The 57671-nt window shown below is 32.6% G+C and carries 61 protein-coding genes (1 of these 61 cut by a window edge); 52 read left to right on the top strand and 9 right to left on the bottom strand.

Annotated features, from left to right (window positions below):
• Positions 1–434, top strand: partial view of a carbamoyl phosphate synthase small subunit gene (locus AC0GLR_RS02770; protein ID WP_495605249.1) — the final stretch only. It extends 664 nt beyond the left edge of the window; the window shows 434 of its 1098 coding nt (coding positions 665–1098); its start codon lies off the left edge, out of view; it ends in the stop codon at positions 432–434.
• The gene (gene carB / locus AC0GLR_RS02775; protein WP_495605250.1) at positions 434–3607 is read left to right on the top strand and encodes a carbamoyl-phosphate synthase large subunit; all 3174 of its coding nucleotides are present in this window, start codon (positions 434–436) and stop codon (positions 3605–3607) included. Before AC0GLR_RS02770 ends, carB begins: the two co-directional genes overlap by 1 nt.
• 64 nt (positions 3608–3671) lie before the next feature.
• On the opposite strand, the gene AC0GLR_RS02780 is transcribed toward carB, so the two are convergent.
• Positions 3672–4304, bottom strand: a complete 633-nt coding sequence (locus tag AC0GLR_RS02780; RefSeq protein WP_495605251.1) for a deoxynucleoside kinase — start codon at positions 4302–4304, stop codon at positions 3672–3674.
• Between the two features lie 130 nt (positions 4305–4434).
• On the opposite strand from AC0GLR_RS02780, the gene AC0GLR_RS02785 reads away from it, so the two are divergent.
• From AC0GLR_RS02785 to AC0GLR_RS02800, 4 genes are read left to right on the top strand one after another with little or no spacing between them, the layout of a single operon-like run.
• Positions 4435–4659 (top strand): hypothetical protein, encoded by a 225-nt coding sequence (locus AC0GLR_RS02785; protein ID WP_495605252.1) that lies wholly within the window; start codon positions 4435–4437, stop codon positions 4657–4659.
• The gene (locus tag AC0GLR_RS02790) at positions 4660–5346 is read left to right on the top strand and encodes a CPBP family intramembrane glutamic endopeptidase (protein WP_495605253.1); all 687 of its coding nucleotides are present in this window, start codon (positions 4660–4662) and stop codon (positions 5344–5346) included.
• 13 nt (positions 5347–5359) lie between these two features.
• Complete coding sequence (locus AC0GLR_RS02795; RefSeq protein WP_495605254.1) at positions 5360–5971, top strand: hypothetical protein; 612 nt, start codon at positions 5360–5362, stop codon at positions 5969–5971.
• 17 nt (positions 5972–5988) lie between these two features.
• A complete protein-coding gene (locus AC0GLR_RS02800) occupies positions 5989–6489 on the top strand; it encodes a phosphatidylglycerophosphatase A family protein (RefSeq protein ID WP_495605255.1) in 501 nt (166 codons plus the stop codon).
• Positions 6490–6583: 94 nt separating this feature from the next.
• Here AC0GLR_RS02800 and AC0GLR_RS02805 read toward each other — a convergent pair whose 3' ends face one another.
• Entirely contained in the window at positions 6584–6814 is a 231-nt protein-coding gene (locus tag AC0GLR_RS02805) for a hypothetical protein (RefSeq protein ID WP_495605256.1), read from the bottom strand.
• 44 nt (positions 6815–6858) lie between these two features.
• The gene (gene lexA, locus AC0GLR_RS02810) at positions 6859–7494 is read right to left on the bottom strand and encodes a transcriptional repressor LexA (protein ID WP_495605257.1); all 636 of its coding nucleotides are present in this window, start codon (positions 7492–7494) and stop codon (positions 6859–6861) included.
• 146 nt (positions 7495–7640) lie between these two features.
• On the opposite strand from lexA, the gene AC0GLR_RS02815 reads away from it, so the two are divergent.
• Together AC0GLR_RS02815 and AC0GLR_RS02820 are read left to right on the top strand one after the other, a co-directional pair.
• A complete protein-coding gene (locus AC0GLR_RS02815; RefSeq protein ID WP_495605258.1) occupies positions 7641–7892 on the top strand; it encodes a DUF896 domain-containing protein in 252 nt (83 codons plus the stop codon).
• A gap of 23 nt (positions 7893–7915) precedes the next feature.
• Complete coding sequence (locus AC0GLR_RS02820) at positions 7916–8140, top strand: YneF family protein (RefSeq protein WP_495605259.1); 225 nt, start codon at positions 7916–7918, stop codon at positions 8138–8140.
• A gap of 58 nt (positions 8141–8198) precedes the next feature.
• On the opposite strand, the gene AC0GLR_RS02825 is transcribed toward AC0GLR_RS02820, so the two are convergent.
• Positions 8199–8825 (bottom strand): lysophospholipid acyltransferase family protein, encoded by a 627-nt coding sequence (locus AC0GLR_RS02825; protein WP_495605260.1) that lies wholly within the window; start codon positions 8823–8825, stop codon positions 8199–8201.
• Positions 8826–8903: 78 nt separating this feature from the next.
• Here AC0GLR_RS02825 and AC0GLR_RS02830 point away from each other — a divergent pair, with 78 nt between their 5' ends.
• From AC0GLR_RS02830 to lepA, 25 genes are all read left to right on the top strand, one after another.
• Positions 8904–9653 carry a tRNA1(Val) (adenine(37)-N6)-methyltransferase gene (locus tag AC0GLR_RS02830; protein WP_495605261.1) on the top strand — a complete coding sequence of 250 codons (750 nt, stop codon included), beginning with the start codon at positions 8904–8906 and terminating at the stop codon, positions 9651–9653.
• Complete coding sequence (locus AC0GLR_RS02835; RefSeq protein ID WP_495605262.1) at positions 9643–9927, top strand: GIY-YIG nuclease family protein; 285 nt, start codon at positions 9643–9645, stop codon at positions 9925–9927. Before AC0GLR_RS02830 ends, AC0GLR_RS02835 begins: the two co-directional genes overlap by 11 nt.
• A 188-nt stretch (positions 9928–10115) precedes the next feature.
• Positions 10116–10868, top strand: coding sequence for a 30S ribosomal protein S2 (rpsB, locus tag AC0GLR_RS02840; RefSeq protein WP_495605263.1), 753 nt, complete (start codon positions 10116–10118; stop codon positions 10866–10868).
• An 82-nt stretch (positions 10869–10950) separates the two neighbouring features.
• The gene (gene tsf / locus AC0GLR_RS02845) at positions 10951–11808 is read left to right on the top strand and encodes a translation elongation factor Ts (protein ID WP_495605407.1); all 858 of its coding nucleotides are present in this window, start codon (positions 10951–10953) and stop codon (positions 11806–11808) included.
• 113 nt (positions 11809–11921) lie between these two features.
• On the top strand, positions 11922–12644 hold the full coding sequence (gene pyrH, locus AC0GLR_RS02850; RefSeq protein WP_495605264.1) for a UMP kinase: 723 nt from the start codon (positions 11922–11924) through the stop codon (positions 12642–12644).
• A gap of 2 nt (positions 12645–12646) precedes the next feature.
• On the top strand, positions 12647–13210 hold the full coding sequence (frr, locus tag AC0GLR_RS02855) for a ribosome recycling factor (protein WP_495605265.1): 564 nt from the start codon (positions 12647–12649) through the stop codon (positions 13208–13210).
• Between the two features lie 19 nt (positions 13211–13229).
• A complete protein-coding gene (locus AC0GLR_RS02860) occupies positions 13230–13643 on the top strand; it encodes a hypothetical protein (RefSeq protein ID WP_495605266.1) in 414 nt (137 codons plus the stop codon).
• 48 nt (positions 13644–13691) lie between these two features.
• Positions 13692–14432, top strand: coding sequence for an undecaprenyl pyrophosphate synthase (gene uppS / locus AC0GLR_RS02865; RefSeq protein ID WP_495605267.1), 741 nt, complete (start codon positions 13692–13694; stop codon positions 14430–14432).
• 13 nt (positions 14433–14445) lie between these two features.
• Complete coding sequence (locus AC0GLR_RS02870; RefSeq protein WP_495605268.1) at positions 14446–15234, top strand: phosphatidate cytidylyltransferase; 789 nt, start codon at positions 14446–14448, stop codon at positions 15232–15234.
• 19 nt (positions 15235–15253) lie between these two features.
• The gene (gene rseP / locus AC0GLR_RS02875; RefSeq protein ID WP_495605269.1) at positions 15254–16531 is read left to right on the top strand and encodes an RIP metalloprotease RseP; all 1278 of its coding nucleotides are present in this window, start codon (positions 15254–15256) and stop codon (positions 16529–16531) included.
• Between the two features lie 18 nt (positions 16532–16549).
• Complete coding sequence (locus tag AC0GLR_RS02880) at positions 16550–18256, top strand: proline--tRNA ligase (RefSeq protein ID WP_495605270.1); 1707 nt, start codon at positions 16550–16552, stop codon at positions 18254–18256.
• Positions 18257–18309: 53 nt separating this feature from the next.
• Positions 18310–22623 carry a PolC-type DNA polymerase III gene (locus tag AC0GLR_RS02885; protein ID WP_495605271.1) on the top strand — a complete coding sequence of 1438 codons (4314 nt, stop codon included), beginning with the start codon at positions 18310–18312 and terminating at the stop codon, positions 22621–22623.
• A gap of 113 nt (positions 22624–22736) precedes the next feature.
• Positions 22737–23219 (top strand): ribosome maturation factor RimP, encoded by a 483-nt coding sequence (rimP, locus tag AC0GLR_RS02890; RefSeq protein ID WP_495605272.1) that lies wholly within the window; start codon positions 22737–22739, stop codon positions 23217–23219.
• 15 nt (positions 23220–23234) lie between these two features.
• The gene (nusA, locus tag AC0GLR_RS02895; RefSeq protein WP_495605273.1) at positions 23235–24353 is read left to right on the top strand and encodes a transcription termination factor NusA; all 1119 of its coding nucleotides are present in this window, start codon (positions 23235–23237) and stop codon (positions 24351–24353) included.
• 20 nt (positions 24354–24373) lie between these two features.
• The gene (gene rnpM, locus AC0GLR_RS02900) at positions 24374–24676 is read left to right on the top strand and encodes an RNase P modulator RnpM (protein ID WP_495605274.1); all 303 of its coding nucleotides are present in this window, start codon (positions 24374–24376) and stop codon (positions 24674–24676) included.
• Positions 24663–24965, top strand: a complete 303-nt coding sequence (locus AC0GLR_RS02905) for a L7Ae/L30e/S12e/Gadd45 family ribosomal protein (protein WP_495605275.1) — start codon at positions 24663–24665, stop codon at positions 24963–24965. Before rnpM ends, AC0GLR_RS02905 begins: the two co-directional genes overlap by 14 nt.
• Positions 24966–24978: 13 nt before the next feature.
• Positions 24979–27396: a translation initiation factor IF-2 gene (gene infB / locus AC0GLR_RS02910; RefSeq protein ID WP_495605276.1), complete on the top strand. Its 2418-nt coding sequence runs from the start codon at positions 24979–24981 to the stop codon at positions 27394–27396.
• 21 nt (positions 27397–27417) lie between these two features.
• Complete coding sequence (rbfA, locus tag AC0GLR_RS02915) at positions 27418–27768, top strand: 30S ribosome-binding factor RbfA (protein ID WP_495605277.1); 351 nt, start codon at positions 27418–27420, stop codon at positions 27766–27768.
• A gap of 68 nt (positions 27769–27836) precedes the next feature.
• Entirely contained in the window at positions 27837–28748 is a 912-nt protein-coding gene (truB, locus tag AC0GLR_RS02920) for a tRNA pseudouridine(55) synthase TruB (RefSeq protein ID WP_495605278.1), read from the top strand.
• 10 nt (positions 28749–28758) lie between these two features.
• Complete coding sequence (ribF, locus tag AC0GLR_RS02925; RefSeq protein ID WP_495605279.1) at positions 28759–29697, top strand: riboflavin biosynthesis protein RibF; 939 nt, start codon at positions 28759–28761, stop codon at positions 29695–29697.
• A gap of 98 nt (positions 29698–29795) precedes the next feature.
• Entirely contained in the window at positions 29796–30830 is a 1035-nt protein-coding gene (gene hrcA, locus AC0GLR_RS02930) for a heat-inducible transcriptional repressor HrcA (protein ID WP_495605280.1), read from the top strand.
• Positions 30831–30842: 12 nt separating this feature from the next.
• Positions 30843–31382 carry a nucleotide exchange factor GrpE gene (grpE, locus tag AC0GLR_RS02935; RefSeq protein WP_495605281.1) on the top strand — a complete coding sequence of 180 codons (540 nt, stop codon included), beginning with the start codon at positions 30843–30845 and terminating at the stop codon, positions 31380–31382.
• A 48-nt stretch (positions 31383–31430) separates the two neighbouring features.
• On the top strand, positions 31431–33275 hold the full coding sequence (dnaK, locus tag AC0GLR_RS02940; RefSeq protein WP_495605282.1) for a molecular chaperone DnaK: 1845 nt from the start codon (positions 31431–31433) through the stop codon (positions 33273–33275).
• A gap of 101 nt (positions 33276–33376) precedes the next feature.
• Positions 33377–34513: a molecular chaperone DnaJ gene (gene dnaJ, locus AC0GLR_RS02945; protein WP_495605283.1), complete on the top strand. Its 1137-nt coding sequence runs from the start codon at positions 33377–33379 to the stop codon at positions 34511–34513.
• A gap of 121 nt (positions 34514–34634) precedes the next feature.
• Positions 34635–36458, top strand: coding sequence for a translation elongation factor 4 (gene lepA / locus AC0GLR_RS02950; protein ID WP_495605408.1), 1824 nt, complete (start codon positions 34635–34637; stop codon positions 36456–36458).
• Between the two features lie 165 nt (positions 36459–36623).
• Here the strand turns inward: lepA and yjeM are convergent, their stop codons facing one another.
• Positions 36624–38102, bottom strand: coding sequence for a glutamate/gamma-aminobutyrate family transporter YjeM (gene yjeM, locus AC0GLR_RS02955; RefSeq protein ID WP_495605284.1), 1479 nt, complete (start codon positions 38100–38102; stop codon positions 36624–36626).
• A gap of 253 nt (positions 38103–38355) precedes the next feature.
• Here yjeM and AC0GLR_RS02960 point away from each other — a divergent pair, with 253 nt between their 5' ends.
• A complete protein-coding gene (locus AC0GLR_RS02960; protein ID WP_495605409.1) occupies positions 38356–38430 on the top strand; it encodes a hypothetical protein in 75 nt (24 codons plus the stop codon).
• Between the two features lie 393 nt (positions 38431–38823).
• On the opposite strand, the gene AC0GLR_RS02965 is transcribed toward AC0GLR_RS02960, so the two are convergent.
• The gene (locus AC0GLR_RS02965; protein WP_495605285.1) at positions 38824–39093 is read right to left on the bottom strand and encodes a hypothetical protein; all 270 of its coding nucleotides are present in this window, start codon (positions 39091–39093) and stop codon (positions 38824–38826) included.
• A 167-nt stretch (positions 39094–39260) separates the two neighbouring features.
• On the opposite strand from AC0GLR_RS02965, the gene AC0GLR_RS02970 reads away from it, so the two are divergent.
• The 7 genes from AC0GLR_RS02970 to AC0GLR_RS03000 all read left to right on the top strand — a co-directional run bounded on the left by AC0GLR_RS02970 (position 39261) and on the right by AC0GLR_RS03000 (position 45204).
• Positions 39261–39650, top strand: a complete 390-nt coding sequence (locus tag AC0GLR_RS02970) for a VOC family protein (protein ID WP_495605286.1) — start codon at positions 39261–39263, stop codon at positions 39648–39650.
• A gap of 158 nt (positions 39651–39808) precedes the next feature.
• Entirely contained in the window at positions 39809–40117 is a 309-nt protein-coding gene (locus AC0GLR_RS02975; RefSeq protein WP_495605410.1) for a hypothetical protein, read from the top strand.
• A gap of 61 nt (positions 40118–40178) precedes the next feature.
• The gene (gene prmA, locus AC0GLR_RS02980) at positions 40179–41063 is read left to right on the top strand and encodes a 50S ribosomal protein L11 methyltransferase (protein ID WP_495605287.1); all 885 of its coding nucleotides are present in this window, start codon (positions 40179–40181) and stop codon (positions 41061–41063) included.
• A 1-nt stretch (position 41064) separates the two neighbouring features.
• A complete protein-coding gene (locus tag AC0GLR_RS02985) occupies positions 41065–41799 on the top strand; it encodes an RsmE family RNA methyltransferase (protein ID WP_495605288.1) in 735 nt (244 codons plus the stop codon).
• Positions 41800–41868: 69 nt separating this feature from the next.
• Positions 41869–44091 carry a RelA/SpoT family protein gene (locus AC0GLR_RS02990; RefSeq protein WP_495605289.1) on the top strand — a complete coding sequence of 741 codons (2223 nt, stop codon included), beginning with the start codon at positions 41869–41871 and terminating at the stop codon, positions 44089–44091.
• Between the two features lie 13 nt (positions 44092–44104).
• A complete protein-coding gene (gene dtd / locus AC0GLR_RS02995; protein ID WP_495605290.1) occupies positions 44105–44551 on the top strand; it encodes a D-aminoacyl-tRNA deacylase in 447 nt (148 codons plus the stop codon).
• A 2-nt stretch (positions 44552–44553) separates the two neighbouring features.
• Positions 44554–45204 (top strand): HAD-IA family hydrolase, encoded by a 651-nt coding sequence (locus AC0GLR_RS03000; protein ID WP_495605291.1) that lies wholly within the window; start codon positions 44554–44556, stop codon positions 45202–45204.
• On the opposite strand, the gene AC0GLR_RS03005 is transcribed toward AC0GLR_RS03000, so the two are convergent.
• Positions 45175–46023 (bottom strand): fructosamine kinase family protein, encoded by an 849-nt coding sequence (locus AC0GLR_RS03005; protein WP_495605292.1) that lies wholly within the window; start codon positions 46021–46023, stop codon positions 45175–45177. The genes AC0GLR_RS03000 and AC0GLR_RS03005 overlap by 30 nt on opposite strands.
• A gap of 10 nt (positions 46024–46033) precedes the next feature.
• On the bottom strand, positions 46034–46873 hold the full coding sequence (locus tag AC0GLR_RS03010; protein ID WP_495605293.1) for an N-acetylmuramoyl-L-alanine amidase family protein: 840 nt from the start codon (positions 46871–46873) through the stop codon (positions 46034–46036).
• 342 nt (positions 46874–47215) lie between these two features.
• Here AC0GLR_RS03010 and aspS point away from each other — a divergent pair, with 342 nt between their 5' ends.
• The 4 genes from aspS (at position 47216) to AC0GLR_RS03030 (ending at position 52105) form a co-directional block, all read left to right on the top strand.
• Positions 47216–49000, top strand: coding sequence for an aspartate--tRNA ligase (gene aspS / locus AC0GLR_RS03015; protein WP_495605294.1), 1785 nt, complete (start codon positions 47216–47218; stop codon positions 48998–49000).
• Positions 49001–49100: 100 nt separating this feature from the next.
• A complete protein-coding gene (locus tag AC0GLR_RS03020) occupies positions 49101–49979 on the top strand; it encodes a YitT family protein (protein ID WP_054646137.1) in 879 nt (292 codons plus the stop codon).
• 49 nt (positions 49980–50028) lie between these two features.
• A complete protein-coding gene (locus AC0GLR_RS03025; RefSeq protein WP_495605295.1) occupies positions 50029–51198 on the top strand; it encodes a CDP-glycerol glycerophosphotransferase family protein in 1170 nt (389 codons plus the stop codon).
• Positions 51191–52105, top strand: a complete 915-nt coding sequence (locus AC0GLR_RS03030) for a deoxyribonuclease IV (RefSeq protein ID WP_495605296.1) — start codon at positions 51191–51193, stop codon at positions 52103–52105. Before AC0GLR_RS03025 ends, AC0GLR_RS03030 begins: the two co-directional genes overlap by 8 nt.
• A gap of 5 nt (positions 52106–52110) precedes the next feature.
• Here the strand turns inward: AC0GLR_RS03030 and AC0GLR_RS03035 are convergent, their stop codons facing one another.
• Entirely contained in the window at positions 52111–52920 is an 810-nt protein-coding gene (locus AC0GLR_RS03035) for a pyruvate, water dikinase regulatory protein (protein ID WP_495605297.1), read from the bottom strand.
• Positions 52921–53082: 162 nt separating this feature from the next.
• Between AC0GLR_RS03035 and rpsU the strand changes: the two genes are divergently transcribed.
• The 7 genes from rpsU (at position 53083) to recO (ending at position 57471) form a co-directional block, all read left to right on the top strand.
• A complete protein-coding gene (gene rpsU, locus AC0GLR_RS03040; protein WP_054646141.1) occupies positions 53083–53277 on the top strand; it encodes a 30S ribosomal protein S21 in 195 nt (64 codons plus the stop codon).
• A gap of 68 nt (positions 53278–53345) precedes the next feature.
• Complete coding sequence (locus AC0GLR_RS03045) at positions 53346–53789, top strand: GatB/YqeY domain-containing protein (protein ID WP_495605298.1); 444 nt, start codon at positions 53346–53348, stop codon at positions 53787–53789.
• Between the two features lie 103 nt (positions 53790–53892).
• Entirely contained in the window at positions 53893–54864 is a 972-nt protein-coding gene (locus AC0GLR_RS03050; protein ID WP_495605299.1) for a PhoH family protein, read from the top strand.
• A gap of 14 nt (positions 54865–54878) precedes the next feature.
• A complete protein-coding gene (gene ybeY, locus AC0GLR_RS03055; protein ID WP_495605300.1) occupies positions 54879–55361 on the top strand; it encodes an rRNA maturation RNase YbeY in 483 nt (160 codons plus the stop codon).
• Positions 55345–55755, top strand: a complete 411-nt coding sequence (locus tag AC0GLR_RS03060) for a diacylglycerol kinase family protein (RefSeq protein ID WP_495605301.1) — start codon at positions 55345–55347, stop codon at positions 55753–55755. Before ybeY ends, AC0GLR_RS03060 begins: the two co-directional genes overlap by 17 nt.
• Before the next feature lie 16 nt (positions 55756–55771).
• Positions 55772–56686 carry a GTPase Era gene (era, locus tag AC0GLR_RS03065; protein ID WP_495605411.1) on the top strand — a complete coding sequence of 305 codons (915 nt, stop codon included), beginning with the start codon at positions 55772–55774 and terminating at the stop codon, positions 56684–56686.
• A gap of 14 nt (positions 56687–56700) precedes the next feature.
• Entirely contained in the window at positions 56701–57471 is a 771-nt protein-coding gene (gene recO, locus AC0GLR_RS03070; RefSeq protein WP_495605302.1) for a DNA repair protein RecO, read from the top strand.
• Positions 57472–57671: the final 200 nt, after the last annotated feature.

Here is a 57671-nt window from a genome sequence, read left to right on the forward strand (position 1 = left end):
CGATGAACATTCCAGTTTCAACATTGAAAATGATTCGTGATGTTGAACAGGAATATCCAATTTTTGGAATTTGTATGGGTCATCAATTATTTGCACTCGCCAATGGTGCCACTACCACTAAAATGAAGTTTGGTCATCGTGGTTTTAATCATCCAGTTCGCAATCTTGAAACTGGACGAATTGATTTTACGTCTCAAAATCATGGTTATACAGTGAACCGAGATTCTGTAGCATCTACAAAATTGGAAGTAAATATGGAAGAAATTAATGACCATACGGTTGAAGGGTTAAAGTATCCAGGTAAAGCTGCATTTTCAGTCCAGTTTCACCCAGATGCAGCACCTGGTCCTCATGATGCTGATTATTTATTTGATGATTTTATGAAATTAATGGATGAAAATAAAACAAAACATTCGAGAAAGGTAGTTGAATAATGCCAAAACGGACAGATATAAAAAAAATTATGGTAATTGGATCAGGTCCAATTATTGTTGGGCAAGCAGCTGAATTTGATTATTCTGGGACCCAAGCTTGTTTATCTTTAAGAGAACTAGGGTATAAAGTTGTTTTAGTAAATTCAAATCCAGCTACCATCATGACGGATAAAGAAATTGCTGATCAAGTTTACATCGAACCATTAACATTGCCATTTGTGTCTCAAGTATTAAGAAAAGAACGTCCAGATGCAATTCTTCCAACATTAGGTGGCCAACAAGGACTAAATATGGCGAAAGAGTTATCTGATTCAGGTATTTTAGATGAATTAAATATTAAATTATTAGGTACTGACCTAAAAGCTATTAACAAAGCTGAAGATCGAGAAGAATTTCGTCAATTGATGCGTGATTTAAAACAGCCGGTTCCCGAGTCTGCAATTGCCAATACCGTTGACCAAGCGGTTTCTTTCGCTAGTAAACATGGATATCCAGTAATTGTTAGACCTGCATTTACAATGGGCGGAACTGGGGGCGGAATTGCCAATAATGAGAAGGATTTACGTGAAATTGCTGATAATGGATTATCTTTATCGCCAGTTACCCAGGTATTGATTGAACAAAGTATTGCTGGGTTAAAAGAAATTGAGTTTGAAGTAATGCGAGATGCTAACGACAATGCTATGGTAGTATGTAACATGGAAAATTTTGATCCCGTAGGGATTCATACTGGAGATTCAATTGTTTTCGCACCAATTCAAACGTTATCAGATGATGAAATTCAAATGTTACGAGATGCAGCTTTAAAAATCATCCGCGCTTTGAAAATTGAAGGTGGATGTAATGTTCAACTTGCTTTAGACCCCAACAGTAACAAATATTATGTTATTGAAGTTAATCCACGAGTTAGTCGGTCTAGTGCACTTGCTTCTAAAGCAACCGGATATCCGATTGCTAGAATTGCAGCTAAAATTGCAGTTGGGTTAAATTTAGATGAGATTATGAATCCAGTTACGGAGACTACCTATGCAGAGTTCGAACCAGCATTAGATTATGTAGTTTGTAAAATACCACGTTGGCCGTTTGATAAATTTGTAAATGCTGATCGTACATTAGGTACACAAATGAAAGCGACTGGAGAAGTAATGGCAATTGACCGAAATGTTGAAGGTTCACTTTTAAAAGCAGTTCGATCTTTGGATATTGATATATCTGATTTAGACGATCCCGACCTTGCTGATTTAAGTAAAGATGAGCTTGAACAAGGAATAGTCAAAGCGCAAGATGATCGACTATTTTATTTGTATGAAGCAATTAAGCGTGGGTATAGCATTGATAAGCTGGCTGAAATGACTAACATTCATATTTTCTTTTTAGATAAATTAATGCATATTTATGAAATAGTTCAATCTTTAAAGGATTCGCCTAAAGATGTTGATATTTTGAAAATTTCCAAACGAAATGGGTTTTCGGATGCGACAATTGGTAAGTTTTGGGATATGTCGAGTATCGAAGTCAGAGATTTCCGTAAAAATCACGGAATAATTCCAGTATATAAAATGGTTGACACTTGTGCTGGAGAATTTGAATCAGCAACTCCATATTTTTACAGCACTTATGAAACTGAAAATGAAAGTGAAAAATCTGATAAACCTTCTGTTTTAGTGTTAGGATCAGGACCAATTAGAATTGGTCAAGGGGTAGAATTCGATTACGCAACTGTTCATTCAGTTGAGGCAATTAAAAAAGCTGGTTATGAAGCTATTATTATGAACAATAATCCAGAAACGGTTTCTACAGATGCTTCGATTTCTGATAAGTTGTATTTTGAACCATTGACAGTTGAAGAAGTAATGAATGTCATTGATTTGGAAAAGCCTAAAGGAGTGGTAGTTCAATTTGGAGGACAAACTGCAATTAACCTAGCAGAACCGCTTGCTGAACAGGGAGTAAAAGTTTTAGGTACGAGTGTGGATGATGTTAATCGAGCAGAAGACCGGGATGAGTTTGATAAAGTTATTAAATCTTTAAAAATCCCGCAACCAACGGGTGGAACTGCTAGTGATGTTGAAACTGCATTGAAGATTGCTGATAAAATTGGTTATCCCGTTGTAGTCCGTCCTAGTTATGTTTTAGGTGGTCGTGCCATGGAAATTGTTAACAAACGATCTGAAATGGAAAATTATATGAAAAATGCTGTAAAAGTTTCAAATGATCATCCAGTATTGATTGATCAATATCTAACTGGGAAAGAATGTGAAGTTGATGCAATTTGTGATGGTAAAGACGTTTTAATTCCAGGAATTATGGAACATATTGAACGTGCTGGTGTACATTCCGGAGATTCAATGGCTGTTTATCCGGCTCAAACTTTTTCGCAACAGATTAAAAATCAAATTGTTGAATATACCAAAAAGTTAGCATTAGATTTGAATTGTGTTGGCTTGATGAATATTCAATTTGTAGTACACAACAACCAGGTTTATGTGATTGAAGTTAATCCTCGCGCTAGTCGAACAGTTCCATTTTTGAGTAAGGTTACGGGGATTCCAATGGCACAAGTTGCTACTAGAGTTATTTTAGGCCAATCATTAAATAGTCAAAATTATCAAACTGGATTAGCCAAAGAAAGCAATTTAATTCATGTTAAAGCTCCAGTTTTTTCATTTTCAAAACTTAATGATGTTGATAGTTTATTAGGACCTGAAATGAAATCAACTGGGGAAGTCATGGGTTCTGATAAAACCCTACCAAAAGCTCTTTATAAGGCTTTTGAAGCTGCAAAATTGCATGTTCCAAATCATGGACGTGTGTTATTTACAGTTAAGGACAGTGATAAAGAAGAAGCTAGTAAATTGGCAAAACGTTTTTGGGATATTGGATATCAAGTTCTAGCAACTGATGGCACTGCTCAAACTTTTGAAAAAGAAGGTATTCCGGTAACTACGGTTGGTAAGTTAGGTGAGGAAGATAACTTACTACAACAAATGATGGATAAAAAAATTCAAATGGTAGTTAACACAATTTCTAATGAAAATGATAGTGCTAAAGATGGTACTAAAATTAGAAGTGCATCAATTTCTCATGAAATTCCATTATTTACTGCTTTAGATACCGTGGAAGCAATCTTACAAGTTCTAGAATCCCAAGCTTTTATTACACAAAGTTTATAAAAATCATTTTAAATAAAATAAACACCTAAGCAATATTAATAATACTGTTTAGGTGTTTATTTTTTTATCGAATTGTTTCTAACTTATCATCAATCTGATTAAGAATAATAGCAGTGTTTTTATCGTTAGATAAATCATATTTTTGTAAATCAATTTTCATTTTTGGACTTATATCATAATCTTCATACCATTTTTGATAAGCTGTCCACATTTTATAGTAATAGTTTTTTAATTCTGGATTTCCCTCAAATTGTTCATAGTCACGGCCACGCTTTTGAATTCTTTTTAAAATTGTTTCAAAATCAGTTGCAGCATAAACTAATAAATCTGGCTGTTTTTTAGGAAGCTCGTCTAACTCTTTCATCATGTTATCTAGTAATTTAAGGTAAACTTCTAGTTCAACGTCTGAAATATTTCCTTCAGCATTGTTTTCCTTAGTAAAAAGAGCATCTTCGTAAATAGAACGATCTAAAACATTGTTATCATCTTGCAATGCTTTTTTAATCATTGAAAAACGTTTATTTAGAAAATAAATCTGTAGTAAAAATCCATATTGTTTAGGGTCTTTGTAATATAAAGGTAAAACAGGATTGTCACCTACAGGCTCATAAAAGGGTTTAGACCCGAGATGTTTTGCAATTTTTCCAGTTAAAGTTGTTTTACCAACCCCAATCATTCCAGCGGTAATTATCACCATAAATAACTCCTTTTTTGTTTAATGGTTTTAGTATATCATTTTGCTATTAATTGAGATTAATTCAGTTTAAAATAATAGTTTAAAATGTGGTATTCTAAGAATAGCTAAAATTGTTTTGGAGTTTTCACATATGAAAAAAATAAATTATATTTTTGGAATAATTATTGTTTTGATTATAATTATGCTGTTTAGCTATTTTATAATGATTTCAAATGAAAATGCCATCAAAATGATGTTTATGTTAATTGGATGTGTAGTATTAGTTAGATTAATAATTACTCCAATAGTGATGGTAATGGTGCAACGTCATGATAAAACAAAAGCAAACAAAGAAAAGCAAACAGAGGGAAAATAAGTGAAAAAAACGCTAAATTTTTTTGATTATTTAAAACGTACCTTAATATTATTGGGATTAATTTTCATGGTATTAGTGGTTCAAATACCGGTACAATTAATTTCGCTTGAAAATTTTACTGGTATTAAGTTGTTTTTATATGTCATTCTCTATATAGTTGGATTTGTGATTGCAATTTCATTATCAGTCTGGGCATATCAGAGTGTTTGGCGACAAAAATCGCATAAGCTGACTAAAACTGATTTTAAATTAATTGTGATTGCACTGTTGACTTTTTACGTAATTGAAATTGTGATGCAATTATTAAATGGATTCTTCTTTCATCAAATTGGAACTAAGAATAATGCTGCTATTCTTGATATGTTAAAAAGTAATCCAACTGTTTTAATTTTAATGAGTATTTCAATGGTATTTTTATCACCAATTTTAGAAGAATTGGTTTTTCGTGGTTATTTAATTCGTGGTTTGTTTTTAAAAACTAACTCACTGATTCCCATTATTTTTAGTGGATTGATTTTTTCGTGTGGACATATGAGTAGTAATATTATTAGTTTTATGATTTATGCTTTTTTAGGTATGATTTTAGCATATGTTTATTTAAAAACTGATAAAATAGAAGTTTCAATAGGGGTTCATTTTGCCAACAATTTAGTTGCTACAATGTTGATGTTAATTACAATATTATAACAGGGTGGAAAAGATGGATGTTTTAGAGTTCAATTTTTATAATAATTTAAAAAATAGATTACAAAAAGTTCAAGCAGAAATGGTTCAAGAAAATAAGATATATTTAAAAAAAATTACAAACGTACGTCAGTTAAAAAATGATTATGATGTTGAAACGATTGATCAATTAGCTAGTGTTTTGAATGATGGAAACGAAGATCAGGAAACGGAAGATATTAAAAATGCTTTAAAAAGTCGGGATAAATCATTTTTGGTTAATAATATGCAAAATTTAGATCATGAAGCGTATGAAACAATTAATGATATGAAAAATGAAGAAAAAGATGTTTCAAACCAACTTGCATCACTCAATAAATTTTATAAAGATTTTGTAATACCAATTTTAGACAAAATGAAATTAAATCGTTTAATTCGAATTGATAGTATCAATTCATCTGGAAATAGTGGTGATACTTATTTAGAAATTGATTATTTTTCAACTTATGATGATTTTAAGGAAGATTTTAAATCAGCTTCATTTGTGCCAGAAGTAATTGAAAAACACCTTAAAACTAAGACTTCAATTAGTGTAATCTTTACGGAAGATAATTATCCAAATAAATATGATGTTACGTTTATAGTTTAAAGGGAGAGTGATTGATAATGGTAGATAAAAGAGATTATAAATATCCTGATACACAAGCTTATGATTTTGTGATTAGATCTTTAAATGAAAATGGAGTTACAATTCGAGATATTTCAATGGTAACTTATAATTTACAAAAAGATTATATTAAAATTCCCAGTATGGAATATGTTGATCGAATTGTAACGGATGTATTGCACAAACGAGAAGTGTTAAATAATGCAATGGTTGGTTTAGAAATTGATCGATTAGCTAGTGAACACAAATTAGATGAACCATTACAAAGTATTGTGGAACATGATTTGGGAGTTTTTGGAGTTGATGAAACTCTTGCACTTGGAATTGCCAATATTTATGGAACTATCGGTATCACAAATTATTGTGGTCTTGACACTAATAAACAAGGGATTGTGAAAGAATTAGATCATAAACAAACTCGTGTTACTACTTTTATTGATGATATTGTTGGTGCTGTTGCTGGAGCAGCATCGGCTAAAATTGCACATGAAAATTCATAAAGACAGTATTAATTATAATAGAAAAACACTTTTGTTTATAAATTCTAATAAGAATTTACTACAAAAGTGTTTTTTATATTTATTTACAAATTAATCAATCTTTATCAGATTTAACTGCTTTTACACATTTTGGTCCAAATTCAAATTCACTATCAATTGAAGTTGACTTTCCAACGTTTTTTCTAATTACTTTTAACCAATCAGTTTCATTTTCACCTAACCCAGTATTATTGATGAAAACAACCTCTACTAAATCACCAATTTTGTAGGGAATGGCTTTCTCAAACTCCTCTAAATTATACGTTTCATATGCTTTTGATTTCATTACTTATTCTCCTTTTGTTCATTATATTCTATTATAACAAAGAATTACTTAATGACAGATCTGTATAGACTAACTACTTTTCCTAAAATAATGCATTTTTTTAAAATAATAGGAGACATAGAATCGTTTTCGGGTTGCAATCTAAAATGATCACTTTCTTTGTAAAATCTTTTACAGGTTGCCTCGCCATCAACATTCATGGCAATTACAATTTCACCGTTTTCAGCAGTGTTTTGTCTTTTTACAATTACTTGATCGCCATCTAAAATACCTATATTAATCATGCTCTCACCACTAATTGTTAACATAAAAAGTGAATCAGCATCTTTTTGTAACTCATTTGGAATCGGGAAGTAGTCAGTTGCTTCTTGAATTGCAAGAATTGGTTCACCTGCAGCTACTGTACCAAGTAATGGTATTTCATTAATATTTGCATCAGAAGGAAGACCTAAAGATTTAACTCCTTCTGAGGTTATTTCTAAAGCTCTAGGTTTAGTAGGGTCTTTGGTGATATACCCTTTTTTTTCAAGCCTTGATAAATGGCCATGTACAGTGGAAGTTGATGATAATCCAACCTTTTTTCCAATTTCTCGAACAGTTGGTGGATAACCATGATTTTTAACATTTTCATAGATAAATCTGAGAATGTCAGCTTGTTTAGAGTTTTCTTTTGATGACATTTATACACCTCGAAAATAGTATTATAGTAACAATAGCGTATCATAAATAGTAATATTTGCAAACGTTAGTTCGTATAGAATAAATTTTATTTATATTAGTGCACATGGTATTATAAATATAATAAATAAATGAAGGAGTGATGATAATGGCAGATGATGAAGAATTAAAAAAAATTATTCCAAGAATTAATGAATTATCGAAAAAGTCAAAAAATGAAGGATTGACCGATGCTGAAAAAGTTGAACAAAAGAAGTTAAGGAAAGAATACTTAGATCGGTTTAAATCAAACTTTAGAAGTCAATTAGAAATGACTAAAATGTATGATAAAGATGGTAATGAAGTTACCTCTGATGAAGTTAAAGAAGTGCAACGTAAGAAAAATCTTAGAGATGATTAATATAAAGATGAGGGAGTACAACAATGGCTACTTGGTTATGGATATTATTGATAGTATTAGCTTTAGTGGGTGGAGCAGCAGTTGGATTTTTTGGCGCTCGTAAGTATATGGAAAAATACTTGAAAGAGAATCCACCAATTAATGAAGAACAAATCAAAGCAATGATGTTACAGATGGGACAAAAACCTTCTAAAAAGAAATTAAATCAAATGATGACTTCAATGAAGAGAAATGCCAAACAATCATAAGATTATTGTAAAAAACCGTCCGATTATTTTCTAATCGGACGGTTTTTTTACTTGCAAACTATCTTTTTTTCGACTCATCAATATATACGTAATTTGGATTAATTTCGTTGTCTAATTTTTTAAAAGCATTTTTCATTTTTTCTTCAATTTTAGCTTGAGACTCATCATTTAATTTTTCGTTTTTGTTAATGTAGATTGGATTGCCAAAATTAATATAAGCTTTCTTACGGCAAAGTAATTCTTTGATTGTTAATGGGCCTTGGTAAACAACCGGAAGTAAAGGAACGTCAGCCATTTTAGCAATCATCGCAGCTCCACCCTTTAATTTGGTTGAATGTCTAGTTCCAGATGGAAATACCATAACCGATAAATTAGTTTTTCTTAAAACTTTGATTGGATTTTTGACTACTGCAATTCCAGGATTATTGCGATCAACTGGTTCAACGTTACATTTTTTCAAACACCATGCTAGAATTGGATTTTTGAATAATTCCTTTTTTGCTAAAAAATAAAATTGTTTTGGCAATAAAACCACTCCAAAATACATCATATCAAACCAAGTTCTATGAGGTGCAATTAAAACATAGTTTCCTTTTGGAATTTTGTTTTTATTTGTTACCTTGATACGTCCGTTAAAAATCCAGATAACACATTTTGCAAATGAAAATACAAATGAATAAAACAATCTTTTCATCCTCCTTTTTGAGTTGTACAATCAATATTATAGCATTATTAAGCTTATGGTTTAGGAAAGGGAGAAAGAGTGGGAAACGTTAACCTAAAAAATGATGAACGAGTTGATCAATTGTATAGTAACAATATTAAAATTATTCAAAGTTCTGAAGTCTTTTCTTTTTCAATCGACGCAGTGTTGTTAGCAAATTTTGCCAATATAAAAAAAAGTTGTCATGCTAAAATCATTGATCTTTGTGCTGGAAATGGAGCTGTTGGTTTATTTGTCAGTAATAAAACAAATGGGAAAATATTTGAAGTTGAAATACAGTCGCGATTGTGTAATATGGCAGAAAGAAGCGTTTATCTAAATAATCTTGAAAAACAAATAAGTGTCTATAATACTGATTTAAAAAATAGTGCTACATTGTTTGAAAAAGAATCATTTGATGATGTATTGGTAAACCCCCCATATTTTAGTGACCAGCCTAGTAGTAAAAAAAATCCTAATCCTTATTTGGCAATAGCACGACATGAAATTAAAACAAACTTGAATGAAGTAATTGAGGTTTCAAGTCAATTATTAAAAACAAACGGTAAAATGTTTATGGTCCATCGACCTGATCGATTAATTGAGATTTTTGAAAAAATGAAAGCTCATCGTTTGGCGCCTAAAAAAGTTCAGTTTGTTTATCCTAAAAAGGGACGCAATGCAAACATGGTATTAATTTCAGCTATTAAAGATGGTAAAACAGCTGGATTAAATGTTGAATCACCAATGTTTATTTATGATGGCAATGATTATTCAGAATCTATAAAGGCAGTTTTATATGGAAAATAATAATTATTATATTTATATTTTGTTATGTGGCGATGGATCATTTTATGGAGGATATACTACGGATGTAGCTCGCCGAGTTTATCAACATCAAATTGGTAAAGGAGCTAAATATACCAAGAGTCATCTTCCTGTAAAGTTAATTTATTCAGAAAAATTTACTTCTAAAAGTGAAGCTTTGAAATCCGAATATAAATTTAAACATCAATCACGAAGAAAAAAAGAACAATTTTTAATTTCACATGGAGTAAAAAAATCAATTTTTTATTATAATTGATAGGAATTTTTTTAGTTAGACTGAAGTTCATATAAAGATTTAAAATTAATTTGTTTTTTTATTTATTTTCTTGTATAATTAATTTCGGTATTAATTACCAATACGCACCTGGAATGTTTTGCATAGTAGTGCTCTTTGAGTTCTGTGTATAATTCTGGGGAGGAAAAACTATATTTTGGAGGATTATTATGGCTGTAGTAACAATGAAACAATTATTAGAAGCAGGTGTTCATTTTGGACATCAAACACGTCGTTGGAACCCTAAGATGGCTAAATACATTTTTACTGAACGTAATGGTATTTACATCATTGACTTACAAAAGACTGTTAAATTATTAGGTGTAGCTTACAACTTTTTAAAAGGCGAAGCTGCAGATGATGCTGTAGTTCTATTCGTAGGAACTAAAAAACAAGCACAAGATTCAATTGAAGAAGAAGCCAAACGTTCTGGTGCATTTTATGTTAACCATCGTTGGTTAGGTGGAACTCTTACAAACTGGAATACCATTCAAAAACGTATCAAGTATCTAAAAGATCTTAAAAAAATGGCTAATGACGGTACATTTGAAAGATTACCTAAAAAAGAAGCTTCATTATTAACTAAACAAACTGAGAAACTTGAAAGATTCTTGGGTGGTATTGAAGATATGCCTAAGATTCCTGACGTTATGTTTATTGTTGATCCTCATAAAGAACAGATTGCTCTTAAAGAAGCTCAAAAATTAAACATCCCAGTTATTGCAATGGTTGATACTAATACAGATCCTGATGGAATTGATTACATTATTCCATCTAATGATGATGCTATTCGTGCTATTAGATTAATCACTTCAACTATGGCCGACGCTATTATTGAGGGTCGTCAAGGTGAAGATGAAGTTAATGAAGACACTTTTGAAAAAAAAGATGACGAAAAAGCTTCAGAAAAAGAAGATAAATAAAAAAATTATCTGGCTGACTTTTTTAGACCAATTCGGCCTATCAGGGTCGGCCTTTTTAATAAAAATTTAAAGGAGAACTTGAATTATGGCTAAAATTACTGCCCAACAAGTTAAGAGTTTGCGTGATAAAACTAGTGCTGGAATGATGGATGCAAAGAAAGCATTGGTTGAAGCAGATGGTGATGAAAAGAAAGCAATTGAAGTTTTAAGAGAAAAGGGAATTGCTAAAGCACAAAAGAAGAGTGGAAATACAGCTGCTGATGGATTAACTCGAGTTGCTATCCATGATAATAAAGCAGCAATTGTTGAAATTAATTCTGAAACAGATTTTGTGGCTGCCAATGATGATTTCAAAGATTTGATTGACGAAGTAGCTGACCAAATTGCTTTAGAACAGCCAGATAGTGTTGAAGCAGCTCTTGAATTGCCGTTACGAGATGGGACCATTCAAGATGCAATTATCCACACGAGTCAAATTACTGGTGAAAAAATTACTCTTCGCCGTTTTGTTGTAATGAATAAAACTGATGAACAGAATTTTGGTGCATATTTACACAATGGTGGTCAAATCGGTGTATTAGTAAAAATTACTGGTGCTAATGAAAATGTTGCCAAAGATATTGCCATGCATGTAGCAGCTGAAAATCCAGAGTTCTTGTCAAAAGATGATATTGCGCCTGAAAGACTTGCTCAAGAAAAAGAAAATCTTACCAAAGAAGCCCTTAATGAAGGGAAACCTGAAAACATTGTTGAAAAGATGGTTGCTGGACGTTTAAACAAGTTTCTTGCTGGAATTTGTTTGGAAGATCAATCTTTTGTGAAAGATCCAGATCAATCTGTTTCTCAATTTGTTAAATCTGAAGGTGGTCAATTAGATGCCTTTGTAAGATATCAAGTTGGTGAAGGTGTTGAGGAAGTAACCGAATCCGAAACAAAATAAGTAAAAAGACTAGCTATGCTAGTCTTTTTTTGTCGGGTAATTGTAAACTGTTGTTATGAAATGGTTTATGCTAAAATTAATATAATAATTAAACAATTTCAGGGGGAAATTTAATGTCTGATTTAAAGTATAAACGGGTTGTATTAAAAGTTAGTGGTGAAGCACTTGCCGGAGATAAAGGATTTGGAATTAATCCACCTGTAATCAAAAAAATGGCTGATGAAATAAGGGATGTTTATAACCAAGGAATTCAAATTGCCATTGTGGTTGGTGGTGGAAACATGTGGCGAGGAGAAGCAGGTGCAGAAATGGGCATGGAACGAGCCCAAGCTGATTATATTGGAATGCTTTCTACTATTATGAATGGATTAGCTTTACAAGATAATCTAGAATCTGCTGGAGTACCAACCAGATTGCAAACATCCATTGAAATGCGACAAATTGCAGAGCCATACATTAGACGAAAAGCAGTTCGTCACCTTGAAAAGGGTCGGATTGTAATTTTTGCCGGTGGAACTGGAAACCCATACTTTTCTACTGATACCACAGCTGTTTTACGTGCTGCTGAGATTGATGCCGATGCAATTTTAATGGCTAAAAATGGTGTGGATGGAATTTATTCAGATGATCCTAAAACTAACCCTGATGCGGTTAAATACAATAAATTGACTCAAATGGATATTCTTAATAAAGGATTGCATGTTATGGATTCTACTGCTAGTTCTTTATCAATGGATAATAATATTCCTTTAGTAGTTTTTAATTTAAATAAACCTGGAAATATTAAAAAAGTTGTTGAAGGTCAAAATATTGGAACTATTGTGGAGGGAAAATAAAAATGACAAATTCAAAAGAACTTATTAAAGAAACGCAACACAAAATGGATAAAGCTCAAAGTGTTTTGGAAAATGATTTAGGCCAAATGAGAGCTGGAAGAGCAAATGCTAGTATTTTAAAACCGGTTAGTGTTGAATATTATGGTACTCAGACTCCACTAAATCAGGTAGCATCAATTTCAATTCCAGAACCTCGTATAATGATGATTACCCCATATGACAAGAGTTCTTTAAAAGATATTGAACGAGGGATTTTAGAAGCCGATTTAGGTCTAAATCCAATGAACGATGGTGATAACATTCGCATTGAAATTCCCCAATTAACTGAAGAACGACGGAAAGAAATTGCAAAAAAAGCTAAAGCAATTGGGGAGCAAAGTAAAGTAGCAATTAGAAACGTCAGAAGAGACAGTATGGATATTGTTAAACGTGACAATAAAAATGATGATATTAACGATGATGAAGCTCATGAGTTGGAAAATCAGATTCAAAAGCTGACTAACAGTGCTATTAGTGGAATTGATAAAATTGTAAAAGAAAAACAAGAAGCGCTTATGAAAAACTAATTTTTTAGGAAGTGTTAGCATGTCTAATAAACAAGAAAAGGAACATGAAATAACACCTGGGACGTTAGAGTTTGATAAAATGGTGTTTAAACTCAATGAGTCAGTTAATGCTGAAAATGTTGCCACATTTAATTTTGGTAAAGAGCAACTACATGAGATCCAACAAGGAATTTATGTCATGCCTGCTTATATTTCGGATGATTTTAATTTGTTTTTTATGGCATCTCAGTTAATTGCCAAAGATTGGGTTATTTCATTTTCTGAAGCAACCATGGAAAATGGGACTGATGTTACTGATTTAGCAGAACCCATTACCACTGGTAAAGGATTAAATTTGTTAGGAGTTCATAGCCCTGCAATTGCAAACAAAATCCTAAAATATTTCAACACGTTGGCGAATGCTAATCGTGGCGAATGGAGATTAATCAAGTAAAGGATGAGTGTTCTCATCCTTTATTTACTTTAAAAATGGGGTGTATTAATGAGTGACATTCAATTAGATAAAAATAGAATCCCCAATCATGTAGCAATCATTATGGATGGTAATGGCAGATGGGCACAAAAACGTCATCTCCCGAGAATTGCTGGTCATAAAAAAGGGATGAATGTCGTTGAAGATATCACTACCACTGCAAGTGATATGGGAATTAAAGTTTTGACGCTTTATGCTTTTTCAACTGAAAATTGGAAACGTCCTTCTAATGAAGTTAAATACATCATGAGCTTACCTACCACTTTTTTTAATCGATTCATTCCTAAGTTAATTAAAAATAATGTTAAGGTTATGACGATTGGCGATATATCTAAACTTCCATCTAAAACTAAAAAAGCTGTAGCAGACGCTAAAGCAGATACTAAAGATAACACTGGTATGATTTTAAATTTTGCATTAAATTATGGTAGTCGAGATGAGATTATCGATACTACTAAGTTTTTGGCAAAAAAAGTTGAAAATGGAGAATTAAATGCAGACCAAATTGATTCCAACTTATTTTCTGATAATTTGTCTACATCATTTTTGGGTAAATGGGCTGAACCAGATTTACTAATTAGAACTAGTGGTGAAGAAAGAATTTCTAATTTTTTGCTGTGGCAGATTGCATATAGTGAATTAATTTTTGTTGATAAGTTATGGCCGGATTATAAGCCGTCTGATTTTGAACAAACTATTATTGAATTTCAACAAAGGCATCGTCGTTTTGGCGGGTTAAATAATAAATAGGAGCTTTATAATTATGAAACAACGAATTTTAACGGCAGTCATTGCACTGATAATTTTTATTCCAATTATTTTAGCCGGAGGTATTTGGATTGATACAGCTGCAGTTGTCTTGGGATTAATTGCAATGGCTGAAATTTTCATTATGAAAAAGAGAATGATTATTTCTGTAGAAGCATTGATTGCTTTTATAGGAGTAACTTCATTGATTATTCCAGCAAATTTTTCTGGTTTGTTGCCAAGTTATCTAAGTCCCTCTTTTTTGTTTTATATTTTAATTATGTTGTTATTGTTAGCAACGGTATTTTCAAAAAATAAATTTAATTTCGATGACGCCGGAGTTTATACAATGGCAATGTTATATATTGGTTTTGGGTTTCATTACTTTATTATTGCTAGACAAGATAGTTTAACAACCCTGTTATATGCTTTGTTTATTGTATGGTGTACTGATTCAGGCGCTTATTTTATTGGTAAATATTTTGGTAAAAATAAACTAGCTAAACATATTTCTCCTAATAAAACTTGGGAAGGTTCCATTGGTGGAACTCTTATTGCAACGATTGTATGTACAATTTTTGTTTTCTTTTTCCCAATAGAAGGTTTTAGTACTTTAGCAATGTTTTTTATTACTATTATTTTATCAACGTTTGGACAACTTGGTGATTTAGTTGAGTCAGCTTTAAAACGTTTTTATGGTGTTAAAGATTCTGGAAAAATTTTACCTGGTCATGGTGGAATTTTAGATCGTTTTGATAGTTTGTTATTTGTACTTCCATTGCTTCATTTATTTGGAATTGTATAATTGAAAGGTTTGTGATGATTTGATAACAACTATAGTTAGTTTTATCATTGTTTTTGGAATTTTAGTTTTTGTACACGAGTTTGGTCATTTTATTGTAGCTAAAAAATGTGGAATTATGGTCCGTGAATTTTCAATTGGGATGGGGCCAAAATTATTTTATTATCGTCGTAATCACACCACTTATACAATTCGAATGCTTCCCCTTGGTGGGTACGTCCGACTTGCTGGAAGTGTCGATGACGAAGATGACAAAATTCAACCTGGAACTCCAGTAAAATTACAAACTAATGATAATGATTTAGTTACCAAAATTGATTTAAGTAATAAAAATCAAATGTTTAAAGGTATACCATTTCAAGTTTCTGATGCCGATTTGGTAAATGGACTTTGGATTGAAGGATTTGAAAATGGTGATGAAAAAGAAAAAAAGAGATTTTCAGTTGATCATGACGCTTTAATTATCAAAAGGGATGGAATTGAAGTTCAAATTGCACCAGCAGATGTTCAATTTCAAAATGCACCAGTATCTAAGCAAATCATGGTCAATGCAGCTGGAATTGTTAATAATGTGATTTTGGCGATTATTGCATTTACGGTATTGGCTTTTATGCAAGGTGGGGTATCAAATAATTCTAATCAAGTTAATATTCCTAATAATCATCCTAGTGTAGCAAAAGATGCAGGAATTAAATCAGGAGATCGAATTATCGCAGTTGATGGGCATAAAACTAAGACATTTCAGTCCATCGGAGAGCAAGTAGAAAAAAAGCCAAATCAAAAGATAAAATTAAAAGTTTTACGTGACAAAAAAAATAAAAATATTACTTTGAAAACAGATTCCCAACAAGTACAAAAGAAAAAAATTGGCATAATTGGCATCACAGCTACCACTAACGATAGCTTTGAAGCTAAAATCACATCTGGTTTTACTAAAACTTGGTCAACGACAGTTCAGTTGGCTGGTGCATTGTGGTCGATGGTTTCCGGACATTTTTCCTTAAATGATCTTGGTGGTCCAGTAGCAATCTATGCTAGTACTTCACAAGCTACTTCCTATGGAGTTACAGGAGTAGTTGCATTATTAGCTTGGCTGTCAATTAATTTAGCAGTGGTAAATTTAATTCCTATTCCAGCTTTAGATGGGGGTAAAATTCTTTTAAATGTTATTCAAGCAATTAGAGGAAAACCCATTTCAGAAAAAACAGAAACAGTTATTACTTTAATAGGTTTTGGATTTTTAGTTATTTTAATGATTTTAGTAACTTGGAATGATATTATGCGATATTTTGTGCATTAATAAGGTAGGAGCGGTAAAATGAAACAATCAGAAATGTTGATTCCAACACAAAAACAAGATCCAACTGGGGCAGAAGCAATTAGTCATAAAATGTTAATTAGAGCTGGCTATATTCGTCAGGTTTCAGCGGGAACTTATGCATATCTGCCTTTAGCTTATCGAGTTTTAGAAAAGATAGAAAAAATTATTCAAAGTGAAATGAATAAGACGGGAGCTAATGAAATGTTGTTACCTGCCATTATTCCTGCTAGTTTTTGGAAAGAGTCCGGACGATATGATTCTTATGGTCCAGAATTATTTAAATTAAAAAATCGTCATGATACGGATTTTATTTTAGGACCAACTCATGAAGAAACTGTTACCGAATTAATTAAAGGGACAGTTAATTCTTATAAAAAACTTCCATTAAACATCTATCAAATCCAATCTAAGTATCGAGATGAAGATCGTCCTCGTTATGGTCTTTTGAGAAGTCGTGAATTTCTAATGTTAGATGCATATTCATTTTCAGCCAATGATGATGATTTAGATGAAGTATACAAAAAAATGCGAACTACTTTTGAGAATATTTTTAATCAGATTGGTTTGAGTTATCGTGGCATCATTGGAGATAGCGGAAGCATGGGTGGTTCAGATTCTATGGAATTTTCTGCACCAGCAGCTGTCGGAGAAGATACAATTGTATATTCAGATGATAGTGATTATGCTGCTAACTTAGAAATGGCTACAGATATGTTTGTTAACAAAAAATCACATAGTGAATTAAATGATTTGGAATTAGTAGATACACCAGATATTAAAAATATTAAACAAGTTGCAAAATTTTTTGATATTGATTCAAAACAAATTATTAAAAGTTTACTTTATATAGTTGATGAAAAGCCAGTATTAGTATTATTACGTGGTGATCAAGAAGCTAATATTGCTAAAATCAAACATTTTTTTAATGCTGAGAATGTTGAACTTGGTACATTAGCACAGATTGAAGATTATTTAGGCGTTAAACCAGGCTCTGTTGGACCTTTTAATGTTAATGAAGAGATTTCTATCGTTGCAGATGAGTATGTAAAAAGTGTTGTAAATGGAGTTGCAGGTTCAAACGAAAATGATAAACATTATAATGGGGTTAATCCTGAACGTGATTTACAAAACGTCCATTACGGAGATTTTAGAACTGTTAAAGAAGGAGATATTTCCCCTGATGGAAGTGGTGTACTCCAATTTACTAAAGGTATTGAAGTTGGTCATATTTTTAAATTAGGGACTCGTTATTCTAAAGTGCTTGGCGCAGATATTTTAGATGAAAATGGTCGTCGGCAGCCTGTTATTATGGGATGCTATGGGATTGGTATAAGTAGATTACTATCAGCAATTTCAGAACAACAAGCTGATAGTAGCGGATTGGTGTGGCCTAAATCCATCGCACCGTTTGATGTTCATATTATTCCAACTAACTTGAAAAAAGAATCGCAGTCTGAACTTGCCCAAAAAATTAATGATGGTCTTGAAAATGCAGGTTTCCAAGTTCTAATTGATGATCGAAAAGAACGAGCCGGTGTTAAATTTGCTGATTCTGATTTGATTGGAATTCCAATTCGAATTACGGTTGGTAAAAAAGCTGATGAAGGAATTGTAGAGGTCAAAATTAGAAAAACTGGTGAAACAGTTGAAACTAGAGTTGATGATTTAAAGAATACAATTCATATTTTATCAAAAGAAATATAGCATTAAGACCAGCATTAACTGGTCTTTTTTGTTAGACAAGAGAGGAGTTTAAAGTGTCCTTAAATAAGAAAGAACAATTTGATAAATTGTTAGATCAGATTCAAATTGATAAAAATCAGCGAATAGCGTATCAAAATGCTCAAATAGATGAGGTTAAGGTTCATCAAAAATCAAATAAATGGGAATTCCATTTTTCATTTCCAAAAGTTTTACCATATACTATTTTTGTAGATTTTATTAGTAAATTGAGAGCTTCCTTTAGCCAAATTGCAAATATAGACTTTTTTATTAAGTCACAACAGACTGAGTTAAGTAATCGGGAACTAGGTGATTATTGGAAATGGGTTGTTAAAAATTCAGGGCTTCAATCAAATTTAGTTTATGAATTATGTAATAATAATGTTCCAAAATTAGAAGATGGACGAGTAACTTTTTTAGCCATTAATGATTTAGTCAAAGATTTTATGACAAACAAGGCTTTAGGACCAATTGAAGAAACATATCAAAAAGTAGGATTCCCTAATTTTTCTATTCATACCATGGTTGATGAGACTGAATCACAGGCTCAAATTCAACATTTAAAAGCAGAAAAAAAAGAACGTGATGAAAAATTAGCTAAACAAGCTCGAGATTCTATGAATAAAGCTAATTTACAAAAGTCATCAATTAAAAGTACTGAAAATGCGATGATTGGGCGTAAAATTGCTGATAATGTAGATGTAACTCAAATGGAGAATATAACTGAAGAGGAACGTTCAGTCGTTGTCAATGGTTATGTTTTTGATAAAGAAATCCGAGCTCTGCGATCTGGACGTCAGTTATTAATTTTAAAAGTAACTGATTATACATCTTCGCTTACTATTAAGAAATTTTCTAAAAACGATGATGAAGCGACTCAATTTGCTGGTTTACAAGAGGGTAGTTGGGTTAAAGTTCGAGGAAGTATTCAAGAGGATAATTATTCGCACGAATTGGTTATGAATGCTTATGATATTAATCCAATCTCACATGCGGAACGTCAAGATACCGCCCCAGGTGACCAAAAAAGAGTTGAGTTACATTTACATTCAAACATGAGTCAAATGGATGCAACTAATTCTATTTCTGATTTTGTTTCAAGAGCTTCAGATTGGGGACAAAAAGCCATTGCAATTACTGATCATGATGATGTTCAAGCTTTTCCAGATGCCTATAATGCTGCTGAAAAAAATAATATTAAGATGTTATATGGAATGGAAGCTAATGTGGTCGATGATGGAGAACCAATTGCATTTAATGACAAACATGTTCCCTTAAAAGATGCTACTTATGTTGTATTTGATACTGAAACTACGGGGCTTTCAGCAATTTATGACCGTGTAATTGAATTATCGGCAGTTAAAATACAGGGAAATAATGTTATTGAAGAATTTGAAGAGTTTATTGACCCAGGTTTTCATTTGTCTGAGCAAACTACTAATTTGACTTCAATTACTGATGATATGGTTGCAGGATCAAAATCAGAAGAAGAAGTTTTTAAACTTTTCAAGGAATTCTGTGATGATTCAATCGTGGTCGGGCATAATGTAACATTTGATGTGGGATTTATGAATACTGGTTACGAACGTCACGGAATGTCTAAGATTAATAATCCAATCATTGATACATTAACATTAGCTCGTTTTTTATATCCAAATTACAAAAGTTATCGTCTTAACACGTTAGCAAAGAAATTTGATGTAGTTTTGGAACATCATCACCGTGCAATTTATGATGCTGAAACAACAGGTCACTTAAATTATCTTTTTTTAAAAGATGCCGAAAAAGAATATAATATTCAATTTCATGACCAGTTAAATGATCATATGACTGAAAATAATGCTTATAAACATGCTCGACCATTTCATGCGATTTTAATGGCACAAACTCAAGCTGGCTTAAAAAATTTATTTAAATTAGTCTCTTTAGCACACATCAAATATTTTTATCGAGTTCCCCGTATTCCTAGGAGTGAAATAGAAAAATATCGAGAAGGAATTTTAGTTGGATCTGCCTGTTCTAGTGGCGAAGTGTTTACAGCAATGATGCAAAAGGGAAAGCAAGAGGCATTGGATAAAGCTAAGTTTTATGATTATTTAGAAGTTCAACCACAAGCAGCTTATCAGCCTTTGCTTGATAGTGGGTTAATTAGTGATCGTGGTAAACTCCAAGATATTATTAAAAATATGTCAGAAGTTGCTGATGAAACTAAAATTCCACTTGTAGCAACGGGAGATGCTCATTATCTTGATCCTCACGATTATATTTATCGCAAAATTTTAATTAATTCTCAGGGTGGAGCAAATCCATTAAATAGAACTGAATTACCCAAATTGCATTTTAGAACTACAGACGAGATGCTAGAAGATTTTAAGTTTTTGGGTGATGAAAAAGCAGAGCAAATAGTAGTTGATAATCCGAATCAGATTGCTGATAAAATTGAAGATATTCATCCTCTAAAAGATAAATTATATACTCCTAAAATGGAGGGTGCAGAGGATGAAATTAAGCAAAGAACCTTAAATACGGCGCATCGTTTATATGGAGATGAATTGCCTAAAATAGTCCAAGATCGATTAGATCGAGAGTTAAAAAGTATTATTGGAAATGGATTCTCAGTTATTTATTTAATTTCACAACGATTAGTTTCGAAAAGTAATAAAGATGGATATTTAGTTGGTTCGCGTGGATCAGTTGGATCTAGTTTAGTAGCAACTATGACAGGAATCACAGAAGTTAATCCGCTACCACCGCATTATCGGTGTCCTAATTGTCAATATTCGGAGTTTTTTACTAAGGGTGAATATAGTTCGGGTTTTGATTTACCCCAAAAGAAATGTCCAAAATGTGGCACGATAATGGTGGGAGATGGGCATAATATTCCCTTCGAAACTTTTTTAGGATTTAAAGGAAATAAGGTACCTGATATTGATTTGAATTTTTCTGGAGATTATCAATCAATTGCTCATAATTATACTAAAGTATTATTTGGTGAAAATAATGTATTTAGAGCCGGTACTATTGGAACAGTTGCTGATAAAACGGCTTATGGTTATGTAAAAGCTTATGAGCGAGATACTGGTAAAAACTTTAGAAATGCTGAAATTGATCGACTTTCTAAAGGAGCTACTGGAGTTAAAAGAACAACTGGACAACATCCAGCCGGGATAATCGTAGTACCTGATTACATGGATATTTATGATTTCACTCCGATTCAATATCCAGCCGAAGATCAAAGTGCCGCTTGGAAAACGACCCATTTTGATTTTCATTCAATTCACGATAATATTTTAAAGTTAGATATTTTAGGACATGATGATCCAACCATGATTCGAATGTTACAAGATTTGTCTGGAATTGATCCATATACAATTCCAATGAATGATGAAGGAGTTATGTCAATTTTTAGTGGTCCTGAGATTTTAGGAGTAACTTCAGATCAAATTTTTTCTAAGACTGGAACTCTTGGAATTCCTGAATTTGGAACTAGTTTTGTGCGTGGTATGTTAGAAGAAACACATCCCCAAAACTTTTCTGATTTACTTCAAATTTCCGGTTTATCTCATGGGACTGATGTTTGGTTAGGTAATGCAGATGAATTGATTAAGGATGGAACAGCAACAATTTCTAACGTAATTGGTTGTCGTGATAATATCATGACCGATTTAATTAATTATGGTGTCGATTCTGAAACTTCTTTTCAAATTATGGAAAAAGTTCGTAAGGGTAAAGGAATCAAAGATGAATGGCAACAAACGATGCGTGATGCAAATGTTCCTGAGTGGTATATTGATTCTTGTCTTAAAATTAAATATATGTTTCCAAGAGCCCATGCTACTGCTTATGTGTTGATGGCATTACGAATCGCTTATTTTAAAGTTTATTTTCCACTGGTATACTATGCGGCATATTTCTCGGTTCGTGCAGATGATTTTGATGTTGAGGCAATGTCTCATGGTAAAGATGCAGTAAAAAACGTAATTAATGAAATTAATGGTAAAGGAACTGAAGCATCAACTAAAGAAAAAAATCTATTGACGGTAATGCAAATTGCTAATGAAATGTTAGAACGTGGTTTTGAATTTGAAATGATTGATTTACAACGTTCGGATGCTTCGGAATGGCTTATGGATGGTAAAAAATTAATTGCTCCATTCAGTTCGGTTCCAGGATTAGGCTTAAATGTGGCTAAGCAAATTGTAGCAGCTCGTGAAGATAAACCATTTATTTCAAAAGAAGACCTAGCTAAGCGTGGAAGTGTTTCAAAGACGGTAATAGAATATATGACCAAAAATGGAGTTTTAAACGGATTACCTGATGAAAATCAACTTAGTTTGTTTGATATGTAGTTACATTGAAGAAACAATAGTATTATGTTATATTTAACTTAGTGATTAAAACTCTTTTAGGAGTGAGCAGAGATGCTCGCTCTTTTTATTAGAAACTTTTAGGAGGTAAATAGTTGAGCGAAGTAAGCGAAATTATTGACAGAGTTACTGACACGGTTAATCCGATTTTAAATGAAAATAATTTTTATTTATACAATGTTGAATTTGTGCAAGAAGGCGGGAGCTGGTACCTGCGAGTTTACATTGATAAAGATGATGGAGTTACACTTGATGATTGTGTGACAGTGAGCGATCAATTAAGTGAAAAATTAGATGAACTAAATCCAGATCCTTTTGTAGAACCTTATTTTTTAGAGGTATCTTCTCCGGGAGCTGAACGTCCGCTACTTAAAGAACAAGATTATCAAAATGCAATTGACAAATATATTAATGTTTCTTTATACCAAAAATTAAATGGTAAGAAAGTATTCGAAGGAACTCTAACTAAAGTTACTGAAAATGATTTAACTTTGACAGTTAAAGTTAAAACTGCACGTAAAAATGTTGTGATTCCAAGAAAGTTAATTTCCAAAGCACGATTGGCAATTGAATTTTAATTAGGAGAACAAAGAATGAGTAAAGAGTTAGTTACAGCGTTAGATGCGTTAGAACAAGAAAAAGGTGTTAAAAAAGAGGTTGTTATTGACGCTTTAGAAGCAGCATTAGTTTCAGCTTATAAACGTAATTATGATCAAGCACAGAATGTTGAAGTGGAATTTGACGAAAAAAACGGCAATATGAATGTTTATGCAGTTAAAAAGGTTGTTGAAGAAGTTGTTGATTCACGTTTAGAAGTTAGTTTAGAAGAAGCATTACAAATTAATCGTGGATATGAACTAGGTGATGAAATTAAATTTAAAGTAACACCTAAAAATTTTGGGCGCATTGCTGCACAAACTGCTAAACAAGTTATCATGCAACGAGTTCGAGAAGCAGAACGTGAAACGGTTTATAACAAATATAGTAAATATCAAGATGAGTTAGTAACTGCCGAAGTAGAACGTCAAGATAATCGATTTGTTTATTTGAATTTGGATGGTGTAGAAGCAGTTATGCCACAAAATGAGCAAATGCCAAATGAAAATTATCGTCCTCAAGATAAGATTAAAGTTTATGTAACAAATGTTGATGATGCTGCTAAGGGACCACAAGTTTTTGTTAGTAGAACAGCTCCTGGATTATTAAAACGCTTATTTGAGCAAGAAGTTCCTGAGGTTTATGATGGGATTGTTGAAATTGTTTCAATTGCACGGGAAGCTGGGGATCGTTCTAAAGTAGCAGTTAAGTCAAACGATTCTAATATTGATCCAGTTGGAACTACCGTTGGACCTAGAGGACAGCGAGTTCAAGATATCGTAAATGAACTAGATGGTGAAAACATGGATATTGTTCAATGGAAAGAAAATCCAGCCGAGTATATCGCCAATGCTTTAAATCCAGCCGATGTAATTGATGTTATTTTTAAAGATGGTGAAGATAAAGCATGTACAATTGTAGTCCCCGATGATCAACTCTCTCTTGCAATTGGAAAACGCGGGCAAAATGCAAGATTAGCAGCTCGTTTGACTGGATACAGAATTGACATTAAATCTGAATCAGAAATGAACAGTGATCAAGATGATAAAAGTCAACCAAATTCTGATGATCAGTTGAATACAGACAATGATGAAATCGTTAAAAGTGACGATTAATTTCTAAAGAGGGATTAATTATGAAAAAAAGAAAAATTCCCATGCGTAAAGATGTTATTTCAGGAGAAATGTATCCCAAACGTGAATTGGTTAGAATTGTTCGGGATAAGGATTTAAATGTATTCCTGGATCCCACTGGGAAAAAATCAGGCCGGGGTGCCTATGTGCGTGTTGAAGTTGATGCTGTAAAACAAGCGCGTGATCAACATCTTTTAGATCAAGTTTTTGATGTAGAATTATCTAATGAATTTTATGATGAGTTAATTGAATATGTAGACCATGTTCAGGCTCGTCAAGAACTGAAGAAAAATGACAAATTATAGTCAAATGTTAAATCTTTTGGGAATTGCACGTCGAGCTGGTAAGATAGTATCTGGAGAAGATATTGTACTGAACAACATTAAAAAGAATAAAGTTAAATTTCTCTTTATTGCTAATGATGCTGGGACATCCAGTGCTAAAAGATTTTTGAATAAAAGTAATTTTTATCATGTTCCATTTAATAATGAAATAACTAAAAACGACTTAAGTGATGCAATCGGACAAAGTCGAACAATCGTTGGAATTACAGATAATGGTTTTGCGAGGAAGATAAATGAATTAAATAAATAAGGAGAGTGATTTTATGGCTAAAAAAAGAATTTATGAATTAGCTAAAGAACTTAATGTACCAAGCAAAAAAGTTCTTGGAATTGCACAATCAAATGGTTTTGATGTAAAAAACCATATGTCTTCACTAGATGAAGCACAAGAAAAGAAGGTTCGTGGTGCATTAAATAATCATAAAACGGAGAGTAAAAAAACGGTGGCAAAACAGTCTACAAATAGTAATACTCAACATAATAAGCCTGTAAACCAAACACATACAAAGGGTAAGTCAACGAATACTCAAACTAGCAGACCTAAGCCACATAGTGATAGTCAAAGCAAGCAAAATCATAATTCAAGAAATAATCACTCTAATCATAATCAACATAATGCTTATCATGGTCCAATTACTAAGGTAAATCATAATCGTACCAATAATTCTACTAATAATCATACGAGTAACAGTAGTAATAGCATCAACAAACCCACTAACCATACTTCAAGCAATAACAATACCCAGAGTAAACCAGCTAGTAGTGGAAATGGTAAGTTCGGTGGTAGTTTAAATCGTAATAATAAAAAGAAGCGTCGTAATCGGAATAATCATAATAACCGATTTAGTAATATGTATTCTAAAAATCAGCGAATTAGACAAAATCACAAGAAACAGCCTACGGTTCGTAAAAACCGTCCATTACCAGAAACTTTAGTATATGTTGATGGTATGAATGCTCAAGATATTGGTAAAATTTTGCATCGTGAACCAGCTGAGATTATTAAAAAGTTGTTTATGTTAGGTATGATGGTTAACCAAAATCAATCGCTTGATAAAGATACGATTGAGGTTTTGGCTGAAGATTATGGAATTAAGTCTCAAGAAAAACAACAAGTCAATGTATCAGATATTGACAAATTCTTTGAGGCAGAAGAAAAAAACACTTCCTATCAAGCTCCACGTCCCCCAGTCGTTACTATCATGGGACATGTTGATCATGGTAAGACAACTTTACTTGATTATTTACGCCATTCTCACATCACCTCTGGAGAAGCTGGCGGAATTACGCAAGCAATTGGTGCTTACCAAATGAAACATGATGATAAAGAAATTACTTTTCTTGATACTCCAGGACATGCAGCTTTTACTGAAATGCGGGCTCGTGGTGCTAACATTACTGATATTACTGTATTAGTGGTAGCAGCTGATGATGGAGTAATGCCCCAGACTGTTGAGGCAATTGATCACGCTAAAGAAGCTAAAACACCAATTATCGTTGCTGTTAATAAGATTGATAAGCCAGATGCTAATCCTAACCATGTTAAAGAACAATTAATGGGATATGGATTAGTACCAGAAGATTACGGTGGAGATACTATTTTCGTAGATATCTCTGCTAAAGATGGTACCAATGTTGATGAATTATTAAATATGATTCTATTGCAAGCCGATGTGATGGAATTAAAGGCTAATCCAAAACAAAATGGTGCTGGATCGGTTGTTGAAGCTCGTCTTGACCGTGGTAAAGGACCAGTTGCAACTTTGTTAGTACAACAAGGAACTCTACATCGTGGTGATCCAATTGTGGTTGGAGATACCTTTGGTCGTGTTAGAACGATGACTAATGAATTAGGGCAAGATATAGACAACGCTACTCCATCAACTCCAGTTGAAATAACTGGATTGAATGATGTTCCAGAGGCTGGGGATCGTTTTGTTGTCTTTGATGATGAAAAAACGGCGCGTGCTGCTGGGGAAGAACGTGCTAAAGAAGCAAAAATGGAAGAACGAAAACAAAATAATCGAGTTACTCTTGATAACTTGTTTGATTCGATGAAGCAAGAAGATATGAAACAGGTTAATGTTATTATTAAGGCTGACGTTCAAGGTTCCGTTGAAGCTTTAGCAGATAGTTTGAAAAAGATTAATGTTGAAGGGGTTAATGTCAATGTTATTCATGCTTCAGTTGGTGCTGTTAATGAAAGTGATATTGCATTAGCAAAAGCAAGTAATGCCATCATCATCGGATTTAATGTTCGTCCAACTCCACAGGCTAAGAACCAGGCAGAAACTGATAATGTCGATATTCGTCTTTACCAAGTTATTTATAATGCAATTGACGATGTTACTGCTGCAATGAAGGGTAAACTTGATCCAACTTACGAAGAAGAAGTTACTGGAAACGTTGATGTTAGACAAATTTATAAAGCAGCTGCCGTTGGAACAATTGCTGGTGGAATGGTTAGTGATGGTTATATCACTAATGACAGTAAAGTTCGTTTAATCAGAGATAGTGTGGTTAAATATGATGGAGAAATTGGAAGCTTAAAACGTTTCAAGGATGATGTTAAAGAAGTTAAACAAGGTCATGAGTGTGGTCTTACTATCGAAAACTATAATGACATCAAAGTTGGAGATGTTGTGGAAGCTTACCATATGAAAGAAGTAGCCCCTAAATAGGGTTTAGAAAAGAGAGTAATTATGGCACAGTATCGTGTAGGAAGATTACAACAAGAAATTCAAAAAGAAGTCGATGATATTTTATTAAAACGTGTTCGTGATCCTCGAGTTAAAGGTGTTACAATTACTGGCGTGGAGGCGACCGGTGATTTGCAACAAGCAACGATTTATTACAGTATTTTATCAGATGACAAAAAAGAACAAGAAAACGTTCAAAAGGGACTTGATAAAGCAACTGGATTAATTCGTGGTGAATTAGGACATCGTTTGAGCATTTATGTTACCCCGGAAATTCATTTTGAACGTGATCAATCGATTCAATATGGAAGTAAAATTGACCAAATGATTAATGATTTGAACAAAAAAGAATAAATAAAATGACTGAGAATTTATTTCTCAGTCATTTTTGCGTACATATCTAAGTAAGGAGTGATATAAAAATGATTTCTGGAATTATTCCATTATATAAACCGATAGGAATGACCAGTTTTAAATGTGTAAGTAAAATCAGAGGAATTGTGCATCAAAAAAAAGTTGGCCACAGTGGAACTTTGGATCCTAATGTTGATGGTGTATTACCAATCTGTTTAGGGCATGGAACTAAAATAGTTGATTATTTAATGGCATCAGGGAAAATTTATCGAGGTGCTATTACTCTTGGATTTGCAACAACTACCGAAGATTTGGACGGAGAAATTATTGCAGAAAATCATGATTTTACCCCACTAACAACGAATCAAATAGAAACTGGATTAAAAAAATTTATTGGAGAAACAATTCAAATCCCGCCAATGTTTTCAGCAATTAAAGTTAAAGGGCGTCGATTATATGATTATGCTCGAAATGGTGAAGAGGTTGAACGTCCTAAACGAAAAATTAAAATTGATTATTTCAAACAACTTGGCAATAGTATTATTGACGAAACAACTCAAACGCAAACTATCTTTTTTGAAGTCAAATGTGGTAAAGGTACTTATGTTAGAACCTTAGCCGTTGATTTTGGCAAGCAATTTAATATTCCTGCTGTGATGTCACAATTAACTAGAATTGAAAGTGGGGGTTTTAATTTAAATCAAACCGTAACTTTTTCACAATTAGAAACAGCTTCCAAGCACAATGAAATTGAAAAGCTGGTTTATCCCATCGATAATGCTCTCAAAGCCTATCCACAAGTTGAACTTTCCAAATCACAATGGGAATTAGTTCAGCATGGCGGTTTTATTGACACTAGAGAAGTTAATACTACTGAAGCTAAAATAGTTTTAAGATATAATGAAAAGACTAGAGCGCTTTATTATAAAGATGCTGAAAATAATAGATATAAACCATTTAAAATGTTTAATCTTGATTAGAGGATTGGTTATGCAGGTAATTAAATTATCGGATTCAATTAATAATAGTTTAAAAACAAAACCAGCTGTAATTGCAATGGGTTTTTTTGATGGTGTCCATTTAGGTCATCAAGAAGTTATCAAAACTGCAAAAAAAATCGCAGATAAAAATGGACTTCCTTTAGCAGTTTTGACTTACGACCACCATCCCGCATTGGTTTACCATAAATTAAAAGGCAATGCCGCTCGTTATTTAACTATTTGGGATCGAAAACAACAACTATTTCAAGATTTAGGTGTGGATATTGTTTATCAAGTAAATTACAACTATCAGTTTCAGTCACAAAATCCCCAAAAATTTGTCGATGATTTTTTGTTGAGATTAGATCCTCAAACAGTTGTAGCAGGGTTTGACCACACGTATGGGGCTAAAAATGCTAAGATGTCGGATTTGCCTAACTACGCTAAAGATCGATTTAAAATTGTAACAGTACCGGCTGATAAACTTGATCGGAAAAAGATTAGTTCGACTAGGATTAGGAAAAATTTGGAAGCTGGTCACATTGAAACTGTAAATCATCTTTTAGGATATCGATTTGAAACTAGTGGAACCGTGGTGCATGGGTTTGCCCGTGGTAGAACATTAGGTTTTCCAACTGCTAATATTGAATATAGTAATTTGCAACAAATGCCAGTTGAAGGAGTTTATGTTGTTAAAATTATGGTTGGACAACAATGGTATGGAGGCATGGCATCGATTGGTAGAAATGTTACTTTTGGTAGTCAAAACCCAATCACATTAGAAATAAATATTTTTGATTTTAACCAGAATATTTATGGCAATCATGTGCAGGTACAATGGATGTCTAAAATGAGAAATGAAGTTAAATATAATGGCAAAAAAGAGTTAATTAAACAATTACAACAGGATGAAATTGATGCTCGCAATTTTATTAAATTAAACTGTTAAATTATAAGCATCATTCTTGACCTTTATTACATTCCTTGATAAAGTATAAATGTACCTTAGCACTTGGGAAGAGAGAGTGCTAAAAAGGAGTGATGGGAATGCTCACTGAGAGACAGAACCTGATACTTAAGTACATTGTGGATTATTATTCTGAAACTGGAGATCCAGTTGGTTCTAAAGCTTTAGCAAAGAAGTTACCAATTAATGTTAGTTCGGCTACCATTCGGAATGAAATGGTTATTTTAAGTAATTATCATTTAATTGATCAGGTGCACACGTCATCTGGAAGAATTCCTTCTACTCAGGGATATCGTTATTATGTGGATAATTTGGCTAAGCCATTACCTCTTGATAATAAATATCGAGATTATATTAGTACTTCATTGAGTGGATCTTTTCGACAAATTGATGATATTGTACGTCAATCGGCAAAGATTCTTTCTCAAGTAACGGATTATGCAGCAATGACTTTTAGTCCTGAAAATCCAAGTAATGATATTATCAATCATTTTCAATTGGTTCGATTAAATGACCACCATTTAATGGCGGTTATTGTAATGGAAAATGAACAAGTAGAAAGTCAGTCTTTTTTGGTTAAACAAGAAGTAAATGCTAGCCAGATTGAAATGTCTACTAATCTTTTGAATCATCATCTTTCCGGGTTAACGACGAGCCAAATTATGATTAAAATTCAAGATGGTTTTTTTGATAATTTGAAACTATATATTAAAGATACAACTCCTATTCTAAATGCATTTAAGTATTTGATCCAAAAAGTTGTTTCTGATCGTTATTTTGTAAGTGGAAGATTAAATTTATTTAATCAAAATCATGATTTAAAAAATGCTAAACCGTTATATTCATTTTTGAATGAAAATTCGCGTTTAACTGAAATTTTGAATCATAGTTCTCAACCAATTTCAGTTCAAATTGGTTCTGAGTTGCAAGACGATATTTTGAAAGATTATAGCCTGATTGCAGGGACTTATGATGTTGGAATTCATGGTATTGGTCGAATTGCAGTTATTGGTCCGACTAGGATGGAATATCCTAAAATATTAGGATTAGTTGATGCGTTTCGTACTGAAATGCAAGAACAAATCAAAAATTATTATCACAGTTATGATCAGTAAAGGAGAATGATTATGGCAGATAAACATTCAGATGAAAAAGAAAATATAAAAGAAGATCAAGAAGCTGTTACTAAGGAAGATAAGAATGTAGCTGCTGAAGATGGTGAAGTTGTAAATTTAAAAAAACAACTTGATGAAGCACAAAATGATTATTTAAGAGCTCAAGCAGAAATTCAAAATATGCAAAAGAGCAATCAAAAAGAACAAAGTAATCTTGCTAAGTTTGGGGCTCAAGGACTTGCAAAGGATATTATTCCAGCAATGGATGATTTAAAACGTGCCCTAGAGGTTAAAGTTGATGACGAAAGTGGCCAACAATTAAAATCGGGGATTGAAATGGTTTTCAAACATCTAAAAAAAGCTTTAACTGATAATAATATTAGTGAGATTGACGCTGCAGATGTTGATTTTAATCCAGAACTTCATCAGGCAGTGCAAACTGTTGCTGCTAGTGAAGAACATCCAAGTGGTACAGTAGTACAAGTTTTACAAACTGGTTATGAACTTGCTGGTCGGGTGATCCGTCCAGCAATGGTAGTTGTGGCACAGTAGTTGCAATTATCTATAAAAATTAAAATAAATTAAAAAAGGAGTATTAAAATGGCAAGTAATAAAATTATTGGTATTGATTTAGGTACTACTAACTCAGCTGTTGCAGTTATGGAAGGTGGAAAACCAAAAATCATCACTAATCCTGATGGTTCAAGAACAACTCCATCTGTAGTTGCATTTAAAGATGGTGAAATTCAAGTCGGTGAAGTTGCCAAACGACAAGAAATCACTAACCCTAATACTGTTCGTTCAATTAAGAGTCACATGGGTGAAGAAGGCTACACTGTTGATATTGATGGAAAGAAATATACTCCACAACAAATTTCAGCAATGATTCTTCAATATATCAAGGGTTACGCTGAAGACTATCTTGGCGATACAGTTAGCGAGGCTGTAATTACTGTTCCCGCTTACTTTAATGACGCTCAACGTCAGGCAACTAAAGATGCTGGTAAAATTGCCGGACTTGATGTTAAACGGATTATTAATGAACCAACTGCCGCAGCTTTGGCATATGGTTTGGACAAACAAGATAAAGATGAAAAGGTATTAGTTTATGATTTAGGTGGAGGTACATTTGATGTATCTGTTCTTGAATTAGGTGATGGTGTTTTCCAAGTACTTTCAACTAATGGTGATACTCATCTTGGTGGGGATGACTTTGACCAACGTATCATTGATTGGTTAGTAGCTGAATTTAAAAAGGAACATGGCATTGATCTTTCACAAGATAAGATGGCTTTACAACGTTTGAAAGATGCTGCTGAAAAAGCAAAGAAAGAATTGTCTGGTGTTACTTCAACAGAAATTAGTCTTCCTTTCATCGCTTCAAATGATAATGGACCTCTTCACATGCAAACAACTCTTAGCAGAGCCAAATTTAACGAATTAACTTCCGATTTAGTTGATAAGACTAAAGAACCTTTGGAAAACGCATTGAAAGATGCTGGATTAAGTACTAGTGATATTGATGAAGTTATTTTAAATGGTGGTTCAACTCGTATTCCTGCTGTTCAAGAAGCTGTTAAAGAATGGACTGGCAAAGAACCTAATCATTCAATTAATCCTGATGAAGCTGTTGCTCTTGGTGCAGCTGTTCAAGGTGGAGTTTTGACTGGTGACGTTAAAGACGTTGTTTTACTTGATGTTACACCCTTGTCATTAGGTATTGAAACAATGGGTGGAGTATTCACTAAGTTAATCGAAAAGAATACAACTATTCCTACTTCAAAATCACAAACATTCTCAACTGCTGCTGACAATCAAACAGCCGTAGATATTCATGTTTTACAAGGTGAACGTCCAATGGCAGCTGATGATAAGTCATTAGGTCGTTTCCAATTAACAGATATTCCAGCAGCTCCACGTGGAATTCCTCAAATTGAAGTTACTTTTGATATTGATAAAAATGGAATTGTAAACGTTTCTGCCAAAGATAAAGGAACTGGTAAAGAACAAAAAATCACTATCAAAGATTCAGGCGGTCTTTCTGACGATGAAATCGATAAGATGATGAAGGAAGCTAAAGCCAACGAAGAAGCAGACAAGAAGAAAAAAGAAGAAGTTGACTTAAACAATGAAGTTGACCAATTAATCTTCCAAACTGACAAGACTTTGAAAGATGTTGAAGGTAAAGTTTCTGAAGATGAAATCAAGGGTGTTAAAGATGCTGAAGAAGAATTAAAGAAAGCTAAAGCTGATGGCAATCTTGATGACATGAAAGCTAAAAAAGATGCTTTAAATGAAAAAGTTCAAGCCGTTGCAGTCAAGTTGTATCAACAACAACAAGCTCAAGGTGGAGATGCTGCCGGTAATGCCGATGCATCAAAAAAAGATGATGGAAATACTGTTGATGGTGATTTCCATGAAACTAAAGATGAAGATCAAAAATAATCTGATTCTAAAAGTTCAATAATTTGTGAAAAGCCAAAGTCTTTTAGAAATGCTTTGGCTTTTTGCTTTAGAAATCGACTATTTGATTTGGAGGCAAAATAATGGCTGATAAAAACTATTATGATGTATTAGGGATTTCAAAAGATGCATCTGAACAAGATATCAATCATGCATATCGGCACTTATCCAAAAAATATCATCCAGATATTAGTAAGGAACCTAATGCTGAAGCAAAATTTAAAGAAATAACAGAAGCTTATGAAGTTTTAAGTGATAAGCAAAAACGTGCTAACTATGACCAATATGGATCAGCAGATGGTCCACAAGGATTTGGTGGAGGTGGTACTGGCAGTGGTTTTGGTGGAGCTGGTGGTGCTAATTATGGTGATTTTTCTGACATTTTCAGTGATTTATTCGGAGGCGGACGTAGAAGACAACAGGATCCATCTGCTCCTCGTCGTGGAAGTGATTTAGAATATCAATTAACCTTGACGTTTGAAGAGGCTATTTTTGGAAAAACGACCAAAATTAAATATCACCGTCAAGCTCAATGTCCTGAGTGTCACGGAACTGGGGCTAAGCCAGGAACCCATCCGGAAACTTGTCCAGAATGTCATGGTTCGGGAATGATTGCTAAAACAATCAATACACCTATGGGACAAATGCAAACTCAAGCTCCATGTCCAAAATGTGGTGGAACTGGAAAAATCATTAAAGATAAATGTCCAAAATGTGGTGGAACCGGAAAAATTGAAGAAGAACATGAAGTTGAAGTTAATATTCCCGCTGGTGTCGAAGAAGGACAGCAAATGCGTCTACAAGGACAAGGGAATGCTGGAGATAATGGCGGACCTTACGGTGATTTATACGTAGTTTTCCGTGTTCTTCCAAGCAAAGAATTTCAACGTGATGGTTCAACAATCTACTATAATAAGAAAATTTCATTTACTGATGCAACTTTAGGAAATGAAATAGATGTTAAAACGGTTTACGGTAATGGCAAATTAAAAATTCCTGCCGGAACGCAAACTGGAACTGTTTTCAAATTAAAAGGTAAAGGAGCTCCTCGCCTTCATGGAAATTCAAAGGGTGACGAATTAGTCAAAGTTACTATTGAAACTCCTAAGAAATTAAACAGTGATCAAAAGCTAGCATTAAAAGCTTTTGCCGAAGCTAGTGGCGATAACTCTGAACAAAACAAAGGTTTTTTTGAAAAATTGAAAGATAAACTTAAATAATTAACTAAGGGAAGGATGAAAATCCTTCCCTTATTGTTTAATTTCAATGCCATTGTTATAATTGAGCTAGCTATATGGAATAACGAATTAGAAAGCAGGAATAAACGTGGACTACCAAAAAATGGAAGAAAAGCAAAGAAAGATTAGAAACTTTGCGATTGTAGCACATATTGATCATGGTAAATCTACTTTAGCTGATCGAATTTTAGAAATGACTGATACGGTTTCAAAACGTGATATGAAAGCTCAATTATTGGATAATATGGATCTTGAACGAGAACGTGGGATTACCATTAAATTAAATGCAGTTGAGTTAACCTATCATGGAAAAGATGGAGTAGATTATGTGTTTCATTTAATTGATACTCCTGGACACGTCGATTTCTCTTACGAAGTTTCTCGAAGTTTAGCTGCTTGTGAAGGAGCTTTGTTAGTTGTTGATGCTACTCAGGGAATTCAAGCTCAAACTTTGGCTAACGTTTATTTAGCTTTAGATAATGATCTCGAAATTTTACCAGTTATTAATAAGGTTGATCTTCCTTCTGCTGAGCCAGAAAAAGTAAAACAAGAAATTGAAGATGTGATTGGAATTGATACTAGTGATTCTGTCGAAGTTAGTGCTAAAACTGGTTTAAATGTTGATAAATTATTAGAAGAAATTGTTAAAAAAATTCCTGCACCATCTGGAAATATCGAAGCACCTTTAAAAGCATTAATATTTGATTCAATCTATGATGATTATCGTGGAGTGGTCTTAAGTGTTCGTCTTTTTGATGGAATAGTAAAAGCTGGAGATCACATTCGCTTAATGAATAGTAATAGCGAGTATGAAGTTACAGAAGTAGGAGTTAACTCTCCACATCCAATTCCTAGAGGTTACTTAATGGCGGGAGACGTTGGTTATGTAACCGCTAGTATCAAAGACATTAATCAAACTCGTGTTGGTGATACCATGACCAATGCTAATAATCCGACAGAAAAAGCTTTACCTGGTTATCGAGAAATGATTCCAATGGTATATGCTGGTTTGTATCCTACTGATAATGCTAAATTTGAAGATCTACGTGAAGCTTTAGAAAAATTAAAATTAAATGACGCTTCATTGGAGTTTGAACCTGAAGTTTCGGAAGCATTAGGATTTGGATTTCGTTGTGGATTTCTAGGATTATTACATATGGATGTAATTCAAGAACGATTAGAACGGGAATTTAACTTAGATTTGATTACAACTGCACCATCTGTTACGTATCATGTTGATATGAATGATAACGATATGATTGAGGTTGAAAATCCATCTGAGATGCCTGATGCTTCGGCTATTAAAGATATTAAAGAACCATATGTGAAAGCATCAATTATGGTTCCAAATGATTATGTTGGTGCAGTTATGAAGTTGTGTCAAGCTCGTCGTGGTGAATTTGTCACTATGGAATATTTAGATGATGCTAGGGTAAATGTAATCTATCAAATGCCATTGTCGGAAATTATTTTTAATTTTTTTGATAAATTAAAATCTAGTACTCATGGGTATGCATCGCTTGATTATGATATTGACGGTTATCGTCAAAGTGATCTAGTTAAGGTAGATATTTTATTGAATGGCGATAAAGTTGATGCCTTAAGTTTTATTTCACATCAGCAATTTGCAGAAGAACGAAGCAGAGAAATTGTCAAAAAATTAAAAGAAATTATTCCACGACAAAACTTTGAAATCCCAATTCAAGCGGCAATTGGTGCAAAAATTATTGCTAGAACTAACATTAAAGCTTATCGAAAGGATGTTACTTCTAAAATTCATACTGGTGATCCCGATCGTCGAGCAAAATTGTTAGAAAAACAAAAACGTGGTAAAAAAAGAATGAAATCAGTTGGGAAAGTTGATATCCCTCAAGCTGCATTTATGACGGTACTCCAAACAGATGAAGATCAAAAGTCTGATAAATGATTGCTAAAATTCTGTATCATCGTATACTTTCCTAATTGTAATGGTGATGGGACGAACGGTTTATTAAATAATATAAAAAATGAATTATGATGTACAAGTGTTTATGAAATAGAGAAAAAGGGCTTACATACGTAAGTCCTTTTTTGTATTTGATTTAATAATTAATTATTTGTTTGAATTTTCATAACGATTGAAAATTAAATAACCAATTGTTCCAAAAATAATTGGACCAATAACCATCCAAATACTATTTAAGTAATCTCCATCAATAGCGGGGGCAATAATGGTAAATATAACTGCTAAACCAACTGTTAGAAGAACAATTGCAACAGCAAGCTTAGTTTCCCAAGCATATTTGTAAAAAACAAATGGTTTCTTAATCGAATGATTCTTTTTAAAACCTAAAAATGAATATGTTATGAATAAATAGGGAATGGTCATGGCGACATTAGTCATTGCTACTAAAATATTAAAAAAAGCTCGTGAACTTTTTCCACCAAAAGAAATTAATAGAATCAAACTAACCACTAGAATGCATTGCATTATCAAAGCATTGATAGGAATGTTAAATTTATTATTTCTAGTAAAAGATTTAGGCCATATTTCTTTTGGAGTACCCTCAATCAATTGTGTGACTGGTGAAATAATTAAAGTAATAAATGCTCCACTAAGAGCTAGAAACATCGATAAGCCAACATAACGACTAACCCAAATTCCAATTTGGATAGAAATCTGACGTGAAAGGTGTAATGCTATGCCTAATTGATATCCAAAGTTGTTCATAACTATATATGGAACATTAACTAAATTAACTTTATTATTTGATCCAAGAACTTGATTCCAATTAGTAAAAGATCCCATCATAAAAATTCCTAATGCATAGCCAATAGCAATTGTTAAAGCCGCAATCACAATTCCACGTGGGAAAGTTTTCTTAGGATTTTGAGTTTGATTAACTAACCCGGCAATTGCTTCTAATCCTCCAAATGCAAAAATAGCATACACTACAAAACTTAAAATATTTACAACTGATTTGTAATTATAGTTAGGAGAATTAACAATAGAACTTAAATGAAAAGGCTGAAGGGCATGCCCATTTAATAATAAAATTATTGCCCCGCCACAAATTAAAACTACGTTAATTGACATAGCGGCAATACCACCAATAGATGAAATTTTTTTAATTTTATCAATTCCTCGAGATGCTAAAAATGTAATCGTAATCATTAAAAATGATGCTAGTAGTCCAATAATTTCAACATTGGAGAAACCCCAAAGATGCCACTGAGATGTTGTATCATAACCAAAGATAGCACTTGATAAAGGAACCCAAATTGCTGAACTGGTCTTTATCATCCAGACTATATAAGATGCGTACCACATAAAAATCCCAATAAAGGCAAATTTAGAATTGACTGAATTACTCATCCAAGTATAGATTCCACCTTTAGAATTTGAAAATGCAGCTCCAAATTCAGCTAGCATAAAAGCATAAGGCAAAAAGAAACAGATAGCAGCTAAAACATACCAAATTATCGAAGCATATCCCATTAAGTAATATGCAATGGGAATATTAGCGAATCCAAATACAGAAGTAAAAATCATTAGAATTAATGATGTAAGTGACAATTTTTGATTTTTCATTTTACACGATCCTTTTTATAAAATTATATTTACTAACATAACTATTGTACGCTTAGCTTTATATGAAAATATAAAAAAGGATTATTAAATAATTTGAAAACGTTAGCAAAATTTTATTTTTAATTATTAAAATGTACTATTATTTATAATAATAAATTATTATGCTATAGGCATAAATTACAAGTTTGTAGTTAAGAAATTATTGATTTTAGGTCATTAAAGTTCTGGAATTGTTGTAGAAGTTGGAGACGAGATTACTAAATTTAAACGTGCAGACAAAATAGTTATGGAACCAGGTATTACTTGCGGTAAATGTAAATATTACTAAACAAGATATTAGTTATTAGTCATGGTGGAAAGATTACTTATGTTGGAATTCCAGCACAAAATGAAAATTCTTTAAATATGTCATTCATACAGAATACAGAATTATGAAATTCAATTTTTTGGAATTTTTCGATATGCAAATGATTATCCTATCAACATTAAAATTTTAACTGAAAATTATGGAAAGACTGAAATATTGGTAACAAATTTTTATAGTTTTACTGAATCGAATGAAGCTCTTGAAAATACTAGAACTAACAAACAACGTTCTTTAAGAATTATAATTTGTCTTAATGAACAGCTGAGAAAAAATAAATAGTTAATAATTATATTAAAAGAGAGAACCTACGTCGTAAGTTCTCTCCTTTTTATTTAAAAATAGCAATTAATCAAATTATTTGGGAATAGCCATAAAAACAACTTTTTTATTACCAGGAAATGAGTTCTTTTCTCCAAATTCATCAAAAGAAATGCTTTCACCAATTGTTCCAAGTTCATGGTTTTCATCTTTAATAATTGTAAGTAAGTGTTCGTGATCACGATTAATATCGTTAAGAGTAGCAGCTCCGAGTTCAGCCACTTCTCCAGAAGGTAATGTAACTTCAATTTTCTTTAAATCATGAATTCCGTCGGCATCAATTTCAAATGGAACATTAACTAACATAAATAAATCCCTCCCATTGTATAACAATATTATACGCTTTTGTTTTATTAGTTGTAATTGTAAAGAACTAAATAATTATTCTTTATTAATTTAAAAAAATGCTTTATAATTAAGTTGTTACAACTTTCACATGGGTGAAAAATAAAAGATAATTGGGAGATATTAAAATGGCTTTAGATAATTACTTTACTGGAATTCAACATGTTGGAATTCCAGCAGGAAATTTAGATGAAACAATTGCATTTTACGAAAAATTAGGTTTTGAAAAAGCAGGTCAGTTCTTGTATGAAGGTAATCGTTGTGCTTTTATGAAATATGGTAATTTGATGATTGAAACTTGGGAAGGCGATAAAATTGCTGACAAGGATGGCGCTATTAATCATATTTCATTAAATACAACTGATGCAGATGCTGCTTTAAAAGAAGCTAAAGAAATGGGATTGGATGTTATTGATAACGAAATTCAAACTCGTCCATTTTGGGAAAAGGGAATTCGCTTCTTTAATATTTATGGTCCTAACCATGAAAAAATTGAATTCTGTGAAATTGTAAAATAGAATTATTTTGCAAACGGAGACAGACGCAATTACGTCTGTCTTTTGTTAACTAAACAGTCAAAACCGCATTAATCCTTGCCATTTTGGTGTTTCTCCCTTATTATTGGAATAGAGCTTATATGGAAGAATACGAATTAAAAAGAAACGGAGGGGATAATATGTTAGCTATTACAAAACAATTTTTAAGAGATAACGGTTATCATTATAAAAAGGGCTATATTAGACCACTTATGACTCCAGATAGTGTTTATATTTTTCGATTCGGAAAAGATGATTTAAATAATCGAATTATTGTGCGCTATGGACATGGATGGACTGGAAGACAAAAAATCAAAGAAATTGATTTACGTTTACATAAACAACGTCATCCTCGTATTTTTAAAACTGAGCATGGTTTATTGAAATATCTTGAGTCTCATCTATCTTCGCATGAGGAAAAGGTTGACGATTTAGGTCTAGATAAGTGATTTTTGCATCCTGCAGGGGGTGCATTTTTTTTAAATAAAACTAATGGAGTCTGAAATAAATATGAATTCAAATTTGATTGAAGTCAAAGTAATAACTAAACAAGAAGCAGTTCCAGCTGTTTCGAACATATTGATGGAAGTAGGAGCACAAGGTATTCAAATTGATGATCGGGAATTAAACACAGTTGCTGTAATTGCTTATTTTCCTGATAATATTGATATTAAATCTATTTTATTGAAGCTTAAATCTAAAGTAGTTAATTTGACAACTTATGGATTAAATCCAGCGCCTGCCAAAATTACTGCACGCAGTTTGAATAATGCTAAATGGGCAACTACGTGGGAAAAGTATTATCATGCAGAACGTGTAACTAGATTTTTAACGATTGTTCCAGCTTGGGAAGATTATGAAAAGAGAGAATCAAATCAAATAATCATTAAATTGGATCCAGGGATGGCATTTGGAACTGGAACTCATCCTACTACCAAAATGGCAATGCAAGCTTTAGAAACTATTTTGCGTGGTAATGAAACTATTTTTGATGTAGGAACTGGTTCAGGTGTTTTAAGTATTACTTCTAGAAAATTAGGTGCCGGAGATATTTTTGCTTGGGATAATGATCAAACTGCAGTTGAATCTGCTAAGAAAAATATTTCTTTGAATGATGGAATGCAAAATATTAAAGTTGGAGTGAACAGTTTATTAGATGGAATTGTTGGAAAAGCTGATGTAATCGTGGCTAATATGTTAGCAGAAGTATTGTTTCCACTAATTTCTCAAGCTGCAGATCATTTACAAAAGGGCGGTAATTTTATTACTGCTGGAATTTATTTTGATAAGCTGGATAAGATGATTGATGAATTAAAAAAGTATGGATTTATAATCAATCAAGTTACATCCGTTGATAATTGGCGTTCTATTATTGCTACAAAAGGGGAGGTTTGAAATGCAACATTATTTTTTGGATCAACCTTTAAAAGTGGGACAAAAAGTTAGTCTGCCATCTGACATAAGTAAACATTGGATACGAGTTATGCGGGCCACAGTGGCATCAAAAGCTGAATTTGTTTCAAGTGATAATCGATTATATATTGGTGAATTATTTAATGAGAATGAGGCAATTGTTAAAATTTTAAGTGAGTCAGAAAGAAACGTTGAAATTCCACTTAATGTAACAATTATATGTGGATTACCCAAAAGCGGGAAAGCAGAGTTGATAGTCCAAAAGGCCACTGAACTTGGAGTTGGACAAATAATTTTTGTGCCAACTGCTTGGTCAGTTGCTAAATGGGATAACAAAGCAGTTAAAAAAATTCAGCGATTACATAAAATTGCTAAAAGTGCAGCTGAACAATCCCATCGTAATCTTGTTCCTAAGGTTGAATATTTGACTGGAATTAATCAATTGAAAGATATTAAAGCTGATCAACGCATCGTTGCATACGAAGAATCTGCAAAAAAGGGTGAAACTAGTAAGTTGATCCAAGTACTTTCAAAATTAAATCCCCATCAAAGTTTATTGGCTTTTTTTGGACCAGAGGGTGGTATTTCTCCAGATGAAATCCAACAATTTGAAAAATGGCATTATCAAATCGTTGGATTAGGGCCTCGAATCTTACGTACTGAAACGGCTCCATTGTTTTTTTTAAGTGCTGTATCTGTAATTTCCGAATTAAAATGATAAAATATATATAAATTTATTTAATATACGAACTAACTAAATAATTTTGGGATTAAGGAGGTGTAATTAATGGCTAGTTTAAAAAGTTGGAAACCAGGAGAAATTTTTAATAAAGTAGCTGAAAATATGACTCCAGAACAAGTTGATACAATTCAAAAAGCCTATGAATTTGCTGCTACTGCTCACGGTGATAACCTACGAGTTTCTGGTGAAAAATATATTACTCATGCAACTCAAGTAGCTGGGATTTTAGCTGATTTAAACATGGATTCAGTTACAGTTACTGCTGGATTTTTACATGACATCGTGGAAGATAGTAATGTTGAATTAAGCGACGTAAGAGAATTGTTTGGTGATGATGTTGCATTAATTGTCGATGGTGTAACTAAAATAAGCAAAATAAAGTATAAATCAACTAAAGAACAATTAGCTGAAAATTATCGTAAGCTATTATTAGTAATGTGCCAAGACATTCGAGTTATGATTGTTAAACTTGCTGACCGAATGGACAATATGGATACTTTAAATAAAATGGATTTAGAAAGTCAAAAACGTTTTGCTCGTGAAACAATCGATGTTTATGCTCCAATTGCTGATCGACTTGGAATGGGATCAGTTAAATGGGAGCTGCAAGATATGTCGCTTCGCTATTTAAATCCTGATGCTTACTATGAAATTGCTCATTCAATGAAATCAAAAAGAGATGAGCGTGAAGCATATATTACAAATGCAATTAAAGAAGTTCAAAATGCAATTAAAGATTTTGATATCAATGCTGAGATTTATGGTCGTCCTAAACATATTTATTCAATTTATAAAAAAATGGTTGATAAGCACAAAAAGTTTGCTGAAATTTATGATTTGTCAGCAATTAGGATTATTGTAGATACAGTAAAAGACTGTTATGCAGTTTTAGGAGCTATACATGCCGAATGGAAGCCCATGCCCGGACGGTTCAAAGATTATATTGCTATGCCTAAATCTAATATGTATCAATCATTGCATACTACAGTTGTTGGACCTGAAGGTAAACCACTTGAGATTCAAATTAGAACTAAAGAAATGCACCAGATTGCTGAATATGGGGTTGCTGCCCACTGGGCTTATAAAAAAGGCGAAACAGACGAAGTTAAAAGTGATCAAAATAATGTTCAGCTAAATTGGTTCAAGCGAATTATTGAGATTCAAGAAGAAACTGATAATGCTTCTGAATTCATGGATAGCGTTAAAGGAGATTTATTTTCAGATCATGTTTATGCTTTTACCCCTAATGGAGATGTAATGGAGTTACCTAAGGGAGCTGGGCCTCTAGATATGGCATATGCTATTCATACTCAAGTTGGAGATAAAACTACTGGTGCACGAGTAAATGGGAAAATGGTTTCTCTTGATGATCAAATTAAAAACGGAGATATTGTTGAGATTATTACTTCTGCTAACTCAACAGGGCCTGGGAAAGATTGGCTTGATTTGGTACATACAAATAGTGCTAAACATAAAATCAAACTTTTCTTTAAAAAGAAAAATCGTACTGAAAACATTAAAGTTGGATCGGAAATCTTGAATGATAATTTGGAAGAAACTGGATTTGAAACTAATGAAATTTTAAGTAATGAAAATTGGAATCGGGTCTTAGAAGAAATGCATTATCGTTCAAGAGATGATTTACTAGCCGCCTTAGGTTTTGGTGATATTCATGTTAATGGAGTTATAAATCGTTTTACTAGTAACTTGCGTAGTGAGCAACAAAAAGATGATGAAAGACAAGCCGAAAAGGAATTATTGGAACAACATCAATCTTTTTCAACTAAAAATGAAGAATTAAAAAATCAAGGTAATCATCCAGCAGATAACGTTGTTATTGAAGGAATTGATAATGTTTTAGTAAGAATGGGGCATTGTTGTCTTCCAGTTCCAGGTGATGACATTGTTGGGTATATTACCAAAGGCCGTGGAATTACAATTCACCGATTAAATTGTAATAATATTGACAATGATGCCAGTAATCGAACAATTGCGTCTCATTGGGGAAATGTTCAAAATAATCGAATTGATTATCCAACGAAGTTGAAAATTGAAACTGATGATCGAAATGGAATTTTGAATGAAATTATAAAAAAAATTAATAATAGTCCAGCTAAGCTAACTTCCATTGATGGTAAGATTCATGATGGTATTGCATTAACAGTATCATTGGTAATGAACGTTAAGAATATATCTCAACTAGAACAGGTTGTCGATACAATTAAAATGATATCAGGCGTCGATACTGTCAAACGAACATTAAATTAAAGGATGAGAAATATTGAAATTAGTTATTCAACGAGTTAAACACGCAAATGTTGTTATTGAAAATAAAGAATATAATTCAATTAATACTGGGTATTTGATTTTAGTAGGATCAGAAGAAGGGGATTGTCAAGCCGACGTTGATTATTTAGCTCATAAAGTGGCTAATTTACGTGTTTTTGAAGATGAACAGGGAAAAATGAATTTAAACATTAAACAAGCAAATGGATCAGTGTTATCCGTTTCACAATTTACGTTGTTGGCAGATATGACACATGGGAATCGTCCTACTTTTAAAAAGGCTGGAGATCCAGCAACTGCTAAAAAAATGTATGAGACCTTTAATCAAGCACTTTTATCAGAAGGTCTTGATGTTAAAACAGGTGTTTTTGGAGCAGATATGAATGTTAATTTAGAAAATCACGGTCCTGCAACTTTTGAACTTAATCATCGGGAGCAATAATCATGAAAAATTTTATTTGGGATTTTGATGGGACTCTTTTTGACACCTATCCATATATGGTAACGGCTTTTGCTAAAGCACTGCGGAAAAATGGAATTGATCCAATTGAAGTTAATCCGGATGAAATTTACGCACAAATGAGAATTCATTCGTTAGGTTCTGCGATTATAAAATTTAGTGCGTTATATGGGATTAATCAAGAACTTTTATTAAGAGATTACCGGATTTATGAACAAGATGAAGTTAATTTAGCTAAACCATTTGATGATGTAAAACAAGTTTTACAATTAATTGTTGCTAATGGTGGTAAAAATGGATTATTAACCCATCGAGATGATCAAGCACTGCACTTATTAGAAAAGTATGATATAAAAAAACTGTTTACTGGCTTAGTAACTAGTAAACAGTCTTTTGCTCGTAAACCAAATCCTGAATCTTTGAACTATCTAATTAAAAAAATGAATTTAGAAGTAAATGAAACAGTCATGGTTGGGGATCGGGAATTAGATGTTACTGCAGGAAATAATGCTGGTGTAACAACAATTTTGTTTGATTTTGATTATATCATTGAAAATGACGGAAATTCCGATTTTATTGTGCATTCGATTAAAGAAATTATTCCTTTAATTAAAGGAACTCAAGATACTATCTAACAATGATCCGTAAGTTTCACCAAAAAGATATACATGCATCAGCACATAATAAAATTGATACCAACCAACTCGTTTTTCGAATCCTGGTCTAAGTGGATAGGTATCATTATAACCTCGATAAAAATCATCATTAAATCCGCCAAAAACAGTGGTAATACCTAGGTCAAATTCACGATCTCCATAAAAAACATCGGGGTCGATTAACATTGGTTGATGATTATCAGTGAAAATTGCATTTCCACTCCATAAATCACCATGTAAGAGACTGGGCATTATTTTATGTGTTTTATCGTATTCAATAATTTGTTGTCTTAAAATTTGATAATGATGGTCGCGGGAATGATTCCAGCGGCCTTTTTCTTTAGCAAGTTTAATCAGTGGTTCTAGGCGTTGATCAATAAAGAATTTAGACCAGTTATTTTGCCAATTGTTTATCTTAGGAAACTTTCCAGCTGTAAAATCATTGTCTAACCCAAAATGACTATGATGAATTTGGTGTACCTTAGCTACCATTTGTCCTAACTCATATTGGTTTCCATTGCCAATGTTTATCCAGTTTAAAATTAGGAAACCATCATGTTCAATTTCTCCATAATCAATCACAGTTGGAACATTCGCAGCTTGTGATAATAATTTAATTCCTTCTACTTCGTGTGAAAAAAACTCTTTGCCACGATTAGGTTGGACTTTCAAAAATAAACGACCTTCGTCACTTATTATTTCGTATGAATCATTGATATCTCCTCCAGCAACTGGTTTTAAACTTTTGATGTTTGTTAATGGCAGTTGGGCAAGCCATTTATTTGATAATTTTTTCATATGATACCTCCTAATAATTTTTATTAATGTATTGATTAATACCTTTAGTGACATCAGTTGCTACATGGTTTTGATAATTAGAATTTTTAATCAATTTAAAGTCATTATCATCATTGATATATCCCATTTCTAGTAAGACAGAAGGCACTGACACATCACGAATTACTAAAAAATCACCCTTCATAATCCCACGATTATCTAATGAAAGATTATTTAAATTATGATTGATTTCAGTTGCCAATTGCTGTGACTTGCCTTGATGATAGAAATAACTAGTAAAACCAGAGGCGGTATTTTTATCATTTGATGAATCAAAATGAAAGCTAACAAATAAATTTGCATGGTTATCAGTAGAAAATGAAGGACGTTTAAATAAACTAACGGTTTTATCAGAGTTACGAACCATTATTACATTGGCACCTGATTCACGTAAACGATTAGCAGTTTTTTGAGCAAATTTGAGAGTATAGTCTTTTTCTTGTTTATTGTCATTAGATAATGCACCTGAATCACTACCGCCATGACCAGGATCTAAAACAATGGTTGCTTCTGATAAATTATTAGCACGTTTTAGATGGTGATTGTTTAGCAACCATTCTGGAATCCAACCAATTTTATTTTGATTGTAAACGACTCTAACCCAGTTATTTTTGTGACTTAAAATTTGAACATGTTCACCATGATTAACTATTCCAATTGTTTTGTATGAAAGATTGGGACCGTTTTTAATTTGAAGGTTATCGCAAGGGATTTTTACATTATTTCTTAACAGTAATATTCCTAGAACTAAGATGGTTAAAATTGTTGTTATAATTGTGAAAGTTAAACCACGTTTATTAATATTAAACATATGCATGGGATTCCTTTATTTAAAAGTTATTTGTCATAATTAATGATATAACTTTTTGGGAGCTGTAACACTACTATCTCAGAATAAATTGACTTGACTTTTTTGCTTGTTTTTATTAGTCTGAGAATAATTAAAATATACCAATCATAATGAGTAGTAGATAAAATTTGATTTTCAGAGAGCATCCGCTGCTGTGAGGATGTAATTCAGATTTATCGAAGATGCATTTAGGTTTAGTTAAATATAAAAATAAAGTAATAAAAAAGGTGGTACCGTGCTGATTGCGCCCTTGATGCAATTTAGTATGGTATTTTTTTTATGATTTATGAAGGGGTGGCTAAGTTGAAACGAACAACATATGCTGGAAAAACAAATGAAGCTTTTTTAGATCAAGATGTAATTCTTGATGGGTGGGTAGCTAAAAAACGAAATTTAGGCAGTTTAATTTTTGTTGACTTAAGAGATCGAGAAGGAATTGTCCAATTAGTTTTTAATGAAAAAGATAGTGAGCAAGCTTTTAAAGTCGCAGAAGCCATGAAAAACGAATATGTTATCCAGATTAAAGGACGTGTTGTAGCACGTTCTGAAAAAGAAATTAATCCGGATTTATATACAGGAAAAGTTGAGGTACATGTGAGTGATGCTGAGATTTTGAGTAAGTCAAAGCCAGTGCCTTTTGATATTAAAGATGACACAAATGCATCTGGTGATTTACGTTTGAAGTATCGTTATCTTGATTTACGTAGACCATATATGCAAAAAGGATTAATGATTAGGAATCGAATTTTACAAGCGACTCACAGTTATTTGGATGAAAATGGTTTTATTGATATCGAAACTCCAGATTTAACAGCTTCTACTCCAGAAGGAGCACGTGATTACTTGGTTCCTTCACGTGTTTATCCAGGATCATTTTATGCATTGCCACAATCTCCACAACAATTTAAACAGATGTTGATGGGTGCTGGATTTGATCGCTATTACCAAATTGCTCGTTGTTTTCGTGATGAAGACTTGCGTGGTGATCGTCAACCGGAATTTACGCAAATTGATTTAGAAACTTCTTTTATGGATCAGCAAGATATTGAAGATCTTACTGAAGGATTAATTCAAAAAGTTATGAAAGAAGCAGTTGATTATGATGTCAAACTTCCTTTTAAACGTATTACCTGGCAAGAATCAATGGATCGTTTTGGAACAGATCAGCCAGATACGCGTTTTGGAATGGAATTAAAAGATGTTTCTGAAATTGTGAAAGATTCTGATTTTAAAGTTTTTACATCAGCAATTGAAAATGGTGGGCAAGTAAAAGCTATTGCAGTGCCTAATGGTGCTAAAGACTATTCTCGAAAAGAAATTGATAAATATACTGAATATGTAAAACGATTTGGAGCTAAAGGTTTAGCTTGGATGAAGGTAACTGAAGATGGTTTTTCTGGTCCAGTTGCTAAGTTCTTTAAAGATCCGGAAAAGATTGCTCAAATCAATGAACAAATGGAAGCTCAACCCGGAGATTTGTTATTATTTGCAGCTGATCGTGCTAAAGTAGTTGCTGATACTTTAGGATATTTGCGAGTTGCAATTGCTAATGAACAAAATATGATTTCAGATGATAAATATAATTTCCTTTGGGTTGTTGACTGGCCATTGTTTGAATATGATGAAGGATCAAAACGCTGGACCGCAGCACATCATCCTTTCACAATGCCTAATCAAGGAGATGAGCATTATCTTAATGAAGGAGAGGATCCTCATAAAGCTCATGCTCAAAGTTATGATATTATTTTAAATGGATTAGAACTTGGTGGAGGTTCAATTCGTATTCACACTCGTGAACTTCAAGAAAAAATGTTTAAAGCACTTGGATTTACCAAAGAGAGTGCTGAGAGTCAGTTTGGTTACTTTTTACGTGCTTTAGATTATGGTTTCCCTCCTCATGGTGGTTTGGCAATTGGTTTAGATCGTTTTGCAAGATTATTAGCACATCGAGGAAATATTCGAGATGTAATTGCTTTTCCTAAGAACTCTAAAGCCATTGATCCATTGACGGATGCACCAACACCTGTTGCAGCGAAACAGTTAGATGAACTTGGCATTGAAGTTGAAAAAAAAGACGATAAAGAATAAATTAGATAGAAGGTTGCGAATCCCTGTAGCCTTCTATTTTTTTAATATCGTAAATGGTATACTGGTTTGGGTTAATTAAACAAATTTAGAGGTTTTTTATATGAATGATGTACATAAAGTAATTAGGCGACATCAAATTATTACAAAAATATCAACAGCATTTGCTTATGCAACGTTAGTTTCAGTTGCAATGAACTTTTTTTGGACTCCAGGACACATTTATTCATCTGGTGTTACTGGTTTTGCTCAACTTTTAACGACTGTAACACAACGTTACATGCCATTCACAATTTCTACTGCAGTCGGTTTATTTGTTTTAAATGTTCCTTTATTGTTATTGGCTTGGAGAAAGATTGGGCATCAATTTGCTATCTTTACCTTTCTTTCGGTTATCTTAGCTAGTATTATGATTCAAATTTTACATCCACTAACCTTGACTTCTGATCCTTTGATCTGTGCTATTTTTGGTGGTGCCGTGAATGGTTTTGGAACGGGATTAGCGTTGAAAAATCAAATTTCGACTGGTGGATTAGATATATTAGGTATTGTAATTCAAAGAAAAACAGGGAAATCAATTGGAACTATTAATATTATTTTTAATTTGTTTATTGTACTTTCTGCTGGATTTATGTATGGTTGGCCTCATGCTTTTTATTCTGCAATTGGTTTGTTGGTTAATGCAAAAACAATGGATTTAACCTATACTAGGCAACAAAGAATGCAGGTTATGATTGTTACTGATGTTCCTAAAACAGTGGTTGGAAGTATCCAAAATCACTTACGTCGTGGAATTACGATTGTCCATGGAGCTGAAGGAGCTTACAACCATCAAAAGAAAACAATTTTATTTACGGTTATTTCACGATATGAAAAAAATGAAATGGATTTAGCCCTTCAGGAATCAGACCCGCATGCCTTTGCGGTTGCTGTTGATGTTGATGAGGTATTTGGCCATTTCTATGAGAATAAACCCAAATAAATTGATGGCATATAATAATAATTAAAATTTTAAAAATTGGTGGGTTAAAATGAAGTTTATTTATGTTTGGTTTATACGAATTATTTCAGCATTGTTTTATTTCAGGCCAAAAAAGAATGTTTATTATATTATGAGCTATGACAGTAATTTACATTTACTTAAACGGATTGCAGCAGAACTTCCTGATGGACAAAAATTAGTGGTTTTTTACAATCCACGAGTTTTGGTAGCTGCGTACGATTTAAAAGCATTTGGGATCAAAGCTATTCCATTGAAAAATAGTTTTGGTTTTGCTTTATTGCATATTCCCAGATTAATGACTGCTCGTTTGGTCTTTTGTGATAATTATTATGCTTTTATGGCCGGAATTTTACCATCCAAAAATATGAAGATTGTTCAATTATGGCACGCGGATGGAACTATTAAATGTTTTGGTTTTGAAAATCCAGGAAATATGCATGAATCGTTTTTTAAAAAACATCGTCATCAAACTTTTTATAATCACATTGATAACTTTGTAGTGGCATCCAAAGCTATGGGGCACGTTTTCCAAAATAGTTGTCGTCAAAGTTTTGATAAGATGAAATTTTTAGGATTTACCAGGTCTGATCGTTTGTTTAGTGAGCGTTGGATTAATACTGTACGGAATCGTGTTTATTTAGCTAACCCAGAGCTAAAGGGGAAACGAGTTATATTATATGCTCCAACATATCGTCCTGGAAATAGTGTTAACCCTCCTCAAGGAACTATCGAAGCTTTAGCATCTGATCCCAATGCAATGGTTGCTGTTAAGTTATATCAAGAAGTTGATCGAAATAAACTTAAATTAGATCAATTTAATCATAAAAACGTTCGAATTTATGATGAATTCTCAATCACTGACTTGATGACAATTGCTGATACTTTTGTTACGGACTACTCTTCGTATGCATTTGATTTTAGTTTATTGCCCCAAGCAAAATCAATGTTGTTTTTTATGTATGATATGAAAGATTATGAAAATAATCCAGGGATTCAAAAAGGATTTGAAAACTGGCTTCCTAGTAAGCCTATTACAAAGGTTTCAGAATTAGCCCAAGCAATTAAAGCTCATGAAACCATGAATTTTGATAAATTTAATCAAATGTGGAATACGTATAATGATGGGAAAGCATATAAACGAGTGATTGATAAATATGTACTTTGCCACGACAACGCCGCGGAGGATCATGATGAATAACAATGAATTTTTGATAGGATCGCATGTAAGTATGAAAGCGCCTAAAATGTTTTTGGGTTCAGCTGAAGAAGCAAAAAATGATGATGAAAATGTATTTATGGTTTATACAGGTGCTCCTCAGAATTCAAGACGGAAACCGATTTCAGAATTGAATATTCCTGCTGGAAAAGAATATATGCAGAAAAATGATTTGAGAGAAGTCGTAGTACACGCTCCATATATTATTAATTTAGGTAATACAAAAAAACCACAAAGTTTTCACTTTGCAGTTGATTTTTTAAAAGAAGAAATTAAAAGAGCGGATGCGATGGGTGCTACACAGATTGTATTACATCCTGGATCACATGTAGGTGCTGGCGTTGAAGCAGGATTACAGCAAGTTATTAAAGGTTTAAATGAAGTTATTACACCTGGCCAAAATGTACAAATAGCCCTTGAAACCATGGCTGGGAAAGGTACTGAGCTAGGAACGACTTTTGAACAGCTTGCTGAAATAATTGCCGGAGTGGATTTAAATGATAAATTATCAGTAACTTTTGATACTTGTCATACTTATGATGCTGGATATGATGTTAAAAATAATTTTGAAGGGGTAATGCAGCAATTTGATCAGGTAATCGGATTAGACCGTTTAAAAGTTATTCATTTGAATGATGACAAAAATCCTATGGGAAGTCATAAAGATCGACATGCTAATATTGGTTTTGGGACAATTGGTTTTAACGCTCTAGATTATATTGCACATTATCCAAAATTGGCAGCTGTTCCTAAAATTATGGAAACTGCTCCAATTAAAATTAATGATAAAGTTAAAATTGATCCGCATAAATATGAAATTAAAATGTTACGATTACAGAAATTTGATCCCAATATGATTAAAAAGATTGAAGAGAGTGCAAATGTTTAGTTTAATTAACTATTTGTATGAAGACTTTCAGTAATGATAGTTGCTGTTTCTTCAATTGATTTGTTGTGAACATTAATGCATAAACAACCAATTTTTCGATAAAGGTTCTTGGCGTAGTCAAGTTCCTTTTTTATATTTTCAGGGTCCGAATAGGTAGTTTCGCCATCTAATCCATATTCTTTCATTCGTAACGAGCGAATTTTGTGTAACTTTGAAACAGAGTTGGTTAAGCCAAATATTTTTTTGGGATTCAAATCCCAAATTTCTTTTGGAAGCTGAATGTTAGGACCAATTGGAACGTTGGCCACTTTGAAACTTTCATTTGCCAAGTATAGAGATAGTGGAGTTTTGGATGTTCTAGATACTCCTAAAATAACAATATCTGCTTTTTTTAAGTTTTCAGGATGGCGTCCGTCATCATTGTGGACCGTGAATTCAATTGCTGCAATACGTTTGAAGTAGGCAGCGTTTAAATCATGAACTAGTCCTGGGACTTCAGCAGATGATTCATTTAATCTGTGTGAAATGATTTCAATTGGTTTTTGAATACAGCCAAAACTGGCCAACTGATTGTCCTGAGAAAATTGAGTTACCATATCACTTAGTTCTGGATTTACTAAAGTATGAAAAATGATGGCATTATTTTCTTTAGCTAGTTTAAGAATTCCGTTTAAAATCGATTTAGTTTGAATGAATGGATACTGACTAATATTCGCGTGAGCCTCTGGAAATTGAGCAGCAGCAGTTTTAGCAATCGTTGTTCCAGTTTGTCCACTCGAATCGGAAATTACAAATATATTATATGTTTGCTTCATTAATTTACTCCTTAAATTATATTATCAACTGTAGTATAAACTATTTTCAGTTAATAATAATATAAAAGTTGTCGTTGACGTACCAAATTCCATGAGTTATAATTAAATCTGTTAAGTGGAACTTACTTAATACTATTTGAGCTCGGAGGGAGGGATTTTTAAATGTCAAAAACAGTTGTTCGTAAGAACGAATCTCTTGATGATGCTCTTCGTCGCTTTAAACGTACCGTTTCAAAAAGCGGTACTCTCCAGGAATTTCGTAAACGTGAATTTTATGAAAAACCTAGTGTAAAACGTAAATTAAAATCTGAAGCAGCACGCAAACGTAACAATAAAAAGAAACGTCGTAGTTTCTAGTTAAAAAGAGCAATCGTGAGATTGCTCTTTTTTTTGGAAGTAAATTAAATATATGGGGAGATTTTAAAATGGATTTAGTACAACAATTAAATGATGATTTAAAAGATGCAATGAAAAATGGTGAAAAAGAAAAATTATCGATTGTAAGAATGTTAAAAGCAGGTATGATGAATGAAAAAGTCAAACTTGGTCATGATTTGTCAGATAGTGAAGCTGTAGAAGTAGTTAATCGTGAAATTAAGCAACATAAAGATTCAATCGAACAATTTACGGCTGGAAAACGCGATGATCTAGTTAAAGAACAAACTAAAGAATTAGATATTTTGAAGAAATATGCTCCTAAACAGCTATCTCCTGTTGAAGTTAAAAAAGTAGTTGAAGAAATAGCTAAACAACTAGGAGTTAAAAGTAAAAGTGATTTTGGAAAATTAATGGGTGCTGTAATGGGTAAACTTAAGGGTAAAGCAGATGGGAACGACGTAAAAAAGGCAGTTAATGATACTTTAAAATAAAGTTGAAAGATAATAACTCATGATTGAACCAGAAGTATAGCTTTTTTAAAGCTAGATAATATGCTAAAATTTAGGCAAATTATTACAAAGGAGATATGTTTGATTGGTTGAAAAATTTGAATATCAGAAACAAATGACACTTAATAATCCTAATGATCAAAATAATTTATTTGGGACTCAAGATTCATTTATTAATGTTTTAGAGGATGGCTTAAGTACGTCAATTCGCTACTCTAATGGAATTATTAAAATAGAAGGTCATGATGAAAAAAATGTTCAATTAACTCATGACATTCTGTTAAATATGCTTAAATTAATCCATGCTGGGATTAATTTAAACGAAAGTGATTTTGTTTCGGCACTCAATATGGCACGAAATGGTGATATTTTTGCTTTGCCAGACATATATAATCAGATTCTAATTAAAGATAATAAAGGAAAGCCAGTTCGAGTTAAGAATTTTGGTCAAAAACAATATATTCAAGCAATCAAGCAACATGATATTACCTTCGGAATTGGTCCAGCAGGAACTGGTAAAACTTATCTAGCAGTAGTAATGGCAGTAGCAGCTTTAAAAAAAGGACAAATTGATAAAATTGTTTTAACACGTCCAGCAGTTGAAGCGGGCGAAAGTTTAGGTTTTTTACCTGGTGATTTAAAGGAAAAAGTGGATCCTTATTTACGTCCTTTGTATGATTCGTTGTATGCTATCTTAGGGAAAGATCATACTGATCGTCTGTTAGAGCGTGGTGTAATAGAAATAGCACCATTAGCTTATATGCGTGGAAGAACATTAGATAATGCATTTGTTATTCTTGATGAAGCTCAAAATACGACCAATCAACAAATGAAAATGTTTTTAACTAGACTAGGATTTGGATCAAAAATGATTGTTAATGGTGATATTCAGCAAATTGATTTAAAGGGTCATGTCCCTAGTGGATTAGTTACCGTTCCTAATATTTTAAAAGACATTAAAAATATCGAAATTGTCCGTTTAAGTGCTAATGATGTGGTTAGAAATCCAGTAGTAGCTAAAATTATTACTGCTTATGAAAATCATGATAAAGCATAATCTGAGGAGTAGATATGGATTTAGAAATTAATGATATTACTAACGAAAAAGTTAATGTTAATCAACTTAAATTAATCAAAAAGATACTAGACTATGCTGCTGATTATTTAAATTTAAAAGATAATACAGAAATGTCTGTGACTTTAGTTGATAATGATAAAATTAGGGAAATTAATCATAAATATCGTGGTGTAGATCGAGCAACTGATGTAATTAGTTTTGCGATTGAAGATCAAGGTAAGGACGAGTTTCCAGTTGTTATGAGTGATGAAATGAAAGCGGAAATTCCAGAAAATCTGGGTGATATTTTTGTTAGTATGGACAAAGTTAAAGAACAAGCAGACTTTTTGGGACATTCTGAAGATCGTGAATTAGGATTTTTAATTGTTCACGGATTTTTGCATTTAAATGGATATGATCACATGGATCCTAAAGATGAAGCAGTAATGTTTCCATTGCAAAGGAAGATTTTAAATTCTTATGGACTTAAAAAATAAATATCAAACTAGTAAAAACAAAGATTTTTTACAAGCTTTAAGCCATGCTTGGGATGGATTTAAAATTATTTTCACTAAGGAAAATAATTTTAAATCCCATTTAGTTACTACTGGCTTTATTTTAGCAGCTGGGATTATTTTTCAAGTTGGTTTTAATAATTTTATGTGGTTATTGACAGCTTGTTTTTTAGTACTTAATGCGGAAGTTATCAATACGTTAGTTGAATATTTAGTGGACTTGGTATTGGGAAATAAATATGATCCTTTGGCAAAGAAAATTAAAGACGTTGCTGCAGGTGGAGTTTTATTAACTTCTCTTTTTGCAGTTATTATTGGATTGATTGTTTTTGGTCCAGTTTTAAATTCGCTATTTAAAGCATTTGTTAATAGTTAATGAAAGAAAAAGGTAAATAATGGATAAAGCAAAAGATTTTAGATCAGGATTTGTAGCGATTGTAGGGCGACCAAATGTTGGTAAGTCAACATTTTTGAATCGAGTGGTAGGACAAAAAGTTGCAATCATGAGTGACAAAGCTCAAACAACTCGGAACAAAATTCAGGGTGTTTACACCACTAAAGACACTCAAATTGTATTTTTAGATACACCCGGGATTCACAAACCTAAAAATAAGTTAGATGAATATATGGATAATTCTGCGTTGTCATCATTAAAAGAAGTAGATGCAGTTTTATTTATGGTAAGCGCAACAGAAACTAGAGGAGCCGGAGATAACTATATTATTGATCAGCTAAAAAAAGTTGATGCTCCAGTTTATTTAGTGATTAATAAGATTGATGAGATTAATCCAAATGAATTACTTCCCATTATGGATACTTACAAACGTGCTTATGATTGGAAAGATGTTTTTCCGATATCTGCTTTAAAAGGAAATAATGTTGATGATTTATTAGAGGACATTAGTAAAAATCTTCCTGAAGGACCTCAATATTATCCAGATGACCAAGTTACTGATCATCCGGAGCGTTTTATTGTTCAAGAAATAATTCGAGAAAAAATATTAGAAAACACGCGACAAGAAATCCCACATTCCGTAGCTGTCTACGTGGAAGGTATGAAACCAAATGAAAATGGGAAACTACAAATTGAGGCTTCTATTATTGTTGATCGAGTGGGGCAACGCGGTATTATTGTTGGTAAGGGTGGTGCAAAGTTAAAATATATCAGCATTGGTGCTAGACGTGAGATTGAAAAACTACTTGGAAGCAAAGTAAATCTTAAACTGTGGGTTCGTGTTCAATCTGGATGGCGCGATAAAGATAGTGCTTTAAATAATTTGGGTTATAGTGATAAGAATGACTATTAGTTAAGGTGATTTTAGTGGTAAATACTAAAAGTAAATCATTTCATGGCATTTTACTTTATCGTAAAAATTATCGAGAACGCGATATGTTAGTTAAATTTTTTACTGCTGAAGCAGGGAAAAAAATGTTTTTTATAAGAGGTGCAAGGAAAGCTAATTTTAAAATGGCTGGTGATATTTTGCCTTTTAGTTACGGAACTTATGAAGGAATTTTAAAAATGGATGGTCTTTCATACATTGATAGTTCCGATAGTGTAAAACATTTTAATCAAATTAGTGAAGATATTTATTTGAATGCTTATGCTACTTATATTATGAGTTTAATTGATGCAGCATTTGATGATGGGGTGTCCAACTCAATTTGGTTTGATAAATTATTCTATGCTCTAAATTTGATTAATAATGGCTTTGATGCACAAATTGTTACTAATATTATTGAAATTCAATTGCTTCCTATTTTTGGAGTAGCACCAGATTTTAAGCATTGTGCCGTTTGTGGTCAACAAAATAAAATTTATGATTATTCAGAAAAATATGGTGGATTAATTTGTCAAAATGATTTTCATCTTGATCCATATCGAATGCATTTGGATCAACGCACAATTTATTATTTATGTCTTTTTTCAGTTATTGATTTAAAAAAAATTGAAAATATTAAAGTAAATGAAATTACCAAAAATAAATTACGACAAGTAATTGATAAAATTTATGATAATTCAGTTGGGTTGAATCTAAAAAGTAAAAATTTTCTTGATCAGATGCGTAAGTGGAAAATTAAATCTAATTGATTAATATTCGTTGACTGTTTGTTGGATGAAAATTATAATATAATTAATTAAATATTTGACATAAATGAAAGAAGACTATTATTGATTATAATTTCAGCGAAGCCATGGTAGTGTGAGATGGTTGTTATGAGTAGTAGTTGGCGCTTTTTAAGTCAATAAGTTTCGAGTTGCTGATTAATTTCAGAAATAGGGTGGAACCG

It is taken from the genome of Fructilactobacillus sp. YLN 2412, assembly GCF_059488745.1.

Bases quoted from the DNA above. Each gene is read 5' to 3' on its own strand.
- AC0GLR_RS02880 (WP_495605270.1), top strand. From the start codon at position 16,550: ATGAAACAATCAGAAATGTTGATTCCAACACAAAAACAAGATCCAACT.
- AC0GLR_RS02800 (WP_495605255.1), top strand. From the start codon at position 5,989: ATGGTAGATAAAAGAGATTATAAATATCCTGATACACAAGCTTATGAT.
- AC0GLR_RS02835 (WP_495605262.1), top strand. From the start codon at position 9,643: ATGGAAAATAATAATTATTATATTTATATTTTGTTATGTGGCGATGGA.
- infB (WP_495605276.1), top strand. From the start codon at position 24,979: ATGGCTAAAAAAAGAATTTATGAATTAGCTAAAGAACTTAATGTACCA.
- dnaK (WP_495605282.1), top strand. From the start codon at position 31,431: ATGGCAAGTAATAAAATTATTGGTATTGATTTAGGTACTACTAACTCA.
- yjeM (WP_495605284.1), bottom strand. From the start codon at position 38,102: ATGAAAAATCAAAAATTGTCACTTACATCATTAATTCTAATGATTTTT.
- AC0GLR_RS02780 (WP_495605251.1), bottom strand. From the start codon at position 4,304: ATGGTGATAATTACCGCTGGAATGATTGGGGTTGGTAAAACAACTTTA.
- nusA (WP_495605273.1), top strand. From the start codon at position 23,235: ATGAGTAAAGAGTTAGTTACAGCGTTAGATGCGTTAGAACAAGAAAAA.
- AC0GLR_RS03060 (WP_495605301.1), top strand. From the start codon at position 55,345: ATGGACTTAAAAAATAAATATCAAACTAGTAAAAACAAAGATTTTTTA.
- rnpM (WP_495605274.1), top strand. From the start codon at position 24,374: ATGAAAAAAAGAAAAATTCCCATGCGTAAAGATGTTATTTCAGGAGAA.
- AC0GLR_RS02820 (WP_495605259.1), top strand. From the start codon at position 7,916: ATGGCTACTTGGTTATGGATATTATTGATAGTATTAGCTTTAGTGGGT.
- rpsU (WP_054646141.1), top strand. From the start codon at position 53,083: ATGTCAAAAACAGTTGTTCGTAAGAACGAATCTCTTGATGATGCTCTT.
- AC0GLR_RS03025 (WP_495605295.1), top strand. From the start codon at position 50,029: ATGAAGTTTATTTATGTTTGGTTTATACGAATTATTTCAGCATTGTTT.
- AC0GLR_RS03000 (WP_495605291.1), top strand. From the start codon at position 44,554: ATGAAAAATTTTATTTGGGATTTTGATGGGACTCTTTTTGACACCTAT.
- frr (WP_495605265.1), top strand. From the start codon at position 12,647: ATGACAAATTCAAAAGAACTTATTAAAGAAACGCAACACAAAATGGAT.
- grpE (WP_495605281.1), top strand. From the start codon at position 30,843: ATGGCAGATAAACATTCAGATGAAAAAGAAAATATAAAAGAAGATCAA.
- carB (WP_495605250.1), top strand. From the start codon at position 434: ATGCCAAAACGGACAGATATAAAAAAAATTATGGTAATTGGATCAGGT.
- AC0GLR_RS03045 (WP_495605298.1), top strand. From the start codon at position 53,346: ATGGATTTAGTACAACAATTAAATGATGATTTAAAAGATGCAATGAAA.
- ribF (WP_495605279.1), top strand. From the start codon at position 28,759: ATGCAGGTAATTAAATTATCGGATTCAATTAATAATAGTTTAAAAACA.
- truB (WP_495605278.1), top strand. From the start codon at position 27,837: ATGATTTCTGGAATTATTCCATTATATAAACCGATAGGAATGACCAGT.
- AC0GLR_RS02970 (WP_495605286.1), top strand. From the start codon at position 39,261: ATGGCTTTAGATAATTACTTTACTGGAATTCAACATGTTGGAATTCCA.
- AC0GLR_RS02990 (WP_495605289.1), top strand. From the start codon at position 41,869: ATGGCTAGTTTAAAAAGTTGGAAACCAGGAGAAATTTTTAATAAAGTA.
- AC0GLR_RS02905 (WP_495605275.1), top strand. From the start codon at position 24,663: ATGACAAATTATAGTCAAATGTTAAATCTTTTGGGAATTGCACGTCGA.
- lexA (WP_495605257.1), bottom strand. From the start codon at position 7,494: ATGTCATCAAAAGAAAACTCTAAACAAGCTGACATTCTCAGATTTATC.
- AC0GLR_RS03010 (WP_495605293.1), bottom strand. From the start codon at position 46,873: ATGTTTAATATTAATAAACGTGGTTTAACTTTCACAATTATAACAACA.
- rpsB (WP_495605263.1), top strand. From the start codon at position 10,116: ATGGCTGTAGTAACAATGAAACAATTATTAGAAGCAGGTGTTCATTTT.
- AC0GLR_RS02870 (WP_495605268.1), top strand. From the start codon at position 14,446: ATGAAACAACGAATTTTAACGGCAGTCATTGCACTGATAATTTTTATT.
- AC0GLR_RS03030 (WP_495605296.1), top strand. From the start codon at position 51,191: ATGAATAACAATGAATTTTTGATAGGATCGCATGTAAGTATGAAAGCG.
- pyrH (WP_495605264.1), top strand. From the start codon at position 11,922: ATGTCTGATTTAAAGTATAAACGGGTTGTATTAAAAGTTAGTGGTGAA.
- AC0GLR_RS02805 (WP_495605256.1), bottom strand. From the start codon at position 6,814: ATGAAATCAAAAGCATATGAAACGTATAATTTAGAGGAGTTTGAGAAA.
- AC0GLR_RS03020 (WP_054646137.1), top strand. From the start codon at position 49,101: ATGAATGATGTACATAAAGTAATTAGGCGACATCAAATTATTACAAAA.
- prmA (WP_495605287.1), top strand. From the start codon at position 40,179: ATGAATTCAAATTTGATTGAAGTCAAAGTAATAACTAAACAAGAAGCA.
- dnaJ (WP_495605283.1), top strand. From the start codon at position 33,377: ATGGCTGATAAAAACTATTATGATGTATTAGGGATTTCAAAAGATGCA.
- ybeY (WP_495605300.1), top strand. From the start codon at position 54,879: ATGGATTTAGAAATTAATGATATTACTAACGAAAAAGTTAATGTTAAT.
- AC0GLR_RS02785 (WP_495605252.1), top strand. From the start codon at position 4,435: ATGAAAAAAATAAATTATATTTTTGGAATAATTATTGTTTTGATTATA.
- lepA (WP_495605408.1), top strand. From the start codon at position 34,635: ATGGAAGAAAAGCAAAGAAAGATTAGAAACTTTGCGATTGTAGCACAT.
- AC0GLR_RS03005 (WP_495605292.1), bottom strand. From the start codon at position 46,023: ATGAAAAAATTATCAAATAAATGGCTTGCCCAACTGCCATTAACAAAC.
- AC0GLR_RS02965 (WP_495605285.1), bottom strand. From the start codon at position 39,093: ATGTTAGTTAATGTTCCATTTGAAATTGATGCCGACGGAATTCATGAT.
- AC0GLR_RS02975 (WP_495605410.1), top strand. From the start codon at position 39,809: ATGTTAGCTATTACAAAACAATTTTTAAGAGATAACGGTTATCATTAT.
- AC0GLR_RS02860 (WP_495605266.1), top strand. From the start codon at position 13,230: ATGTCTAATAAACAAGAAAAGGAACATGAAATAACACCTGGGACGTTA.
- AC0GLR_RS02795 (WP_495605254.1), top strand. From the start codon at position 5,360: ATGGATGTTTTAGAGTTCAATTTTTATAATAATTTAAAAAATAGATTA.
- rbfA (WP_495605277.1), top strand. From the start codon at position 27,418: ATGGCACAGTATCGTGTAGGAAGATTACAACAAGAAATTCAAAAAGAA.
- uppS (WP_495605267.1), top strand. From the start codon at position 13,692: ATGAGTGACATTCAATTAGATAAAAATAGAATCCCCAATCATGTAGCA.
- AC0GLR_RS02985 (WP_495605288.1), top strand. From the start codon at position 41,065: ATGCAACATTATTTTTTGGATCAACCTTTAAAAGTGGGACAAAAAGTT.
- hrcA (WP_495605280.1), top strand. From the start codon at position 29,796: ATGCTCACTGAGAGACAGAACCTGATACTTAAGTACATTGTGGATTAT.
- AC0GLR_RS02815 (WP_495605258.1), top strand. From the start codon at position 7,641: ATGGCAGATGATGAAGAATTAAAAAAAATTATTCCAAGAATTAATGAA.
- AC0GLR_RS03035 (WP_495605297.1), bottom strand. From the start codon at position 52,920: ATGAAGCAAACATATAATATATTTGTAATTTCCGATTCGAGTGGACAA.